We start from the raw sequence: 57,671 nt of genomic DNA on the forward strand, positions 1-57,671 counted from the left end.
TGATCTTGACCCACCATCTCCGGACAGCTTTTGTATCTTAGGTTAACGATGCACGTTGCCGCCGGTATTCTCTCGGAGAGTGATATCCCAGCGCACTGTGCGGGTGGTTTTCATTGTAATGCGTGAACGCCGCTGCAAGGTTTCGCAGGGCTGTTCTCACATCCGGTTTCGGCATGAACGCGATATAGTCTTCCTTCATCGTCTTCACGAACCGTTCGGCCATGCCATTGCTCTGCGGGCTGCTCACCGCTGTTGTACACGGCTCCAGATTCAGCTCTTTGGCGAACCTCCGCGTTTCATGCGCGGTATATGCTGAACCGTTGTCCGTCAGCCACTGCACTGGTGTTTCCGGCAGCCTGTCGCCGAAGCGCTTTTCCACCGACCTCAGCATCACATCCTGCACCGTCGAACTGTCGTAGCCTCCGGTGCTTGCAGCCCAGTCTATGGCCTCTCTGTCGCAACAGTCCAGCGCGAACGTAACCCGCAGTTTTTCTCCGTTGTCACAGCCGAACTCGAAGCCATCTGAACACCAGCGCATATCGCTTTCTGCCACCGCTATTTTGCCCTTATGTTCACGCTTTGGCCGCTCTGGTTTGTCATGCAATAACAACAGATTATGCTCGCTCATTATCCTGTAAAGCCGTTTGGCGTTCACGGGTGTCAGCCCCTCTGTGCGACGTTGCTTACGCAGGATGCCCCACACACGGCGATAGCCGTAACTGGGCATATCGCTGATGATATCGAGGAGCTCTGACAGTATTTCAGCGTCTGCTTCATCATTACGCCGCTTACAGCGCCTGTCCTGCCAGTCGGCAGAACGGTTAATTCGCAGTGACAGCTGCGCACGCGACACGCCCATGGTGCGGCTGACCAGGGCTATTCCCCGTCCTTTGGCAACAAGGGCGCGTGCGCTATCCATTTTCGCGACTGACCGTACTCCACAGCTTCTTTCAGGATCTCAACTTCCATCGTCTTCTTGCCCAGCAGGCGCTGAAGCTCCCGGACCTGCTTCAGAGCAGCAGTAAGCTCAGAAGCTGGAACGACTTCTTCTCCGGCCGCAACGGCGGTGAGGCTGCCTTCCTGATACTGCTTCTTCCACTTAAACAGCAGGCTGGGCTGGATGCCATGCAGGCGGGCGACATGGGAGACATTCATGCCTGGCTCCATCGTCTGCTGGATAATGGCGATCTTTTCCTGAGGAGTTTTACGTTTACGGACTTCTTGCCCTAACAGGATCCCGGTCATCTCAAAATTGGTGTTAGTGTTAGACATATATTCAAGCCTATCTCTTATCTGGAGATACAGCTACTGTCTGGTGTTTCAGGGGGCTACATCAGATTTAGAAACAAAATCATCTCTCGGGGAACAGAATACTTTACTAAGCCTGAGGTAGTCATCAGACACAGAAAAACCAACCTGGACAACTGTTGTCAGTGGTGGCCGACAAATAGTAATTGGTTGTTATTTCGACTATAGTGGGCGAAATAAACATATTCCTTTGGCATTTAGGGGGGGTAATGGAACAATCAAATCATGAACGAGCCTACCAACGCGGGAGAAATGTCGCCAAGGCTTGGAAACGCCTGTCATCTGCAATGAAACATTGGGACAATGTATGCGTAGGGAAGGTTCAGGAGAGAAACCTTCCCTCTTGGATAGGACACATTCCTATTGTATTTTTGGGTGTAGTGCTTGTCGCTCTGTTATCGACATATGCCATTGTCAGTTTAGCCAGCTTGGGTTGTATTATTGCTCTTTGGGCAGTAGCTTCAATCATTCAGAATGCTTTACGACAAACAACTGGTGCAACAAGTCAGACAAGACTAAAGAAAAACAGTTACGAACGTTTTTCATGGGAAAATGAACCTTATAAAAACACATATGATAGGCAGACTTGGCACCAGAATGATTAAGCCGGATATACAATCCAGCCTTATTTTTTCATTTACTGGCTTGCTGTGTAATAGCACTTCCCGCTGCACTTCCCAACTGACTACCTGCAGCTTTTGAATCTTGAGTTCCTGTGCTGATAGCCTGGCCAAGTGCATGCCCCATACTAATCCCCGCCCAAGAAAGTGCCCCTAACCATACCGCCGGTAACACGATAAACATGCACCCCATTACTAGGTTCATAATCAGGTCATCCGTGCTGTTTTGGAACCCGGCTACATTCCAACGACTGTGTGTATCCGAGCCATATAGTGCTTCCAGCAGCCAACTGTCCAGCCAGCGCGCCAGCTCCCACCAGAACGTCAGGAAATTCAGCGCAAACACCACGAATGTCACCGTGATCACCGTCTTATACTCATAGGCTGCGAATGCCAGGATGAGCGGCACCATGATATACACCGCCATCAACAGTACCGCCTGCACCATCGGCAGCGCCTGACGCATCGCATCAAATGCCGGATACGCCGCCAGGCTCCCCAGCGCGGTCCCGCCCATCGAGGCAATACGGTTAACCGAGTTGTCCAGGGTAAAGTCAGCGTTACCACCATAGCCAGCATACGCCCGTCCGCCCTGGGAGACGGTCAGGTTATCTGGGCTGACCAGGCGGCGCACTACCGCCTCTTTATAGTCCGCATCTGGCTGCCCCATCATTTTCAGCGCGGCGGACATCCGCAGCATCACGCCCGGGTCGACCTGTTTCACCACGCGGGCCTCCAGGCCCGTCTCGCCGGCTGACCACCACTCGCTGCAGGTCGGGTACCCACCCCGTCCGGTGTTTGGCCGGCCGCTGTCCCTCGCCTCATTCCACGGGAAGCTGGCTCGCGGCGTTTTCGACTGCAGGTTGTTGTAGTAGCCGTTCAGGAAGGTTTTCGACCCCAGCCACTCGATATCACGCAGTGTGGCCTTGTCGGTCGTTTGTCCCTGGTCGCGGTTCTGCCAGGAATACAACGCTAGCGCGTAGCAGTCGTTGGTGAAGTCCTGCAGCTCCTTTGCCAGTGCTGGGTTGTTGACCCGACTGTGCTGGACCTCAAAGCGGACCTGCCGCAGATCCGGCCGGCACGGAATGGTGGCCACGGCCGCCGAGGTGATCCCCTTCGACAGCTTATGCACTACCAACCACCACACCGGCACCTTCGCCGTTTGGCCGTTCATACTCGACATGATATTGGCGTACCCGGTTTCATCCGGCTTTTTGGGTGTCCAGGTACCGCAAGTTGCCGCCCGACTGCTGTCATATTTGATGGTATCCAGGCTGACATTCATCAGCGGCAGGCAGCAGGCAAGCATCACAAAAAACGCGCCGTAGAGCAGGTTCTCGATGCGCGGCAGGGACAACATCCCTTTGTTGCCCTCATCCTCACCTTCCTCACGCACCTTCAGCCAGATGGCCGCCACCTTGAACAGCAATGGCAGCACAAACAGCCCAGTGCTGACCAGCAGCTCCCACAGGCCGTTGTTAATCAGCCAGCCGAGCAGCGTCAGGAAATACTCCAGATAGCTGTTGGTCATCATAACGTCAGCCCTCCACCAAAGAGGCTGTATTCACATGCCAGGGCAAATACCGCGCACGCGATGGCCATGCGTTTGAGCAGTTGCCGGTATTCTGGCTTGCAGCCCGGTGCGTGCCAGATTTTCCAGAATCCCCAGATCAGCACGGCGTAAAGCGCCAGACGCCAGCTCAGCCAGCCATAACGGGTGCTGTGCACTGAAGTGGCCGACAAAAATTGGCCACGACATGAGAGCATTTCTAGAACCAATGAACGTTCGCTCCTGGCACAGGGCTACCCACGACAATACCAAAGGGCATCTATGAGCGAACAGCGGACGTTGACGTTCTTTATAAAAATTCGGTTTGTGTTGTTTTGCATTAGTTTAGAGACGAAAAATATTGCGTCCGTGATTTACCCAGCGCTTTTCTGAACATCGTAATAAACGCGCTGACCGAATCATATCCCAGCGTTCCGGCTACACGCTGCACGGACTGACCTTCAGCCAGATGGCTCAGGGCAATCATCAAATGCAGTTGTTGACGCCAGCGACCAAAGCTCATTCCTGTCGCCTCTTTTATCAGCCTGGCCAGCGATCGTTCGCTGGTGACCAGATGTGCAGCCCACTGCTTTAACGTTCGCCGATCATCAGGCTCATTAAAAAGTGCCTCCGCCATATTCCGGATTTTAGGATGATCGGATACGGGAAGATGGAGCGCTTCAACCGGCACATCCGGAATATGCTCCAGCAGCACCGCTGCGAGCCTGGCAGTTTTACTGTCAGGAGAATAAGCCTGTCCCTGCTCTGCCAGATACAGAACAAGCTCGCGGACCAGAGAAGTCATCGCCAGGGTACAGCAGATTTCCGGCATCGCTGCCGCGCCGGGTTCGATGAACAAAAAGCAGGTATCTGCATTCTTCGTGACCCGGCAACTGTGGGGAATTTTACCCGGAACCCAGACAGCATGTCCCGGTGGAACAAGCCACAGCGCATCCTCAACCTCACAGCTCACTGCACCGCGCAAAGAGATAATAAGTTGTCCCTTACGGTGAGAGTGCGGACTCTGACCTGCATACTCGCCTGACGATGATACATGCAGCGCGATAGCAGCCTGACTGAAAGCATCGGCATTAAACTCATCCGGTGAGGTCACCGGTTTTTTATTAACTGGCATGATTTAGTTATATGTTGTCAGATTATCTATATTCTGTAACTCATGCGTCCTTTAAAGTCTTTCTTTTTACCAGAGAAAGCAAAATTTATGTCCCACACTACGAACAAGTGGTCTTCAATCATACTTGTGACCGGCATCCTTTTTATAGCTATCAACCTGCGTGTTCCTTTTACCGCTATCGCACCCGTTTTAGAGTCTATTCGCCATGATTTTGGGCTAAGTATTACTGCCGTTGGGTTGCTTAACTCGCTGCCTTTGCTGGCCTTTGCCGCCTTTTCACCGCTGAGCGCATCCATCTCACACAAGTACGGTCTTGAACGCACCCTTTTTGGTGCCTTGGCCGTGATTTCAGCGGGCATCCTGCTTCGCTCCGCAGGCAGTGTCTGGGCGCTTTATGGCGGAACCATATTGATAGGTATCGGGATTGCCCTCGGCAATGTCCTGCTGCCTGGCCTTATCAAACGTGACTTTTCTGGCAACGTGGCTTCCGTGACGGGGGCATATTCCATCACCATGGGCGCGGCTGGTGCTATTGGTTCAGCCATTGTCATTCCTCTGACGCAGGGCTGGGGCTGGAACATCGCGTTAGCCATGCTGGTTATTGCACCGCTGCTTGCGTTGCTTTTATGGTTGCCCCAGTTAAAGATGAAGCATCAGTTGCCAGGAGAGGGTGAGAAAAAAGCGGCGACCGTCGCGGTCTGGCGCTCGCCTCTGGCATGGCAGGTCACCTTGTTTATGGGCCTGAATGCGATGCCGTTTTATGTTGCTGTCGGCTGGCTACCCGCCATTCTAACGGACAGTGGACTCTCCTCAGCCCAGGCCGGTGAAGTACACGGCATTCTTCAGCTGACCACAGCTATTCCCGGCCTGATTCTGGCGGCCACGCTGCATCGCCTCAACGATCAGAAAGCAGCCGCTGCCGGCGTCAGCCTGTTAACCGCTGCGTCCTTTATCGGCATCCTATACCTGCCAAATCTGGCGATGTTGTGGGCTGCTCTTCTCGGCTTCGGCTCGGGTGCCAGTATGATGCTGGGCCTGACCTTCATCGGGCTACGTACCAAAAATGCCGGTGACGCCGCCGCGCTGTCAGGCATGGCGCAGAGCGTCGGTTATCTGATGGCGGCGATGGGTCCGCTGTTGCTGGGCAAAGTACAGGAGTTGTCCGGAGGCTGGACATTGCCATTACTGATGACCGCAGCAATCGCGGTCGCTGGTGCCTGCACAGGAATGGCTGCCGGACGAAATGCACACCTGGAACCGGCACAGCAGCCGGGCTGAATTTGCTGACACTGCAGGAGAGCGCTCTGTTCTCCTGCTGTGGATACTCTCCATTATCGTTCCGATAAATATTCCTGCTACTTAAGGCGACCTTTTACAGAGAAGACCGTTTTTGACCTGCGCCATCGTTAAAAAGCCCGGCGACCCAGTCAGCAAAAGCACGCACTGCGGGAGAGAGAAAACGCTGATGCGGATAGAGCATCGTCACCGGCACTGAAGGTGGCTGCCAGTCCGCCAGAACCTCGACCAGCTTGCCTTGCTGCAGATTCTCCGAAATCACATTCTCAGCAAGCTGCGCCAGCCCAAAACCCTCAAGACACAGTCTGATATAGAGTCCCGTTTCGTTAACGGCTGCGTCTCCTTCTACCGGAACGGAAAGCATCTCAGTGCCACGCGTAAAACGCAGTTCATTGGTCCGTCTTCCCGAACCGGAGAAATAATGGATCGCACGATGCTGCGACAACGCTTCCGGCATCTCAGGGATACCGTACTCCCTGAGATAGTCCGGCGAGGCACAGGTCACCCAGCGAAACCGGCCAAGGGGACGGGCAACCAGCGTGGAGTCGGTTAATTCCCCGGTTCTGATGACGCAATCCACACCCTCCTGAACAAGATCAACCTGCCGGTCGCTGACGCCAATCATCAGATAAATATCCGGATAGAGCCGGTAAAAATCTTTCAGATTCGGCATGACGATAAAATGGGCGATCCCACCGGGCATATCTATCCGCAGTCGCCCCTGGGGCCGCCTGACGGAATCGGTCAGGCTGGATTCCGTGTGTTCAATCAGTGAAAGGATTTCCCGGCACTGCGCAAGATACTGCAGGCCTTCAGGAGTGAGTCTGACCCGCCTCGTCGTCCGGTTAAGCAGACGCACCTGCAGGTATCTCTCCAGATTTTTAATCGTGCTGGTGACGGTGGAAGCTGGCAGTGACAGTGTCTCTGCCGCGCGCACAAAGCTTCCGGCTTCAGCAACTCTTATAAAGACCTGCATAGCCTGAATCCGATCCATCGTCCTGCTCCTGGGTAAAAGTGAGTCTGATTATTCGCGAATTATGAATTATGAAAACGTTTTAAGCATCTTTTTTAGGCTAATGACGTGGCGTATCGTTTCCCCATTAATCAGGAAAGAGGCAGGTTTAATGACCGACTACATCCGAAATATTGTTAACAATCAGAATGTCACTTCACGGGCTACGTTGATTCGTGGCGCGACGATACTGAGCATGGACGGGAACGTCGGTAACATTGAGCGCGGCGATATTCTCATCAACGGCTCAACGATTACCGCCGTGGGCCAGAACCTTGATGTGCAGGGTGCGCATGTCATTGATGCCACCAACATGATCGCCATGCCGGGAATGGTCGATTCTCATCGTCACGCATGGGAAGGACAGCTGCGCCGCATTAACCCAAACGCCACCTGCCTGGACGACTACAGCAACGCCACGCACTTCTCCTTCGCTAAATATTACCGTCCTGCCGATATCTATGTTGGCAACCTGCTGACGGCGCTGGGCGCTATTGACGCGGGCATCACCATGATGATCGATAACTCGCACAACAGCCGAACCGCAGCGCATTCCGATGCCGCCGTGGAGGCCCTGCTTGATACCGGCATTCGTGCCATTCATGCTTCCGGCGCACCGGTAGCTGGCGAATGGGATAAAGCCCACTGGCCGGGAAACTGGCAGCGTCTGCAGGATAAGTATTTCACCGACAACCCTGAAAGCCTGGTCTCTCTCGCCGTCATGGCCCAGCTGGAGCCGGAGTTGTGGGCCGAGGCCCGCAGGCTGGGACTGTCGATTGTCACTGAGTTCTTTGGCGCTGAGATGGGGTCTGAACTTGAGTCGCTGCATCAGCAAGGGCTGCTGGGTCCGGACAATATTTTCAATCACTGCACGGCGCTGCCCGACCGGGGATGGAAAATTCTACGGGAGGCCGGTGTCCGGGTGAATGTCTGCCCGCGCTCAGATTCGCACTATGGCATCGAAAGCGGGATGTTCGCCATTGAGGCCGCGCAGCGTCATGGCATCAACCCTGGCCTGAGCGTAGACAATGAAACCTCGTACAGCACCGATATGTTTATGGAGATGCGCGTCGCCTTTTACCTGCAGCGCGTGATGGGCATGCATCAGCAGCAGTGCTGCGATTCTGAACATGCGCTGAAAACGCTTCCGGCGGCGCAACTCCTTAAAGCCGCGACTCTTGATGGCGCTGCCTGTGCAGGGCTGCAGGACAAAGTGGGCAGCCTGACGCCAGGCAAACAAGCCGACCTGGTGCTGATTAGCGTCAGTGATCTCAATCTTTACCCGTCCGGCAATGCCTTTGGCACGGTGGTTCATGCCGCCGAGCGCAGCAACATCGACACCGTCATGATCGGCGGACGCATCGTTAAACAGAACGGTAAGGTGCTGGGCGTAGACAGCGCGCGACTACGTGCGGCGATTGATGAGTCGCGTGAGCACCTTTTTGCAGCCTCTGGCTACCAGCCTGACATTTTTGCTGACACCTTCCTGCCGCTGGTGCAGGCCGACTGACCAGGGTGAAAAGCATGGGCATGATCTATTACGTAATCGCTTTTGCCGCAGGTCTGGGGATCACCCTGCAGACGACCCTGAACAGCCAGCTGGCAAAGGGACTGGGCGGCGACCCGGTCACTGCGGCGCTGTTTTCATTTACGGCGGGCGCGTTCAGTCTGGGGATTTACGCGCTGCTGCGGGGTGGGTTGATGACATCGCTAGCGGCGATCCCGTCGCAACCCCTCTGGAGTCTGGCGGGCGGAATGATAGGCGCATGTGCCCTGTTCAGCTATGTCGTGCTTGCGCCGAAAATCGGGTTTTCAGCTCTGCTCGGGCTGGCGATTGTCGGACAGTTACTTTCCTCGCAGATGATTGACCATTTTGGCTTGCTGGGCGCTGTGCGGCGTCCGGTTTCGTTACTCAGGCTGGGGGGAATGGTTGTCATGCTGATCGGACTTGCCGTCATGCTTTTCGGCGATCGGCTCTCTGCACGTTTTCTGCAGTAACTGCGTTATCCACTTTTGCCCTCGTGCAGTACGACCTTTTATATCCGGAGGATTATCATGTTTTCAATTGCAGCTGAGGTCAGGAATACGCTCGGAGAGTGCCCGCTGTGGTGTGAAAGAACCCGCAGGCTCTACTGGACTGACATTGAAGCCAGTGAACTGCTCGCCATAGAAGAAGGCAATGATGCTGTGATGCGCTGGTCGCTGCCTGAACGCCTCGGCTCCTTTGCACTGACTGAACAAAGTCACATTCTGCTGATGGGATTCGCGTCAAGGCTGGCTTTCTATGATCTCAACAGCGGGTTAATTACCCCAGTGGCCGCTTCACCGGGAGGCACCGGCACCCGCATAGGTGATGGACGATGTGACCGTGCCGGTAATTTTGTCTTCGGGACGATGGATGACGGTTATCCCGTTAAAGTCATCGGTAAGTTTCATCGACTCAACGCGGCAACGCTGACTGTTGAGATGCTTGCACTGCCCGATGTCGCTATACCGAACAGCATCTGTTTCAGCCCCGATGGCGGCACGCTCTATTACTGTGACTCGATGCAGGGTCGGATAATGTGCTGTGATTACCCCTCGCTGCAGAACCAGCGCGTGTTCGCCGAAAGCGAAGGCAGCGGCGCGCCTGACGGCTCCTGCGTGGATGAGATGGGCTATCTATGGAATGCTGAATGGGGGGGGAACCGTGTTGTCCGTTACCGCCCGGATGGGACCACAGACGTTATTCTGACGTCACCTGGAATCCAGAGCACCTGTCCGACACTCGCCGGTGAGGGTTTTACCCGTCTCTATTGCACCACGGCTACAGTGGGACTCACTGCGCTGTCTGAATATGACGGTGCATTGCTCAAAGCTAAATCTGATCTCAGTCCCGGATTACCTGAAAACCGCTTTGCGGCACACACAGTTTAATGGTTTTGATACTGATAGAAATTTGGCAGTTCTGGCTCAAAGAAAACGTCCGCTTCTGGCACAGAGCGGACATTTTAACTTTGCCCCGCCCCGGACATCTGAACTTAGTTTTGACATATGTTGTGGTGGCTCAATGATAATGTCTATTTGTGGCTAATTAGGAAGCTAAAAACTTGCCTTTAAATGGCATTCTAGGTAAGGAATTAGTTGTTTCATAAAATCATTATTGGTTTGGGTTAAGGCGAGCTCTTCCCAGCCATCTGTGGAAAGTATGAAAACCGTTGAGAGGATGATAGTCATTTTCCTTGCGCGGAATGATGATCTGTATCCATAGACTTTGAATACACCTATTTCTGTATGAATCCTACTGATTTTAAAAGGTAAAAGTGATTCTGACTGTTGCTTCATTAAGCCCCCTTCAAATCTTTAAAATCTACAGGCAAGGTTAGCGATATACGTTACCATTGAATTATATAAAACGTTGACAATGTCCGCTCTTGGCACTCAGCGGACATATGGGCTTAGCTTTCACAACTGTGTGACTGGAAGGCGGCTTGGACTGACATTCTCCCTTCTAATGAATACAGTGCGGACTTAACAGCGCCCCTCTTGGCACATCCCTGACGTCCCCACCTTCCAGGCTTTTACCTCTTTCAACCGCTCACATTGCTCAAAACCGTATACCACTTAAAATCGAACTTCCGATATACGGATCGGTATCCTGTATCATGCGATATGCCAACAGATACCATCAGATATTATGAGAACAAGAAACGAACAGAATTTAGAGTATCTAGCTGATTTCAGAAATAAAAAAAGCCGCCCTTAGGCGACTTAATTGCATCGTATGGTGCCGAAGGCCGGACTCGAACCGGCACGTATCTCTACGGTTGATTTTGAATCAACTGCGTCTACCGATTTCGCCACTTCGGCACTGCAAGTAGTATGCGGAAAACGTGGGCATTATACCTTTCAGCGATCCGCGTGCAACACTTATCCGTTGTTCAATGAGTTAAGTGCTGAAAAAATCGTCGCCGAGGTTACGTTGGGCCCGTTTTGTGGGCGCAGCATGCGGCGCCCCGACGTCCAACCATCACCAATCCCGCTCTGCGCCTCACCAGGCGCCAGAAACAAAAAAGGCGTAACCCAATGGCTACGCCTTCTTAAACTGGCTGTCGCGCCGCTACTTGCGTTTTAGCAGCATATAAACGCTGATCAACAAGAACAGCATGCTTGGCAGCAACGCGCCCAGCACCGGCGGCATGTTGTACACCAGGCTTAGCGGGCCGAATATCTGGTCCAGTACGTAGAACAGGAACCCGAAGCTGATACCGGTCACCACACGCACGCCCATCGGCACACTACGCAGCGGCCCGAAGATGAACGACAGCGCCATCAGCATCATCACCGCAACGGAGAGCGGCGAGAACACCTTGCTCCACATGTTCAGCTGGTAACGGCTGGCTTCCTGGCCGCTCTGCTTCAGGTACTTCACGTAGTTGTGCAGGCCACTGATGGAGAGAGAGGTTGGATCCAGCGCCACCACGCCCAGTTTGTCCGGGGTCAGGTTGGTTTTCCATTCGCCGGTCAGCGTTTGGGTGCCGGTCACTTGTTTCGGGTCGGTCAGATCAGAGGTATCCACCTGCGAAAGCTTCCACACGCCGTCTTCAAAGCTGGCGGTCGCGGCATAACGCACCGTCTCCAGTCTGCGCTGGTCGTTGAAGTGGTAGATGTTTACGCCGGAAAGCTCTTTCTCGCCCGCTACGCGTTCGATATAGATAAAGTCGGTACCGTCTTTCGCCCACAGACCGTTCTTGGTGGAAAGCAGTGAACCGCCGTACATCTGCTGTGCACGGTAGTTACGCGCCATCTGGTCGCCCTGCGGTGCCACCCACTCGCCAATCGCCATGGTCAACAGCACCAGCGGGATGGCGGTTTTCATCACCGAACCGGCGATTTGCATGCGGGTAAAGCCAGAAGCCTGCATCACCACCAGTTCACTGCGCGTTGCCAGTTGCCCCAGGCCGAGCAATGCACCCAACAGGGCCGCCATCGGGAAGAAAATCTCGATGTCTTTCGGCACGCTCAGCAGGGTAAACATCCCGGCGCTCAACGCCGTATACTCGCCCTGGCCCACTTTACGCAGCTGGTCGACGAACTTGATGATGCCGGAAAGCGACACCAGCATGAACAGCGTCATGATGATGGTGTTGAAAATTGTCTTACCGATATATCGGTCTAAAACACCAAACATCAGGCCGCTCCTCTCAGGCGTGCACGCAGCTTACGCATCGGCACGGTATCCCACAGGTTCAGCGCCAGCGCGATCGCGAAGTACGCCGCGTTGACTACCCACAGCCATATCATCGGATCCAGCTTGCCCTTGCCGCCGTTAGAACGCAGCGAGGTCTGCAGCAGGAAGAATATCAAATACAGCAGGATGGCCGGCAGCATGCTCAGCACGCGGCCCTGGCGCGGGTTCACCACGCTGAGCGGTACCACCAGCAACGCCATAATTACCACCGACAACACCAGCGTCAGGCGCCAGTGGAACTCGGCGCGCGCGTCCGGATCGTCAGACGCCAGCAGCGTCGTCATCGACATCTGCTCGGCCTGGTTGCCGTCCACGGCGACCGCACGGTGGCCTACCACGGCTTTATAGTCATTGAAATCGGTAATGCGGAAGTCACGCAGCAGCGCGGTGCCCTCAAAACGGGTGCCCTTGTCCAGCGTCACTACCTGCGAACCGTCTTTAATCTGGTTGATCTGGCCGTGCTCGGCCACCACCACGGAAGGGCGTTGGTTGCCGTTCGGCCGCAGTTGCGCCAGGAACACGTTGTTGAAGGTGCTGCCTTTAACGTTGCCGATAAACAGTACCGCGTTGCCATCTTGCGAGGTTTTGAACTGCCCTTCCGCCAGCCCGGCAATACTGGGGTTGGCTTTGGCTTCGCTGAGCACCACGTCCTGATAGCGCGAGGCCATGGGACCTGCCCAGAACACGTTGACCGCTGCCACAACGGAGGTGATCAACGCCAGCACCATCGCCGAGATAATCAGGGTTCGTTTACCCAGTCCGCAGGCATGCATGACGGTGATTTCGCTGTCGGTATACAGCCGCCCAAGCGTCATCAATAGGCCGAGAAACAGGCTTAATGGCAGGATTAGCTGCGCCATCTTCGGCACACCCAATGCGAGCAAAGAAAGAACTAAATTTGTCGGGACATCGCCGTCCACCGCATCGCCTAACACCCTGACCAGGTTCTGACAAAAGAAGATCAGAAGCAGGATGAACAAGATCGCGATTTGGCTCTTTAGCGTTTCCCGTACCAGATATCTTATGATGATCACGCTTATTACGCCTGTGAAAACTTGTCTTTTTGCAGGAAAATCGATAGTTTCATCGCTAATCCGCCATTTATTCTCATCATATGGCAACCGACACAGCTAAAATAGTATTACAACATCTAGCATTTGGGTGTCCTATAGGAACTTGCCTATAGTCGCCAAAACAGAGCAATTTACGCCGTTCAGGTTAACATAACTCGTTAACTCAATGGCGGGAGATCGTTACGGAGTGCGTCATTCTAGCCGTAGCGCCTGCCTTTGTCTTTAAGATTCAGGAGAGTGCATGGAGTTCAGTGTAAAAAGCGGTAGCCCGGAAAAACAGCGCAGTGCCTGTATTGTAGTCGGCGTTTTTGAACCGCGCCGCTTGTCCCCTATCGCAGAACAACTCGACAAAATCAGTGATGGTTATATCAGCGCTTTGCTGCGCCGTGGCGAACTGGAAGGTAAAGTCGGGCAGACGTTACTGCTGCACCATGTACCTAACATTCTCTCCGAACGCATCCTGTTAATTGGCTGTGGCAAAGAGCGCGAGCTCGATGAACGCCAGTACAAACAGGTGATTCAAAAAACCATCAATACCCTTAACGATACCGGCTCCATGGAAGCGGTCTGCTTCCTGACCGAGCTGCACGTGAAAGGCCGCAACACTTACTGGAAGGTGCGTCAGGCGGTGGAAACCGCAAAAGAAACGCTCTACACCTTCGATCAGCTGAAAAGCAACAAAGTGGAGCCACGTCGTCCGCTGCGCAAGATGGTGTTCAACGTGCCGACCCGTCGTGAACTCACCAGCGGTGAACGTGCGATCCAGCACGGGCTGGCGGTGTCTTCCGGCATCAAGGCGGCGAAAGATCTCGGCAATATGCCGCCGAACATCTGTAACGCAGGTTACCTGGCCTCACAGGCTCGCCAACTGGCAGACGCCTTCAGCACCAACATCACCACCCGCGTCATCGGCGAACAGCAGATGAAAGAGTTGGGGATGAACGCCTATCTGGCGGTGGGTGCAGGGTCGCGTAACGAATCATTGATGTCGGTGATGGAATATAAGGGCAACCCGAACCCGGACGCTAAGCCAATTGTGCTCGTCGGTAAAGGGCTGACCTTTGATGCCGGCGGCATCTCGATCAAACCTGCCGAAGGCATGGACGAGATGAAGTACGACATGTGTGGCGCCGCCACCGTGTACGGCGTGATGCGCGTAGTGGCGGAACTGAACCTGCCGCTGAACGTGATTGGCGTGCTGGCCGGCTGTGAAAACATGCCGGGCGGCAGCGCTTATCGTCCGGGCGACGTGCTGACCACCATGTCCGGCCAGACCGTCGAGGTGTTGAACACCGACGCCGAAGGCCGCCTGGTGCTGTGCGACACCCTGACCTACGTCGAGCGTTTCGATCCGGAGCTGGTGATTGACGTTGCCACCCTGACCGGCGCCTGCGTGATCGCGCTGGGCCACCACATCACCGGCCTGATGTCGAACCACAACCCGCTGGCGCACGAACTGATCGGCGCGTCCGAACAGGCCGGCGACCGTGCGTGGCGCTTGCCGATGTCCGACGAGTACTACGAGCAGCTGGACTCCAACTTTGCCGATATGGCGAACATTGGTGGCCGTCCGGGCGGGGCGATCACTGCGGCCTGCTTCCTGTCGCGCTTTACCCGCAAGTACAGCTGGGCACACCTGGATATCGCCGGCACCGCCTGGCGCTCCGGCAAGGCCAAAGGGGCCACCGGTCGTCCGGTCGCCTTGCTGTCTCAATTCTTGTTGAACCGCGCCGGGTTAAACGGCGACGATTAAATCTGAGTGGTAATTCAGGTATAATCCCGAGGGGCACAGCATGCTGTGCCCCTACACTTTTTATAGGCAGCGGTGAATCAGACCATGAAACAGGCAACGTTCTATCTAATCGAACACGCGGAACCCGCAGGTGCGCTCAGCGCGCATGAGGCCGTGGCCTGCGCCGTTGCCGCCGAACGCTGGCGCTCCGGCAAGCGGGTGTTGATCGCCTGCGAGAGCCAGGAACAGGCCCAGCGGTTGGACGAAGCGCTGTGGCAGCGCGATCCACACCAGTTTGTGCCGCATAACCTGGCCGGTGAAGGCCCGCATTACGGCGCCCCGGTCGAACTGTGCTGGCCCGGCAAACGCGGTAACTCCCCGCGTGACCTGCTGATCGCCCTGCTGCCGCAGTTTGCAGATTTTGCTACTGCTTTCCATGAAGTGGTAGACTTCGTCCCATACGAAGACACCCTGAAACAGTTGGCGCGCGACCGATATAAAGCTTATCGCAGCGTCGGCTTCCATTTGACCACGGCCACGCCGCCAACTCACTGAACAACGATATAAAATGGAAAAGACAAACAGTCACCTCGATACCGCCTACGACCCGAAAGAGATCGAACAGAAGCTGTACGATCACTGGGAAAACCAGGGTTACTTCAAGCCCAATGGCGATACCAGCCAGGAAAGCTTCTGCATCATGATCCCGCCGCCGAACGTCACCGGCAGCCTGCACATGGGGCACGCCTTCCAGCAGACCATCATGGACACCATGATCCGCTACCAGCGCATGCAGGGTAAAAACACCCTGTGGCAGGCCGGTACCGACCATGCCGGTATTGCCACCCAGATGGTGGTTGAGCGCAAAATCGCCGCAGAAGAAAATAAAACCCGCCATGACTATGGCCGCGACGCGTTCATCGACAAAATCTGGCAGTGGAAGGCAGAATCCGGCGGCACCATCACCCGTCAGATGCGCCGTCTGGGCAACTCCGTGGACTGGGAGCGCGAGCGCTTCACCATGGACGAAGGCCTGTCCAACGCGGTACGCGAAGTGTTTGTCCGCCTGCACAAAGAAGATCTGATCTACCGTGGCAAGCGCCTGGTGAACTGGGATCCAAAACTGCGCACCGCCATCTCCGATCTGGAAGTGGAAAACCGCGAGTCCAAAGGTTCCATGTGGCACCTGCGCTACCCGCTGGCCGACGGCGCTAAAACTGCCGAAGGCAAAGATTACCTGGTGGTCGCCACCACCCGTCCGGAAACCGTGCTCGGTGATACCGGCGTGGCCGTGAACCCGGAAGATCCGCGCTACAAAGATTTAATCGGCAAAGAAATCGTTCTGCCGCTGGTTGGCCGCCGCATCCGCATCGTCGGTGACGAACACGCCGATATGGAAAAAGGCACCGGCTGCGTGAAAATCACCCCGGCGCACGACTTTAACGACTACGAAGTCGGTAAACGTCACGGCCTGACGATGATCAACATCCTGACTTTCGACGGTGATATCCGTCAGGAAGCGGAAGTGTTCAACACCCTCGGCGAAATCTGCACCGACTACTGCAACGAAATCCCGGCCCAGTTCCGTGGGCTGGAGCGTTTCGCGGCGCGTAAAGCCGTGGTAGCCGCCTTTGAAGAGTTGGGCCTGCTGGAAGAGATCAAACCGCACGACCTGACGGTGCCTTACGGCGACCGCGGCGGCGTGGTGATCGAACCTATGCTGACCGACCAATGGTACGTGCGTACTGCCCCACTGGCGAAAGTGGCGGTGGAAGCGGTTGAGCAAGGCGAGATCCAGTTCGTGCCGAAGCAGTACGAAAACATGTACTTCAGTTGGATGCGTGACATTCAGGACTGGTGTATCTCGCGTCAGCTGTGGTGGGGTCACCGTATCCCGGCCTGGTACGACGTGAACGGCAAAGTCTATGTTGGCCGCAACGAAGAAGAAGTGCGTAGCGAGAACAACCTGGGCCCTGAAGTGATGCTGAACCAGGACGAAGACGTGCTGGACACCTGGTTCTCTTCCGGCCTGTGGACCTTCTCTACCCTGGGCTGGCCAGAACAGACCGACGCGCTGAAAACCTTCCACCCGACCAGCGTGATGGTCAGCGGCTTCGACATTATCTTCTTCTGGATTGCGCGCATGATCATGCTGACCATGCACTTTATGAAGGATGAAAACGGCAAGCCACAGGTTCCGTTCAAGACTGTCTACATGACCGGTCTGATCCGCGATGACGAAGGGCAGAAGATGTCCAAGTCGAAAGGTAACGTGATCGACCCGCTGGACATGGTTGACGGCATCTCGCTGGAAGACCTGCTGGAAAAACGCACCGGTAACATGATGCAGCCGCAGCTGGCGGAGAAAATTCGCAAGCGCACCGAGAAGCAGTTCCCGAACGGCATCGAACCGCATGGCACCGACGCCCTGCGCTTCACCCTGGCGGCACTGGCTTCCACCGGCCGTGACATTAACTGGGACATGAAGCGCCTGGAAGGCTACCGCAACTTCTGTAACAAGCTGTGGAACGCCAGCCGCTTTGTGCTGATGAACGCAGAAGGCCAGGACTGTGGCTTCAACGGCGGCGAGAAAGTGCTGTCGCTGGCGGATCGCTGGATCCTGGCTGAATTCAACCGTACGGTGAAAGCTTACCGCGAAGCGCTGGACACTTACCGCTTCGATCTGGCTGCCAACATCCTGTACGAATTCACCTGGAACCAGTTCTGTGACTGGTATCTGGAACTGACCAAGCCGGTAGTGACCAACGGCAGCGAAGCGGAACAGCGCGGCACTCGCCATACGCTGATCACCGTGCTGGAAGCCCTGCTGCGCCTGGCGCACCCGGTGATCCCGTTCATTACCGAAACCATCTGGCAGCGCGTGAAAACCCTGACCGGCGAAACCGCAGACACTATCATGCTGCAGCCGTTCCCAGAGTACGACGCCGCGCTGGAAGATACGCAAGCGCTGAACGACCTGGAGTGGATCAAGCAGGCGATCACCGCGGTACGTAACATTCGTGCCGAGATGAACATTGCACCGAGCAAACTGCTGGAAGTGCTGCTGCGCAACTGCAACCCCGACGCTGAGCGCCGCGTGCAGGAGAACCAGAGCTTTATTCAGCGTCTGGCGCGTCTGGAGTCGATCGCCCTGCTGCCTGCCGGTGACAAAGGCCCGCTGTCGGTCACCAAACTGGTGGACGGTGCCGAGCTGCTGATCCCTATGGCCGGCTTTATCGATAAAGACGCCGAGATTGCGCGTCTGTCGAAAGAGATGGGCAAGCTGGATGCGGAAATCGCCTCGATCGAAGGCAAGCTGTCTAACGAAGGGTTTGTGGCGCGTGCGCCAGAAGCCGTGGTCGCCAAAGAGCGCGAACGTCTGACGGCCTGCAAAGAAGGCAAAGTGAAGCTGCAGGAACAGCAGGCGACCATCGCCGCGCTGTAATCTGTCGGTTCGCTGCAACAGCTGAAAACAGCGGGGATTTCCCCGCTGTTTTTTTATCGCCGTTGCATCCGGCCCGCTTAAGATGTTATTACAAGGTTCACCCTATAGCTTTCAAGTTGCAGCTAGGCGCCCAGCTCGCTCATCCCCAGGCGCTTACTCAGGTAAGTAACTGGGGTGAACGAGTGCAGGTAACAACGCTGCAACTTGAAAGATGACGGGTATTAATGCTGCATGGACGCCGCCGGGATATAAACTCGGCGCGTTTTTGTCTGCAACAAAAATGAAATTTCGGAACCACTAAGGTTCTTCTTATGGCGAGTGTAAATATGACAACAGCAACCCCAGTACGTCTTCTGGTGCGCCCAATAACGGCTGATGATAATGCCGCTATTGCTAATGTCATTCGCGAAGTCTCCGCCGAGCACGGTTTGACAGCGGACAAAGGCTATACCGTTTCCGACCCCAATCTGGACGTCTTGTATCAGCTCTATAGCCTGCCACGCAGCGCTTACTGGGTGATAGAAGTCGACGGCAAGATTGCCGGTGGTGGCGGTGTTGCGCCGCTGCAGGGCGGTGAAGACGATATTTGCGAATTACAGAAAATGTATTTCCTGCCGGTTTTACGCGGCCAGGGCCTGGCAAAACGCCTGGCGCTGCAGGCACTGGAGTTCGCCCGTCAACAGGGTTTCCGCTGTTGTTATTTAGAAACCACCGCCAGCCTGACGCAGGCCATCGGCCTGTATGAGCATCTGGGCTTTGAGCATATCGACCAGGCGATGGGCACCACCGGCCACGTCGACTGTGAAGTCACCATGCTGAAGACGCTGTAATCTTGCTACTGCGCCCGCGGTAATAACGGGCGCAGCATGCAGCGCCCCTACGCCCTTACCCCGCCTTCTGCTCTTTCCCCGTCACCCCGCCCTTGATAGCCAACTCAATCCGGCTCAGCACCAGGCTGGTCAGGTACGACACCGCAATTAACAACAGCAGGATCAGCGGCGTATAGCGCGGCGCAAAGATCAGCTTTTGAGTGAAGTAATAGCAATAAAAACTGTGGGTCAGCCACATGTACAGCGAATGCTTGCCCAGTTCGCTCACCACCCGGTTCACCGTACTGCCCAGCCCATCGGCGGTTTTCATCAGCGCGATAATAAACAGCGGTGTCACCAACAGCAGCCCCGGGTTATGGGCGACAATAAACACGGCCACCGTCACCATCAGCAAGATCAGCGGATGGGTGCGGCTCAGGGTGGTGATCAGTTTCGCCAGCCACGAGTTCGGTGGCATTTTCTGGCTGCGGCCAAACACCATGCCAAAGCCAAACGGCAGCAGCCAGGTGCAATATTCGATCAATACTTCTGGTGCCCAGGCGACATACTGCAACCCCTTGCCACACAGCGCCGCCAAAAACAGCAGCCCCAGCAATGGGCCGATATTCAAGCGCGATAACAGCGGCAAAGAGAGCACGTACAAAACATAGAGTTTAAAGAACCACCACTCGCTGTTATAAGTGGATTTAATGCCAATCAGGTTTTCGAAAAACAGCGACGGCGACAGGGAATATCTTTCACCCGGAAAGAAGATGATGCCGATCGGCACAAAGATAAACAGCACTATCCAGTAGCTGATATATAAGTTTTTCAGCTTGCCCCAGATATATTTAAACGAGACTTCTTTTTTCAGTGAGAATCCGTAACCGGAGAGAAACAGGAACATCGACACGCAAATCTTGCCAAACAGGCCAACAAACATCTCAATATCGACGCTGTTAACCATATGATAAACCGTGATGTCCGGACTAATACGGCTCGGATAGGCAAACAAGTGGTGGATTAACATCAGAATGATGGCAATCCCTTTTAAATAATTAGATTTATTAATCGAAATTTCCATATTTCTTAATATCTTATCCAATAACAGGTTTCGCCATCATATAGCAGCTATTTTGCTCTGACACCCTCTTTCCAGATCGGATAAGTCTCATATTTAATATTCCTTTAAGAAACAATGCGCCGGGTATTTATAAAACCCCAGGTTTTCCTCGCCAGCCCATATCGCTCAGAAAAACCAACAAAATATTAATATCGTCATGTTTGTTTTTATTCATAAAAATCATGTATATAATAAAAATTACAAATATTTTTTGTGATATTCATTAACAAATTAATGAATTCAAATTGACCTGCCGCCCGCTTGCGATACTCTGCCAACACAGGCTCATGCCGCAATCGCACAGGGAGCAGTCATGTCGGAAAACGCTTTTGATTACATCATTGTCGGCGCAGGGTCCGCCGGCTGCGTACTGGCGGCGCAGTTGATCCGCCGCACTCAGGCACGGGTGCTGCTGCTGGAAGCCGGTGGCGACGACAATAACCTGTTTATCAAGATGCCGGCCGGCGTGGCGAAGATCATCGCCAAAAAAAGCTGGCCGTATGAAACCGAGCCGGAGCCGCATGCCAATAACCGCCGCATGCAGATAGCCCAGGGTAAGGTGCTGGGCGGCAGCAGCTCGGTCAACGGCATGATCTATATTCGCGGCCAACGACAGGATTACGACGAGTGGGCCGATCGTTATGGCTGCGTCGGTTGGGGCTATCAGGACGTGCTGCCCTACTTCAAACGCGCCGAGGCCAACGAAAGCCTGTCGGATGCCTATCACGGCGGTGAGGGTCTGCTGCCGGTCAGCGAGAACCGCTATCGTCACCCGCTCAGCATGGCGTTTATCCGCGCCGGTCAGGAGCTGGATCTTCCCTACCGCAACGATTTCAACGGCGACAGCCAGCACGGCGTCGGTTTTTACCAGACCACCACCCACAATGGCGAACGCGCCAGCACCGCACGCACTTACCTGAAAGCGGTGCGAAACGAACAGCGGCTGGTGGTGAAACTGAATGCGCTGGTGCACCGGGTGGTGCTCGATAACAACGTCGCCACCGGCGTGGTGTATAGCCAAAACGGCGGCGCCGAAGTCACCGCTCATGCCACGCAGGAAGTGATCCTCAGCGCCGGGGCGGTAGGATCGCCGAAGATCCTGATGCTGTCCGGCATCGGGCCTCGTGAACATCTGCAACAGTTGGGTATCGAACCGCTGGCGGATCTGCCGGTGGGCAAGAACTTCCACGATCACCTGCATATGTCGATCAACGTCAGCACCCGCGAGCCGATCAGCCTGTACGGCGCCGATCGCGGCCTGCAGGCGCTGCGTCACGGCACCGAATGGCTGGCATTCCGCAGTGGCGTACTGAGTTCAAACGTGCTGGAAGGCGCCGCTTTCACCGACAGCCTGGGTGACGGCAGGCCAGACGTACAAATCCACTTCCTGCCGCTGCTCGACAGCTGGGACGACGTGCCCGGTGAACCGCTGCCCAATATCCACGGCTTCACGCTCAAGGTCGGTTATCTGCAGCCGAAGGCACGTGGCGAAGTGTTGCTGCGCAGTCGCGATCCCAGGGATCCGGTGAAACTGCATGCCAACTACCTCGGCCACCCGGAAGATCTGGCCGGCAGCGTGCGTGCGGTAAAGTTCGGCCTGCGTTTCCTGCAAACCGCCGCTCTCAAACCGATTATCAAAGATCTGCTGATGCCACAACCCGCTTGGCTGAACGATGAGGCGCAACTGGAAGAGTTCGTGCGCAACTTCTGCAAAACGGTATATCACCCGGTGGGCAGCTGTCGCATGGGGCAATCACCGCAGGACTCGGTGACGGATTTACAACTGCGGGTGCACGGTTTTGAACGGCTGCGGGTGATCGACTGCTCGGTGATGCCACAGGTGACCAGCGGCAATACCAATGCGCCGACCATCATGCTGGCAGAAAAAGCGATGGATTTGTTGCTGGGCGCGCCGGAATAACATCATTCACGGCTGCCCGGTAATCAGGCGGTGACGGGCACGCCGCTGTGGAAGCGGAACTCGCTGTCCGGGGTTTGGATCAGCGCCGCTTCGATACGACCAAAATGGGCCACCCGCTCGCTGATATCGCCACCGGCAATCTGTTCGGCCAATGTCAGGTAGTCCTGATAGTGGCGCGCTTCGGAGCGCAGCAGCGAAACATAGAAGCGGTTTAGTTCGTCGTCCAGGTGTGGTGCCAGCCGGGCGAAACGTTCGCAGGAGCGCGCTTCGATATAAGCACCGCAAATCAGTTTATCAATCAGCGTGACCGGATCGTGGGTGCGGATCTCACGGATCATGCCTTTGGCATAGCGGCTGGCAGTGATTTTCTTATACGGGATCTGCCGCGCCAGCATGATCTCCAGTACCTGCGAGAAATGATGCAGTTCTTCTTTGATCAGCAGCACCATTTTATCTGCCAGATCCTGACCATAGGCCGAGCCGTTTTTCGGCAGGATCTTGCGGGTGAAATTGTTTTGCTTGAACAGCGCTTCCGGCACGCCCTGCGCTTCATGCAGAAACGCCTCGTAAGGCCTGAGCAGGGCCAGCAGCGCATCGCCGCTCTCCTTGTCCGCCACGTAACGACGGATCAACCACATGCCGGTCTGCGCGGCTTTTAACTCACACACCATATGGTCGGTCAGCAGCAACGGCAGGTTTTCCGGGCGCCGCGCGGCGTCAATCCAGGCGTCTGGGGTTTCACAGTGCAGGAAGTTTAAAATCGGGGCTAACAGGGATTGGTATTTCATCGGCTCTTATCAGAGGGCCGGCTAGCGCCGGCCCACAGCGTTTATTAATGGCGTTTACCGTCGTCGTCTTCGTCGATGAAGTCACCTTCTTCTTCTTCATCGTCGCCTTCTTCGCCGTTCGGATCTTCAAAGTAGGTGCCCCAACCGTCGTAGTTAACGCCACAACGTGCCGCCAACGCCACCAGTTGCTCAACCTGAGCGTCGATCACTTCGGCGTTCAGACCCACTTCGCTGATCACGTCACAGCACATCACCAGGGTACCGTCTTCCACTTCCAGCTCTTCGGCGTCGGTCACTTCAAAGCCTAACTTGAAGGCTTCGACAGCGGCTTTCTCCAGCACTTCAAACTTCTCGGCAGAGAGATGGTGTTCAATGGTGTAGAGCGCCTCTGGATCGCTGCCGTCTTCCAGCAGTTCTTCGATGATCAGGCGGGTCTCTTCACGTTGTTCGTCTAGCTGTTCGCTGTTTGCCATGCCTATATCCTCAAGTCAAATGGCCTGTATTGCGCCTATTTTCACACACCGTCGGCATTGCTTCCACGATAAACGTGAAAGATTTCCACTGCGGGGTTGAAATTGAATATTCATACATATAAAGTGAATTTAAATTCAATTTAAACGGTAAGGATATACGGCAATGAGTAGCATAAACCCGTTCTACAAACGTCACTTCCTGAGATTAATGGATTTCACCCCGGCGCAACTGCAAGCGCTGCTGAAACTGTCGGCCGATTTGAAGCTGGCCAAGCAACAAGGCAAGGAAACCCGCCACCTGCAGGGAAAAAACATCGCGCTCATCTTCGAAAAAGACTCGACCCGTACCCGATGCTCTTTCGAAGTTGCCGCATTCGATCAGGGTGCTCAGGTCACCTACCTCGGCCCGAGCGGCAGCCAGATTGGCCATAAAGAGTCGATGAAAGACACCGCCCGCGTGCTGGGTCGGATGTATGACGGTATTCAGTATCGGGGTTACGGCCAGCATCTGGTGGAAACCCTGGCCCAACATGCCGGCGTGCCGGTGTGGAACGGGCTGACCAACGAGTTCCACCCGACGCAGTTGCTGGCGGACCTGCTCACGGTGCAGGAACACCTGCCGGGCAAGCCGCTGAACGAGGTGAAATTCGCTTACCTCGGCGACACCCGCAACAATATGGGCAACACTCTGCTGGAAGCCGCCGCGCTGGCCGGTATGGATCTGCGTCTGGTCGCACCGAAGGCCTGCTGGCCGCAGCCGGAGCTGGTCGCGGAGTGCCAGGCACTGGCGAAACAGACCGGTGCCAAGATCACCCTGACCGAAGACATTGCCGAAGGGGTGAAAGACGCGGACTTCCTGTACACCGACGTCTGGGTGTCGATGGGTGAGCCGAAAGAAACCTGGCATGAGCGTATCGGGCTGCTGAAACCCTATCAGGTCAATATGGCGATGGTGAAACTGACCGGTAACCCGAACGTTAAGTTCCTGCACTGCTTGCCGGCATTTCACGATGACCAAACCACCCTCGGCAAGCAGATGGCGGAACAATACGGGCTGCACGGCGGCATGGAAGTCACCGATGAAGTGTTCGAATCGGCGCACAGCGTGGTATTCGATCAGGCAGAAAACCGCCTGCATACCATCAAGGCGGTGATGGTCGCCACCCTGAGCGAAACCTTCTGACACCCGCGCGGGTTTACAGACCCGCGCCCTCCTTTCTGCCAATCCCAGGCATTACGTCTAAGATGTTTAAAGCATATCAAATAGCCGATTAACCTTTGTCAGCCACCGGCAAAGGTTCTACCGTGCATGCTGACGGCGAAACGCCGCGAAAACTAACGATAACAACGACTTCTCGGCACCGGAGCCCGCGGTGCATTCAGGGGAAATATCAATGAAAGCCAAAGTCCTGCCGCTGTTAATTCTTGCCGCACTGTCCACCGCCACGCTGGCTGCCACGCCACCCAATACATTGGTGGTAGTGCAATCGCTGGACGATATCGTCAGCCTCGATCCGGCGGAAGCCAACGAACTGTCCAGTATCCAGACCGTGCCGAGCCTGTATCAACGGCTGGTACAGGCGGATCGCGACGATCCGGCGAAGGTGGTACCGGTGCTGGCAGAAAGCTGGCAGGGCGACGCGGCAGCCAAAACCCTGACCATCAAACTGCGCCCACAGGCGGTATTTGCCTCCGGTAACCCATTGACCGCCGATGACGTGATCTTTTCCTACAGCCGCGCGGTGAAGATGAACAAGTCACCGGCGTTTATCCTCAACGTACTCGGCTGGCAGCCGGATAACATCGATGCACAGCTGAGAAAAATCGACGAACATAGCCTGAAGCTGAGCTGGACGGCTGACGTCAGCCCGGCGGTGGCGCTGAACATTCTCTCCACGCCGATCGCCTCGATCGTCGATAGCAAGGCGGTGCAGCCCAACGCCAAAGACGGCGACTACGGCAACGCCTGGTTGAAAATGCACTCCGCAGGCAGCGGGCCGTTCAAAATGCGCGTCTACCAGCCGCATCAGGCGATCGTGCTGGATGCCAACCCGACGTCGCCGGGCAGCAAGCCGTTGCTGAAAAGCATCATCATTAAAAGCGTGCCGGACTCTGCCACCCGTCGTCTGTTGATCCAGCAGGGCGACGCTGACGTGGCACGCGAGCTTGGCCCGGACCAAACCGTGGCGCTGAAGGGGCAGCCGGGTGTGAAGGTGCTGGAGATCCCATCCGCCGAGCAAAACTATCTGGTATTCAACACCGGCAATACCGCCAATCCGTTGCTGAAAAACCCGGCCTTCTGGGAGGCGGCGCGCTATCTGATCGACTATCAGGGCATCACCAAAGATCTGCTGAAAGGCCAGTACTTTGTTCACCAGAGCTTCCTGCCGGTCGGCTTGCCGGGGGCGCTGAAAGACAACCCGTTCAGCTTTGATCCGGCCAGGGCCAAAGCTATCCTGGCCAAGGCCGGTATCACCAACGCTGCGCTGACGCTGGACGTGGAGAACAAACCGCCGTTTATCACCATCGCTCAGGCGCTGCAAGCCAGCTTTGCCGAGGGCGGCGTGAAGCTGGAACTGTTGCCGGCTGCCGGCAGCCAGGTCTATTCGCGGGTGCGCGCCCGCCAGCATCAGGCCGCGATCCGTCTGTGGATCCCGGACTACTTTGACGCCCACTCCAACGCCAGTGCCTTTGCCTATAACGACGGCAAGACCAGCACCGTAGCGGGCCTCAATGGCTGGCAGATCCCGCAGTTAAGCCAACAAACATTGGCAGCGGTGGCCGAAGCCGATCCGGCCAAGCGCACCGCGCTGTATACCGCTATGCAGCAGGAGCTGCAGCGTAGTTCGCCGTATGTGTTTATCGATCAGGCCAAAACCGAAGTGGTACTGCGCGATAACGTCAAAGGCTACCAGCAGGGCCTGAATGCCGACATGGTCTACTACGATCGCGTCAGCAAGTAAGCGTTGTCCAGCGCAGGGTTACTCCACCGCCCTGCGCCAGGCGGCGGCAAAACGCCCGGCCTTATGCCAGGTTTCCTCCGGCGTTTGGCCTGCACGATACAGATCGGACCCCAACCCTGCGCCCGTGCAACCGGCGGCAAGGTAGTCCGCCAGGTTCTCCGGGGTGATGCCGCCCACCGCGTAAAGTTGGGTGGTTTTCGGCAGCACACTCACCAGTGCCCGGATGTAGCCCACACCCAGCGCACCCGCCGGGAAGATTTTCACGATATCCGCGCCCGCCGCCAGCGCCGCAAACACCTCGCTCGGCGTCATCGCCCCCACGCAGCTAATCAATCCCGCGGCTTTGGCTCGGCGGATCAACAACGGATCGGTATTGGGTGTCACCATCAGCGGCGCACCACTGGCGATCAGCGCCTCCAGCTTTTCGTCGTCGATCACCGTCCCGGCACCAATATGCGCTCGCGCACCGTAGTGCTGTTGCAACAACTGCACGCTTTGCTGCCAGTCGGGCGAGTTGGTGGGCACTTCGATCATTTCAAACCCGGCCTCGAGCAGGCCACTGGCATGCTCCAGGACCTCGGCGGGTGTAATACCACGCAGAATAGCCACCAGCGGTAATTTATAAGGCTGCATAAATCCTCCCGAATCCGTTCAACATGGCGACCTGCGCCTCGATAACCACTGCTTTTTTCCCGGCGATATGACACGCGGCCAGATAATGCGTCACCAGCGGGGCATCCCCCACCAGCGCCAGCCTCTCGCTTTGCGGCCAGCACCGCACCAGTTGTGCCAGTTCTTCACCAATCAACACGCCGGATAACCAGGACGCCACACTGGCCGCCGCTAAATAACCCAGCACCCGTCGCGAGCGGGCGTAGAACAGGCGATTCAACAGGCTATCTTCCCCTCGCAGCGACGCCTGTACGCCATCGGCAAACGCCTGTGGGTCGTTCTCGCCCTCCGCCAAACCTTTGCCCAACAGGCTATGTTGCAGCAACAACTGATACAGCTCACCGGTGATGGCGGTAGAGAAATCTTCTATCAGCACGCCATCGGCCTGAATACTGGGTTTGACCCACTTGCTGTGCGTGCCGGGGAACAGATAAATATCAGCCTGCTGGCAGGCCAGCGCTCCCAGCAGTTGCACCTCTTCACCGCGCATCACGTTGGCACCCTCCTCCTCCCACTGTGCCAGCCCCGGACGTAACCACACCGGGCTGCACAGCGAGGACGGCACGGCAATGCACCCGGCGGCAATCGCTTCCACCGGCAGTGGCAACCTTTGATAGCCGCTGTCCAGCCAGCCGCTGTCACTGCCGACCATGCCGGCCATCAGTACCGGAATTTGCCGCGCTTCGATCCACGCCCGCCACGGTGCCAGCAGCGCCATCAATACGGCATCGTGGCTGCCCGGTTCGACAAACTTTATCCCTTGCGCCGTCTGCTGTTGCGCGACACACGCCCCGTTCTCTATGCGCCAGGTACGCAGGTGGCTGGAGCCCCAGTCAATGGCAATATAATTTGCGGTCATGCTGTTCTCCTGCGCTTAAGCGTTACGGCCAACGGCGGCGCTTTTACCCAACGGCACCTTGACCGCCGGACGGTTTTCCCGCTCGCGGGTAATCATCTCCAGCGCCTGCTCGCGGCTCATTTTGTTGGCCGGTGTCACCAGCGTCACCACTACCGCGCCAATCAGGCTGAACATCACCGAAGGGAAGCAAGGGTTGCCCCAAAACGCCAGCCAATCGCTGTTCATCAGCACTGCCATTGAGGTTGCTGCCCCGCCGATCAGCGCCGCCAATGCCCCCTGCCAGTTAAAGCGGGTCCAGAAACGGCCCAGAATTGAGCAAATAAACAGGCCGGACATGATCATTGAGATCATTTTGGTGATGTAGCTGATGATGTCGTTGGAGGTCAGGGCAAACACCAGCGCCAGCGCAATCACCAGCACCAGGAAGATCCGCGACAGGCGAATCGCCTTGTCTTCCGCCGGCATATGGCCGGTAAACAAGGTGTAGAGATCACGCAGGATGATCGACACCCCGGCGATGGCATCTGAGCTGCCCGAGGACATGTTCGCCGACATCCCGGCCACCAGGATCACCATGGCCACCACGTGCGGCAGTACCTGGGTGCCGAACAAGAAAGCGAAACCGCTGTTTTCCAGATTGGGGTTCATGGTCCAGACCGCCATACCGATGATGGCCGGCAGGAAGGAGAAAAACAGGTAAAGAATGCCGGTAATGGTGAATGACTGACGCACTGACGAGACGGTTTTCGCCGAGTAAATCCGCTGGCGATAAGAAGGGGTGGCCAGTACGCCGACGGCGATCACCAAGGCCAGTGAGAACGCCGGTAACATGCCCAGTTTGTCGATGGCAAACAGGCTTTGCGCCGCGGGATCTACCGCGTGCTGAATGTTAGCCCAACCACCGACATGCTGTACCGCCAACACCGCCATCAAAATAAAGCCGAGGAACAGCACAATAGATTGCACCGTATCGATCCAAACCACCGCAGAATATCCGCCAATACCCACATAAACCACAAAGGCCAGGGCAATAATCACTTTAGCCACGTTAATATCAATACCGCTGGCCCAGGCCAGATATAATCCGCCCCCCAGAATATGGGCACCCAACCAGCCAATAGAGGCAATAAATATCAACAGCGCGACGACGTTTTTAATTATTTTACTGCCGCCGGTATAATAAGAAATTTCTTCACTCATGGTCATAAAGCGCATTTTTCTGACTGGGGCAAATAGCCAGGCGACCAGCAATATGCCCGTCGCCCCGCCAATGCCATACAGCATGCCTGCCCAGCCGTTGGCATAACCAAAGCCTACCGCGCCGACGCTGGAGCCGGTGCCAACCATGGTGCCGACCGTCGAGCCGAGCGTCAGAAACATCGGCAGGGAACGGCCGCCAAGCAGAAAGTCATCGCCGGTTTTTTGGTGGCGCGAAACATACCAGCCAAGTGCAATCATGGCGAGGGCATAGATAGCGAACCAGATAAGGAAAGATAAATTATTCATATCTCACATCCTGTCAGTGTTGGGTAGCAGTAAAATAAGAAAATAAAAATAGCGTTATCTCGCCTGAAATAAATCAGGCGTTTTATTATTAAGGGTGGTTAAACCACCCTATTACGTTTTATATTTTTAGAAAGGGACTATCGGGTAATGCGTGCTGCGTTATAACAGGTAATATCAACTTCAACTTTGCAATCCACCACCAAATCGGCCACCGCGCAAATACGCGCCGGTGGATGAGCGGCGAAAAATTCACGGAACACTTTATTGAATGACTGGAAATAACGGGCATCGGTCAGAATGACCTTTACGTGTACCACGTCCTCCAGGCCATATCCGGCTTCCTGCATAATATCCAGGCAGTTTTGGATCGCCAGGCGGGACTGCTCAATAATACCGCCCTCTACCACTTCACCGTCTTTCATCGGCGTCTGGCCGGAGATATACAGCCAGCCACCCGCTTCTACCGCTCTGGAAAAGGGCAGGTGTTGCCCACCGGTGCCGGTGCCGCCATCAATACCGTATCTTTTGATCGTCATGCCTTGCTCCTGTCGATTTATTTGCCCTGGCGGCATAAAAACCGCCCGGCGCGCAGGCCGGTAACGGCCTGATGTTCATAACTCAGTACGCCGTTCACCCACACCGCGTCAATCCCGGCGGCGGGTTGTTGGGGCTGGCTGAAGGTTGCGCTGTCTTTCACTTTCAACGCATCGAACAACACCAGATCGGCGTAGTAACCTGTTTTGATCAGCCCACGCTGCGGCAGTTGATAACGCGCCGCGGACATGCCGCTCATTTTGTGCACCGCCACGGTCAGGGGGAAGAGCCCTTCGTCGCGGCTATAATGACCCAGTACGCGTGGGAAGGCTCCCCACAGGCGCGGATGCGGCATCGGATCGTTCGGCAGGCCATCCGACCCGACCATGGTCAGCGGATAACTCAGCACCCGGCGTACATCCTGCTCATCCATGTTGTAGTAAATCGCGCCCGCCGGCATCAGCTGCTTGCCGGCCTCATGCAGGCTCATCGACCAGGTTCCGGCGATGTCCCGCAATGACTGCCCCGCCATCTCCGGGTGCGTTTCGGACCAGGTGATGACGATGTCGAATTCATCGGTGATCTGTTTTAAATCCAGCGTCGACGAGCTGGCGGAATAGGGATAGCAGTCGCAGGACACATCCTGCGTCTGACGCACCTTATCGAACAGTTTTAGCGTTTCCTGGGTGCGGCCCCAGTTTTTGGCCCCGGCACATTTATGGTGTGAAATCACCACCGGCACCCGGCCATGACGGCCAATGCGGAAGGCCTCATCCATCGCCTCGAGTATAGGTTCAAACTCCGAGCGCAGGTGAGTGGTGTAAATACCCTGCTCGCCCGCCAACTCTTCCGCCAGGGCCATCACCTCTTCGGTGGGGGCTGAAAACGCCGTGGCGTAGGCCAGACCGGTGCTCAACCCCAACGCGCCCTGTTGCAATGCCGTGCGCAATTGCTCGCGCATGGCGACGATCTCCCCGGCATTGGCCGGGCGGAACAGATCATCCATCTGATTGCTGCGCAAGGTGGTATGCCCGATCAGCGTCGCGACATTCACCCCAGGCGTCACGGCTTCCACCTGCTGACGGTAGGCCGCAATAGTCGGGTAAACGAAATGTTCTTTCTCACCCAGCAGGTTCATCGGATCCGGCACCTGGGTTCTGATCACCGCACCGGCCGCGCTGATGCCGCAGTTGCCGACAATCACCGTCGTCACGCCCTGGGAAATCTTCGGCAGCATTTCAGGCATGCGGATCACGTTGGTATCATCATGGGTATGCACGTCGATAAACCCCGGAGACAACACCCGCTCCCGGCCATCGATCACCACCTCGGCGTCGGCTTCTATGGTAGGCCCAATCGCCGCGATCCGATCGTCTTTGACCGCAACATCCGCCCGGTATTGCGGCCCGCCGCTGCCGTCGATCACCGTGACATTTTTAAACAGATACTGATACCGCATGAATCATCATCCTTCCGTTATTGTCTGTGGGATACCGGCTCAGTCACCCAACGGCTGCCGATCGGCCCCTCCGCGATGGCTGTCCAGCGCCAGCTTGATGCGACGCAACCGGTCCCTGGACTGGCGTTTATTCGCCATGGCCAATGCCGTCGCCAGCACGTCCACCATCGCCAGCATGGCGTAGCGCGAGGTGCTGGGTTTGTAGATGTAGTCATTTTCCCGCACCACCAGCGCCAGCAGTACGTCAGCCTGTGCCGCCAGCGGCGTTCCGGCGGGGGTAATCGCCACCACTTTGGCCCCGTACTGGCGGGCAATGGCGGCACTTTCCACCACTTCCTGCGTGTAGCCACCCAGTGACAGCGCCACCACCACATCCTGTTTGCTCACCGCCGCCGCCATCATGCGTACCAATAGGCCGTCACTTTGCGCGATCACCGGCAGCCCGAGCCGGAACAAACGATGCTGCACTTCTGCCGCACAAATAGTCGAGCCGCCGCCCATGCCAATCGCCAAAATTTGCCGCGCATCGCTGAGCCACCCTACCGCTTTGCCCAACGCCGCTTCATCGATGGTCCGCCGGTTAATGTTCAGGACATTGATGATGGTTTCATAAATCCCCTGGATCCCTTCCAGGTCCGGCTCTTCATGAATAAACCTTTGCCCCACCGCCAACGACTGCGCCAGCTTGACCTTGAGATCACGCACGTCCCGGCAGCCCAGCGTTTTGGCAAACCGCGTGATCGAAGCCTGGCTAACGTTAGCCTGCCGGGCCAGTTCGGCGATCGGCAGCGCAGTTACCGCGTCGGCATCGTCCAGAATGAATTGCGCGATACGTTTCTCGGCGCTGCTCAGCTCGATAAAACGCTCCGTAATGCGCGAGATAATGTCGATTTCAACACCCATCGCCTCACCTCATAGTGGTTAAATTTTGTCATTTACAATGCAAGAAAACAGTGGAAGACTACACAAAAAACAGTTCTAAAAATGATACTTTGTACCCAACTCACGATAATAAATATTTAAAAACCAGTTAAATCAATAATTTTAATAACGATACTCATTTTGAAAAAGATAGAACCCTTAAAGGATAATGTTATGAAATACCAAAAAGATTTCTCCGTTACCCACAAAGCCGCCGTGATGCACAATCACCCTGATGCGCCGGCAAACCTGCTCAATGAGGATGTCTGCCTGCCGGCCGCCGCCATTAAATCCAGCAGCCTGAAAAACAATATTGCCTGGATGCAAAACTATGCCGATGTGCGCGGCGTCTCTTTGGCCCCACACGGTAAAACCACCATGACGCCGTGGATCTTCCAGCATCAGGTCGCGCAAGGGGCCTGGGCGATTGGCGTCGGTTCCGCCTGGCAGGCAAAAGTGGCCATGGAAGCCGGTGTGCCTCGGGTACTGATGGCGAACCAACTGGTCGGCAAGGCCAATATGCAACTGATCGCCGAACTCAAAGCGCAGCACCCCAATAGCGGTTTCTTTTGCTGTATCGACAGCCTGAGCAATGCGCAAACCCTCGCGGCGTTTTTCAGCCAGCGCGGGCAAACTCTGGATGTGTTGTTGGAGTTGGGGGTACCCGGTGGGCGCTGTGGCTGCCGCAGCGTGGCGCAGGCGGAACAACTGGCACAGGAAATAGCCGCGCTGCCGGGGTTACGTCTGCAGGGTATCGAACTGTATGAAGGCGTGATGCACGGCGATGACGCCCAGAGCAAAATCGAACAATTCCTGCGTGACGCCGCCGGTCTGCTGCGTACGCTGCACCAGCAAGGCTTGTTGAACGCCGGGGAGGCGATCCTGACCGGTGCCGGTTCTTCCTGGTATGACGTGGTGTGTAACGTCTGGCGTGAAGAAGCGCTGCCGGCAAACTGTCGGGTGGTGATCCGCCCCGGCTGCTACATCACCCACGATCAGGGCATTTACCAGGACGCGCAAAATGCCGTGCTGGCCCGCGACCGCTACGCCTGCGATCTGGCGGGAGAATTAACCTCGGCATTGGAACTGGTAGCGCTGGTGCAGTCGGTACCGGAACCGGGCCGGGTTATCGTCAACTTTGGCAAGCGGGATGCGGCCTTCGACGCCGGTCTGCCACAGCCAATCGCCCATTACCGCAACGGGGTTCGCCAGGAAAGCGACACCCAGCATCTGATTACCCATGGCATAATGGATCAACACGCCATGCTGAGCTGCCCGGCAGAATTCCCGCTGCAGGTTGGTGATATTCTGGTGTTCGCCACCTCGCACCCGTGCCTGACCTTTGATAAATGGAAAACGCTGTTTTTGATTGATGATGATTACAACGTTATCGAAACCATAGAGACGTTTTTCTGATGACAGAAAAGGATAGCTGATGAATAACCTGCCCACCGACAGCCTCTTATCGGTGCAGAATATTTCCCTGGCCAGCCCAGGGAAACCCCCGCGGATTAACCGGCTCACCTTTGCCCTGCAGCAAGGGGAGTCCGTTACCCTTATCGGCCCAAACGGCAGCGGAAAATCCACGCTATTACGGCTGATAACCGGTGAACTCAAGCCCAGCGAAGGTGAAATTCTCTTTCAGGGAACGCCCTTATCCGCCATTAAGCCCCAGCAACGCGCGCGCTCTATCGCCTTGCTTAGCCAGCACGACAATGCAGATTTACGGCTTAAGGTTAACGAGTATGTGACCCTGGGCCGTTTGCCCTGGCAGGCTGAAAAGGGGCAATCCGAGCACCCGTTGATTGTGGCAAAAGCCATGGATGACGTGGGTATCCGCCATCTGCAAGATATGCCATTAGGCCAGCTTTCGGGTGGCGAACGTCAACGTGCCGGGTTCGCCCGGGTGCTGGCGCAGCAGCCGACATTGCTATTACTTGATGAGCCCACCAACCATCTCGATCCCCTGGCCCGACACCAACTGCTGTCGCTGATCCATGAAAAAAACATCGCCACCTTAAAAGTGCTGCATGATCTTGAGTTGGTTCAACCTTTTTCCGACAAAGTCATCATGATGAATCAAGGGGAAATCCTTTGTTATGGCCCCCCCGATGCGGTGCTGGAGTCAGCGCATCTGCAACAGGTGTTTGGTATGAAATCGCTGCAAGCCCGCCACCCGATCACCGGCGCAGCCTTACGCTTTTTCGAGGCGTTACCGCCCTCATCCCGCTGAAATTCACCCAAATCGACGGTTGTTTGATCTAACTACATTTGCCATACAAATTATTCAGGTATGTTGCCCCGGTTTCCAATCAACCGGGCGACTGACTCCGGTTTATCAACCTGGAGTCGATGTGAAAAAGTTATTCCTCGCCGCATTACTGGTATTAACCTCAACAAGCGCCGCTGCTTCTGGCTTCCCTGTCACGGTAGACAACTGTGGCCAGCCACTGACTTTTAGCCAGGCCCCACAGCGTGCCGTGATTCAAGACATCAATATGTCGCAAATGGCGTTTGCCCTGCAGCTACAGCCGTCCATGGTTGGCGTCACCGGGATCTCCGGCTGGTATAAAAACATCCCTGAATTCACCCAGCAGCGAGGGACTATCCCTGAGCTGGCACCGAAATATCCGACCATCGAAAATCTTCTCGCCGTGGAGCCTGACCTGTTCTTCGCCGGTTGGAACTATGGGCTTCGTGGTGATGTAACCCCACAGGCGCTGGCAAAATTTAATATCAAAACGCTGGTGCTGAGTGAAAGCTGCATTCACGTCGACAGTCATCGCCCGCGTGCCAGTCTGGATTTGTTATACGACGACATCATCAGGCTCGGTAAAGTCTTCGGCAAACAGGAAGATGCACAAACGCTGGTCAATGGCTGGAAGCAGCAAGTGGCCGATATCCACAGCAAAGTTGCGACCCAAAAGCCGATAAAGGTGTTCCTTTATGATTCCGGTGAGGATAAGCCCTACACCAGCGGGGCTTACGCGATGCCGACGGCGATTATTGAAGCCGCCGGTGCGAAGAATGTGATGGATACCCTGAATACCAGTTGGACGACCACCAATTGGGAAAGCGTTGCGGCGACGGAGCCTGAATTTATCATTTTGGTGGATTACCAGTCAGAGGCCACCGGCGATATCGACGCACGGCAACGTTTCCTGGAACAACATCCCTTGATGAAACACACCCTGGCGGTGCTCCATCATCGTTATTTGAGATTAAAATATCAGGAGCTGACGCCGGGGCCGGTCAATATTGATGCCATCCACAAACTGGCTTACGCGCTTCACCCCACTGTCTTCATCTGATGACGGAAAAAATGCGTTTCCGGTTGGCATGGGTCATCGCCCCGCTATTGCTGGCAGGGCTGATCCTCGCCAATGTGGCACAAGGCAGCGTGTCGCTCTCCTTTTCACAGGTGATGACCGCGCTGGGTATCACCTCTGGCGAAGTGCCGCCGATGATCAAAAGCATTGTGCTGGAACTGCGTCTGCCCCGAACGCTGCTGGGGTTACTGGCCGGGGCCGGGTTGGCACTGGTCGGCGCGCTATTACAAACCACCACCCGCAATGACCTGGCCGATCCCTTCCTGTTCGGCCTTTCCTCAGGTGCCTCTGCCGGTGTGGTCATGGTGATCACCCGGCTCGGTAATAGCCTCGGGGCCTGGGCATTACCGGTTTCTTCTTTTGTCGGTGGCATACTTTCCGCTGCGGTGGTGATGATTATTTTTATGACTCAATCGCAGAAAGGCACCGAGAAACTGATTATCTGCGGCCTGGCGGTCTCTTTTTTATTCGGCGCCTTCACCAATTATCTGGTGTTTTCCGGCGATCAACGCACCGCCAGCAGCGTGCTCTTCTGGACCCTGGGCGGGCTGGGGCTGGCTCGTTGGGATAATTTGATTTTTGCCTTGATAGCTTTGCTGGTACTGGTGGCATTGATTGCCTTACGCTGGCGCTCGCTGGACGGCTTGCTGGCCGGCGAACAAACCGCAGGTTCTCTGGGTATCAACACCCGTCGCTTACGCACCGAAGTCTTTCTGTGTTGTTCGCTGGCGACCGCGTTACTGGTGGCATTAACCGGCGTGATTGGGTTTGTCGGTTTAATGGTCCCTCATCTGGCACGCCCCTTTACCGGCGTTCGTCACCGGCGTCTGCTGCCGTTGGTGGGCGTATTGGGCGCCATATTGCTCTCAGCCGGCGATCTGCTAAGCAGGGTCATTACCGCGCCCCAGGAACTGCCCATCGGGATTATTACTGCCGGTCTTGGCGGTATTTTTGTGCTGGTTATTTTGCTACGACGAACCCCATGATCGTCGAATAACGCAGTCCGTCTCTGAAAGCCACCAGCCAATCGATTGCGAAAGGACAAAAATCGGCGTTTTAGCGCTTGCAGTGATCAAAAGCGCGAGTATAATGCGCGACAATTTGCCAGGAGAAAGCATGAAAAACGACGTTTGTTTTGTTAGCCACAACCGACAAAACCGACTGCCAATCGGCAGCACACTGCCGTTGTTTCTCCTGTTGCTAAACCGATCGTTTCAAGCCCCTCGTTGAGGGGCTTTTTTTTGCCTGAAAAATCTGTTCAAAGCCCCGCGCCACGGGCACGAGTCGAGGAGAGTGAAAAATGGCCAACCCGCTGTATCACAAACATATCATCTCTATTAACGATCTCAGCCGCGAGGATCTGGAGTTGGTGCTGCGCACCGCCGCCAGCCTGAAAGCCAATCCACAGCCCGAGCTGTTAAAGCACAAGGTGATCGCCAGTTGCTTCTTTGAAGCCTCAACCCGTACCCGCCTGTCGTTTGAAACCTCGATGCACCGCCTGGGTGCCTCGGTGGTGGGCTTTGCCGACGGCAGCAATACCTCACTCGGCAAGAAGGGCGAAACCCTGGCCGACACCATTTCGGTAATTGGCACCTACGTCGATGCCATCGTGATGCGCCACCCACAGGAAGGCGCTGCGCGGCTGGCGGCTGAATTCTCCGGCGGCATTCCGGTGCTTAACGCCGGTGACGGTGCCAACCAACACCCGACCCAGACGTTGCTCGACCTGTTTACCATTCAGGAAACCCAGGGCCGCCTGAGCAACATCAATATCGCCATGGTCGGCGACCTGAAATACGGCCGTACCGTGCACTCACTGGCGCAGGCGCTGGCCAAGTTTGAAGGCAACCGCTTCTTCTTCATCGCCCCGGACGCGCTGGCGATGCCGGCCTACATCCTGCAGATGCTGGAAGAGAAAGGTATCCAGTACAGCCTGCACAGCAGCATTGAAGAAGTGGTGCCGGAGCTGGATATTCTCTACATGACCCGGGTGCAGAAAGAGCGTCTGGACCCTTCCGAATACGCCAACGTGAAGGCTCAGTTCGTGCTGCGCGCGGCGGATCTGGCCGGGGCACGCGACAACCTCAAGGTGCTGCACCCGCTGCCACGCATTGATGAGATCACCACCGACGTGGATAAAACGCCGTACGCCCACTACTTCCAGCAGGCGGGCAACGGTATTTTCGCCCGTCAGGCGCTGTTGGCGCTGGTATTAAACGCAGATTTGGCTCTTTAAGGGGGAACCGTCATGACTCACGATAACAAACTGCAGGTTGAAGCGATCAAGTGCGGTACGGTGATTGACCATATTCCGGCGCAGATAGGTTTTAAGCTGCTGACGCTGTTCAAGCTGACCGCCACCGACCAGCGCATCACTATCGGCCTGAACCTGCCTTCCAACGAGCTGGGCCGCAAAGACCTGATCAAAATCGAGAACACCTTCCTGACCGAACAGCAGGCCAACCAGCTGGCGATGTACGCGCCAAAAGCCACCGTCAACCGCATCGACAATTACGAAGTGGTACGCAAGCTGACCCTCAGCCTGCCGGATCATATCGACGGCGTGCTGACCTGCCCGAACAGCAACTGCATCAGCCGCAGCGAGCCGGTGTCTTCCAGCTTTAGCGTGAAATCCCGCGACGGCGACGTGCACCTGAAGTGCCGCTACTGCGAGAAAGAGTTCGAACATCAGGTGGTATTGCAGGCAGACTGAATCTGCTGTTTTCGCCCGGGGACGGCACTGTTATTCTCCCGGCGACTGCCTATAATGGAAGTCCCCGTAGGGGCGCTGCATGCAGCGCCCAAATGAATCGGGACGAATTTATTCGTCCCCTACGGTGAGCCACGCAGCCCACAACGCTGCGGTTTGAAAGACGAAGGGTATATCAGGAGAAAAAATGTCACGTATTATCAGCACTGAACTCGCCCCGGCAGCCATTGGTCCTTACGTGCAGGGCGTTGATCTGGGCAGCATGATCATCACTTCCGGCCAGATCCCGGTCGATCCTAAAACCGGCGCCGTTGCCGACGACGTAGCCGCACAGGCACGCCAGTCACTGGAAAACGTTAAAGCGATCGTTGAAGCTGCCGGCCTGAAAGTCGCCGACATCGTGAAAACCACGGTCTTCGTAAAAGATCTGAACGATTTCGCCACCGTTAACGCCGCTTACGAAAGCTTCTTCACCGAGCACAGCGCGCCGTTCCCGGCCCGTTCTTGCGTCGAAGTTGCCCGTCTGCCGAAAGACGTGAAGATCGAAATCGAAGCCATCGCCGTTCGTCGTTAATTCCACGCTAACGCGCCCAGCGGTCAGCCATCGGCTGGCCGTTTTTATTTTAGGAAAATTATTATTCCAGTTATTTTATAAAGATAACTCCATTCTCAATATATTTTCATTCCCATAATAAAAATGCGTCTATAATTATTCTTCACCCGGCCGGGCCATGACTCTTCGTAGTTTGTTGATCAGACTAATAATCTCAGGAGAATATACCCATGGCTCAAAGCGTATTGGATCATTTTATCCAACAGGTTGCTTATTTCCCCGAGAAGTTGGCGATAGTCAGTAACAATAAGCGCCTCACTTATCGGCAACTGGATGATGCCAGTAACCAACTCTGTGGTCGGTTGCAACAGCAGGGTATCAGCCCTGGTGACTATGTGCCTCTGGTGGCACTGCGCACGCCGGAATTACTGATCGGCATGCTGGCGATTATCAAAGCCGGTGCCAGCTATATTCCCATCGATGCCCGATACCCTGAAAAAAGAATTCAAGATATCGTCAGACAAAGTGCGTCTAAAACAATAATATTAAGTAACTTAGCAATCGATTTTGAAATAAAAGACTCGAGCATAAATCCCCTTGTGATTGATAATATAACCTCAGGTGAATTATTGCCCTTTGAATTAATAAAGCCAAAAGGGAATGCAACGGCCTATATTATTTTCACCTCCGGCACCACGGGCAGCCCCAAGGGAGTGATGATTGAGCATCATTCACTGCTGAATATTGTTCTCTGGCATAACCAAAAATTCGCGGTGGATCACCAAAGTCGTTCAACGCTGATGGCCGGCATCGGCTTTGATGTGGCGCAGTGGGAAATCTGGGCGGCATTGACCAGCGGCGGCACGCTGTATTTACCGGATGAAGAGACCCGCTTGCAACCCTCTGCCCTGCTCAACTTTTTTGCGCACCACCAGATCACCCATGCTTTTGTCCCCACGGTGCTGGTGGCAGACATCGTCAGCGCGCCGCAGCCGGAAAAGCTGGCGCTGAGTTACCTGTTTACCGCCGGGGAAAAACTCAACCCGGTCGATCTCAGCGGGATAAATTATCCGTTGGTGGATTACTACGGTCCGACGGAAGCGACCATCTTCGCCACCTGGAATCCGGTCCGCTGTGCGACACAACATGCCCCTGCCACCATCGGCCGACCGGTGGCGGATACCGAGATCTTCATTCTCGACGACAACCTGCAACCGGTCCGCGACCAGCAGCCCGGCGAGCTTTACATCAGCGGCAGTTGCCTGGCGCGTGGCTACCTGAATAACCCGCAGCTCACTGCCGAAAAATTTATTACGCCGCCACATTTCGCCGGTAAACGTCTCTATCGCAGTGGCGATCGGGCACGCTGGCTGCCGGACCAGCGTATCCAGTTTCTCGGCCGCATCGACGACCAAATCAAAATCCGCGGCAATCGGGTGGAGTTGGGGGAAATAGAAAGCATTATGGCGCAGGTTGCAGGCGTGAAGGCAGCCGTCGCCATCGTCACCCAGCCACAGGATCCAGCCAACAAACAGATTCTGGCCTTTCTGGTGGCCGACAAAAATGCCCCTGAGTTACTCGAACGCGTGAAGCAACGGTTGAAGGAAACACTGCCGTCCTACTTTCTGCCCGCCGACTACCTGCTGCTGGAACGTCTGCCGATCAACGCCAACGGCAAAACCGATAAGGCCGCCCTGCTGGCCCTCTCCCGCCCGGATCAACCGACGGTAACCGAAACGCTAACCGGCCGTCGGCAAGCCATTGCCACCCTTTGGCGCAACCTGTTGGGGATGACCGATATCCGTGCCGACGACAACTTTTTCGACGTCGGCGGCCATTCACTGCTGGCCGCAAAGCTGGTGACGGCCATCGACCAGCAGCTTGGGATTAAAGTCTATGTACGCGATATTTATGAGTACCCAACGATAAACCGTCTGGCACAAGCGCTGGATGAGCGCAGCGGCCATGCTCTGCCAACGGTAGACAGCGAACCGGTGCGTGCTCTGCAGGACGATGTCTGGCTGCCCGAGGGCGTCACCTTCAACCCGGATTATGACCTGCGGCAAATAAGCTCGCCCAAAGCCATTTTACTCACCGGGGCCACCGGATTTGTCGGCGCGCATTTGCTGGCGGAGCTACTGACCACCACCCGCGCCGAACTGCATTGCCTGGTACGGGATCGCCACCAGCAGTCCCCTCAACGACGACTCGATGAGATCCTGGCCCGCTATCAGATTGCTTTATCCGCCGAACAGCGCGCACGGATCCATCTGGTCCCCGGTGACGTGGCGGAGCAGGATTTCGCCCTGTCACCCGAGCGCTATGCTGCGCTGAGCCAGCAGGTCGATATCATTTATCACTCGGCGAGCGCGGTGAACTTTATCCAACCCTATTCTTATATGAAACGCGACAACGTGCAGGGCCTGCGTGAAATCATTCGCTTTGCCGCCCACCAGCGCACCAAGCCGCTGATGTTGTTGTCGACGATTTCGGTCTATAGCTGGGGGCATCTGCACACCGGCAAACGGGTGATGCGGGAAAGTGACGATATCGATCAGAACCTGCCGGCGGTGATCACCGACATCGGCTACGTACGCAGCAAATGGGTGATGGAGAAAATAGCCGACCTGGCGGCATCGCAAGGTTTACCGCTGATGACCTTCCGTCTGGGGTACGCCACCTGCCACAGCCGAACCGGCGTCAGTGCCAGTTATCAATGGTGGGGACGGCTGGTGAAAACCTGCATTGCCAGCGGCACGCTACCGGCATTGCAGGATCTGCGCGAAGGCCTGACGACGGTGGACTATATGACCCAGGCCATTGCGCATGTCAGCCGCAATCCGCAGGCGCTGGGGAAGAAATTCAACCTGATCCACCAGCACCAGAATAACCTGACGTTGCAGGGCTTCTTCAACCTGCTGGAGCGCGAATTCGGCTACCGTTTCCGGCCGCTGCCCTTCGAACAGTGGCGGGCGCAGTGGGAACATAACGGCGATGCGCCGCTCTATCCGTTGCTCAGCCTGTTCAGGGACAATATGGTGAATGGTCAATCGACGGTGCAGCTCTACCAAAATACCTACCAATGGGATTGCAGCAACCTGAAGTATTTTCTGCAGCACAGCGGGATCGAAGAGCCGCGCTTTACCCGGCAAATGCTGCTGAATTATCTGCGCCAGTCTATCGGCACTTCACAGCAATCATTGCAGGTATAAAGACCAGGGCGCCCGGAAATGTGAAAGGTGATTATTGAACTGAATAATCTAATGGCCGCTATTGCGGCCATTGCTGATTACTTATGGGTTCGGTTTCGACGGATACCACCGGCAGCTTCGATAATCGGATCATTTTGAGGTTTAATGTGCTTGGCTGCTTGTTTCAAAACCGCTATCACATCCTCAGGTGAGGCGGTAATTGCCCTCCCACGTGGCGTCAGGCTGTTAATCTCCTCAGAGCTATAGGTTTTGACCATTGTCAGCCCTTCCCCTTCGGCTTTATACACTTCCAGCTCATAGAAAGCAGTTTCCGCTACAATCCGACCTGTAGTTTTAATGACCATATCACCCCCTATAATCCCGTCAGCAGGTCATCATTGTCGCTCAAATATTGTGCAGCATCAACCGAGGCCGATGAATCTGGACGGATTGAGTCTTCGATAAACCATTGGAATAAAGCCTGTGCATCACGATAGAGAATGCCATTATCACCTGAGGTGATATCAATAAAGTGATGTTCATTGATGTAGTAATCAGCGACTCTCGCATTGATCGGTGATATTAGCCGCAAGCCTACGCATTGGGTTTCGACCATGAACAACACGGCTGCATAGAGAGCAAAGCGAAAGGTATTGCCATCAAGACACGAGTCTTGGATGTGGAAATTTTGCAGCATTTCAACATTGAGCACCGCAGGCATATTGCCTGTCGCGGGGCAAAACTGACATATACAGGCACCAGCCGGCCTTTGATCCGCATCCAGAATTTTAAAGCTAAATCTGAAAGCATCGGGATTATCCAGCACCGCTCCGCTCAACGCCCAAGGGATACGCTGATTTTCAGGCTGTTGGCGCGTCTGCACAATGCACCATTCCAAATCCTCGGCGGTTAACATTTGCACCCGAATGTTATGTTCACCGGCAGCAAAGATTTCATTGGTTGTAGCTAATACCCTTTGTCCCAGCTCCTGAACATTAAAATCATGCGGCATTATCAGTCCCTTGAATACTTTATAAATTAATACGTTAGAAATACGACTTCAATTTTATAACGCACTTTTCATTCTGTCTTCGAGGCATCCACTGCTGGGTTTAGAGTTTGAGGCACGCGCCGCAGTTTTGCCCCGTTTTAAGGCGGTGGCCGGGTCGGCTGCACCGAAAGCGGGCTATTTCACGCCGCAACCCGGTGTTTTCGCGCCATTTACGCCCCTTTATCACCTTGGCACATTTTATGCTGGATCGGTTTACAGCCTGCAATGTCGACGAGGTGACGATGCTGAATATCGATCTGTCCGCTTCACCGTTTTTTGATGAGATGCTTCTGGCTGAGGGTAAACACCGGGGCCACTACGAAGCTTACTGGCATTGGCTGCAACAGGCCGATCAAAAGGCCATTCAGCGCAAAAGGGAAGAGGCTGCACTGCTGTTTCACCGGGTGGGTATTACCTTTAACGTTTATGGTGAGGATGATGGCGCAGAACGGCTGATCCCGTTCGACAGCGTGCCGCGCATCATTCCTGCCGACGAATGGGCGATGCTCGATCGCGGTATTCGCCAGCGCGTCCAGGCGCTCAACGCCTTTCTGCACGATATTTACCATCAACAGCATATTCTGAAAGCCGGGATCATTCCGGCAGAACAGGTGCTGGCCAACGATCAGTACCAGCCCTGCATGCAAGGGGTCGACCTGCACCGCAATATTTACGCGCACATCGTTGGCGTAGATATGGTGCGCAGCGGCGACGGCCAGTATTACGTGCTGGAAGACAACCTGCGCACCCCGTCCGGCGTGTCCTACATGCTGGAAAACCGCAAGATGATGATGCGTCTGTACCCGGAGCTGTTCGCCCAGCAGCGCATCGCACCGGTAGAACGCTACCCGTCACACCTGCTGCAAACCCTGCGTGAAAGCTCACCGATTAACGATCCCACCGTGGTGGTGCTGACGCCGGGCCGCTTTAACAGCGCCTATTTCGAACACAGCTTCCTGGCGCAGCAGATGGGGGTTGAACTGGTGGAAAGTGCCGATCTGTTCGTCAAGGACGGCGCGGTCTTTATGCGCACCACCGCCGGGCCTTGCAAGGTGGACGTGATCTACCGTCGGGTAGATGACGCCTTCCTCGATCCGCTGGCGTTCCGCCCGGACTCGATGCTCGGTGTGCCGGGGCTGCTGTCGGTGTATCGCACCGGCAACGTGGTGCTGGCCAATGCCATAGGTACCGGCGTGGCCGACGACAAGTCGATCTATCCGTACGTACCGGACATGGTGCGTTTCTATCTGCAGGAAGAACCGATCCTCAATAACGTGCCGACCTGGCAATGCCGTCACAAAAATGAGCTGTCTTACGTGCTGGCGAATCTGGAACAGATGGTGGTGAAAGAGGTCCACGGTGCCGGTGGTTACGGCATGCTGATCGGCCCGGCGGCGAGCAAAGACGAAATCGCCCACTTCCGCACCCTGCTGCTGGCCAAACCGCACAATTACATTGCGCAAAACACGCTGGCGCTGTCGACCTGCCCGACCTTCGTCAACGACGGCCTGGCACCACGGCATATCGATTTGCGGCCGTTTGCCCTCAGCGGGGCGGAAATTCGGCTGGTGCCCGGTGGCCTGACACGCGTGGCGCTGGCGCAGGGCTCACTGGTGGTCAACTCGTCGCAAGGCGGGGGAACCAAGGATACCTGGGTGTTGGAGGACGACGCATGCTGAGCCGAACTGCCAGTGAACTCTATTGGATGGCCCGCTATCTGGAGCGGGCAGAAAGCATCGCCCGGGTGCTCGACGTCACCAACAAGCTGTCGATGATGCCGATCCGTGACAGCGAAGATCAGGATCTGCAGGTGCCGCTCAATCTGACCAGTACCGGTCAGTTGTACGCCGCCGCCTATCCTGACCTGACCATGGCCAATCTGGTGAGCTTTTTTGCGCTCGACAGCCGCAACCACAGCAGCATTTACAGCTGTCTGCAGATGGGCTGGAACAATGCCCATGCGGTGCGCGGCAGCCTGTCTTCCGAGGTTTGGGAGTGCATTAACGCCACCTGGATCGAGATGAAGCTGATCCGCCGCCAGGGCATCGGCTCGGTGGGGGCGGATGCCTTCTTCGACTGGGTGAAAGAACGTTCGCACCTGTTTCGCGGCGCGATGTTCGGCACCCTGCTGCGCAGCGACGCGATGTGCTTTATCCGCCTCGGCACTCTGCTGGAGCGGGCCGACAGCACCGCCCGCCTGCTGGGGGTGAAGAACGCGCTAATGGACAGCGACGGCGACCCGGTGCGCGAGTATTACCGCATGGACACGCTGCTGCGGGCAGTCAGCGCGCGCGAGGCCTATCACAGCATCTACAAGCAACAGCTCAGCCGCGACACCATTGCCGAACTGATGATCCTGCGTAACGAAATCCCGCGCTCCCTGCTGGCCTGCGTCGGCGATATGGTGCAGCAACTGGAACAGATTGGCGGCAACCGTTCGAATCAGCCACGCCGACTGGCACACACGCTGCACGCCGAACTGCGTTTCAGCAGCATGAAGGATCTGAACCAGGTCGGCCTGAACGACTGGCTGGACGCGTTTCTCGGGCAGATTGGCGGCATTGCGGAGAGCATCCATCACACTTATCTGGAGGCACAATGAAACTTAACATTGAGCACAATACCCATTATACCTACGCCCAGCAGGTGCAGCGCAGCACCCAGTATCTGCGTCTGACGCCACAGAATTCGCAGCACCAGCGCATCATCTCCTGGCAACTGACGCTGCCGGAAGATGCGGTATGTACCACCGACGCCTTCGGCAACGTACTGCACGTACTGACGCTGGATCATCCGCATCAGGCGATCACCATTCAGGCCAACGGCGTGGTGGAAATAGAAGATGGCGTAGAGGATCAGGTGATGGGGCATCTGTCACCGCTGGTGTTCCTGCGCCACAGCCCGCTGACCCAGCCCGACAGTGCGATCCAGGCGTTCGCCCTGCGCTACTATCAACCGCAGGCGGTGCTGGAAGGGTTGGAAAATCTGATGGGCGAACTGCTGCTGAAAATGCCTTACACCCCGGGCTCTACCAGCGTCACCGACAGCGCGGCTCAAGCGTTCGCGACCGGTACCGGCGTCTGCCAGGATCATACCCACGTGTTCCTGGCCTGTTGCCGCAGCCTGAATATTCCGGCGCGCTATGTCAGCGGTTATCTCTACAGCGAGGACTCAACGCACGTGGCTACCCACGCCTGGGCAGAAGCCTGGGTAGACGAACGCTGGCACAGTTTTGACGTCACCAATAACACTCGCCTGCCGAATCAACACCTTAAGCTGGCGGTGGGCATCGACTATCTGGACGCCTGCCCGGTACGTGGCATGCGACTCGGCGGCGGCTGCGAGAATATGCAGACCATGGCCGAAGTGCAGATGATGCCCACCGGACAATAGCCTCTTGCCGAAGGTGAAGGTTTACGGCACGCTGGCGTTTGGCGGCGTGCCAGTCTTGTTTTGAGGGATTGTGGAATGACCTATTGTGTGGCCATGCGCTTGGCATCCGGGCTGGTCTTTGCTTCTGATTCACGCACCAATGCCGGAGTGGACCATATCTCCACCTTCCGTAAACTGCACGTGTTCCAGCAGGATGGCGAACGCATGCTGGTGCTGCAAAGCGCTGGCAATCTGGCGACGACCCAAAGCATCATCAGCCTGCTGCAGCGCCGCTGCAAGGACGCCGAGCGCCCCAACCTGCTGAATGCCCCCAGCATGTACGAAGCCGCCACCCTGGTGGGTGAAACGGTGCGAGAAGTGATCCAACGCGACAGCGAAGCCCAGCAAAGCGGCAGCACTACCGACTTCAGTTGCAGCCTGCTGCTCGGCGGCCAGATCCATGGCGAGGAGATGCAGTTATTCCATATCTACCCGCAGGGCAACTTTATCGAAGCCACCCGCGATACGCCCTATTTCCAGATTGGTGAAAGCAAATACGGCAAACCGATTATCGATCGGGTGCTGAATTACCACACTCCACTGGAACAGGCGATGCAGTGCGCGCTGATCTCTCTCGACTCCACGCTGCGCAGCAACCTGTCGGTCGGCCTGCCGCTCGACGTGATGATTTACCCACGCGACAGTTTCAGCAGCGCACAGCAGTACCGCATCACCGAAGATCATCCGCATTTCAGCGCTATCCGCAAAGGCTGGGGCGAAGGGCTGGTCAGCATTTTCAAACAGTTGCCACCGTTGCAGCTGTAGTTTTTTTAGGGCTCAGCATGTGGAGCCCCTACGCATGCTGAGCCCAACGATACTGACCTCATTCGATCGCGCTGGCGCGTAGCAAGGCCTCCAGCGGGTAAACCGCCGCAATCACCACTTCGTCGCGTATTTGCGCCGCCGCATCCAGTTGCTGCTGTATCTGCCCGGCTTCGGCCTGGCTCAACGGCTTGCCCTGCTGATAACGCTCCAACAGCATCAGCCCCAGTGCGGACAACGAACCGACATCCTGCGCCACCGGTGCCAGATCCTGCATCACCCGGTTACCGGCAATCACCGTTTTCACCGGCGCGGTATTCAACTGCCAGCGTTGCAAACGCTCACGCAGCGCCTGTGCTGCCGCCCGGTCATTGCGATCTTTCACTAACGCCGCAACCTGTCGGCCCATCTCACGCACCGCATTACTCTCCGGTGGCAGTGCGTCGGCAAAGCGATTCAGCGGTTCGAACTGGTGGTAATTGCCGGCCTTGAATTTCAGGTGCTGGCGGGTGTAGTACTGGCCCGGCTCCACCGCCTCGGCCAGGGTTTGCAGCGGCGCGATCTGCACGCTGTTCGCCAGCCGGGTGAATTCGCGGGCGGTCTCTGCATGCTGCTGCAAGCCCACCGAGACCACCGACCAGGCATCAACCGCCGCCAGCCGCCGGTACATGTTATTTTCATCGGTCACATCCTGTGCCGACCACAAACGCTCCGCCACCGCAAACCCACGCGGCCACAGCTTGAGATCGAGGATCGGCACCCTGATGTTCTCCGCCCACAGCGCCGCCTCGCCACCGAGAATATTGGCCTGCTGCTTCGCATCCGGCACCACCGGCATCTTGCCCTCCGGGATCGCCGCAAGCCGGCTGCCGCTGGTCGGGTAACGCACGTTGCCCACCAGCGTATACCCGCTGAGTTGGTCCTGCACCAACGTGAACACCGGACGCGTCTCACCCATCCAGGTATCGACACGGAAGCTCACCTGCTGCGGTGAATGCCAGACGACATCCTGCAAGGCGCGGCGGGATTTACCTTTGAAATCGATAAAGCCGCGCCAACCCTGCTTCCCTTCAATCAGGGTAAAACTGCCTTCCACTACGCTGCCCTTCAGCCGTGGCATGCTGAACTGCCAGCTCTGCGCTTTTTCATCGGGCTGCACCTGGGTGTCTACCCCCAACGGCTGTGGCAGGATCTCATTGCGATAGTGATAGGCCGTGCTCTGCGGTTGATCGAGGTAGAAGCCGGTGGACAGAATGCCCTGATAGCCGTCCTGTGCACTGGCCCCGAGTGAGTCCTGCCCCTGCCAGGACTGAATGACAATGCTGCGCGGCAGCGACGGATGATAAATCTCATCCCAGCCGACCATCTGCCGTTGATGCTGCTCGAGGATTTTTTCCAGCTTCTGGTTGAAGTAGGCCTGCAGCGCGTGGGTGTCCGCCAACTGATGCTGCTGCATAAAGGCCTGAATGGTTTTTGATTGCTTCCACTGGCTGGCATCAACCTCGTCACCGCCGATATGCAGGTAAGGATCGGGGAAGATCGCCGCCAGTTCGCCAATGATGGCGTCGACAAATTGATAAACTTCCTCACGGGTGGGATCGAGCGTCGGTTGGTGTACGCCCCATTTGCGCTCCATGGTGTACGGCCCCGGCGCGCTCATCAACTCCGGGTAAGCCACGGCGATACTGGAAGCATGGCCCGGCAGATCGATTTCCGGCACCACCCGGATGCCACGCGCCGTGGCGTAGGCCACCACCTGCTGCATCTGTTCACGGGTGTAGAACTGGCCATCGCTGGCCTGCTGTTGCAGTTTGGGGTAATGCTCAGAGGCAAAGCGCCAGCCCTGATCGTCGGTCAGGTGCCAGTGGAACACGTTGAGTTTGGCTGCCGCCATGCCGTCAAGCTGGCGCAGGATGTCCGCCAGCGGCAGGAAATGACGCGCTGAATCCAGCAGTACCCCGCGCCACGGAAAACGCGGCACGTCGGTGATGCTCACCAGCGACAGGAAGGTGTTCTGCCCGTCGGTCTGCACCAGCTGCAGCAGGGTCTCCATGCCACGCAGCGCACCGAAACGGGTATTGGCGGTCAGCGTAACGCCCTGTGGCGCCACCGTTAATTTATAGCTTTCATCGCTACCCGGCAGCGGCTGCGCCGCCACTTTGTCTTTGATATTCACGCTGATCACCACGCCTGCGGCTTTTGCTGCCTGTGGTGCCAGCGTCCAGCCGGTTTGCAGCTCAATACGTTGCCGCCAGCGCTGCAGCGCATCGGCCAGATCGTCGCCCTGCAGGTTAATCGACAGCCGGTGATCCAGCACCAGCCTGCCCGCCGGCTGGGTCAGTTCCACCTGCTGCGGCCAGGGCATCAGCGGTAAATCACCGGCCGGCTGCGCCAGCGCGCCCAGGGAAAGTAATAACGATGAAGTCAGTAGCGTATAACGCAGGGATCTGTGCATCAGAAATTCCTCAGAGGAAAAAAATCAATAAAAACAGCGAAGCTATAAATAAAGACTGAGCACAGGGCAGATGTCCAACAGCGAGGGTGAAAAGCCGGGTTGGATCACAAATGCCCCTCCTGCGGACGCAAGAGGGGCGTGGGAATTACTGCCAGCCGTAGCGGCGTACAAACCAGCCTTTCACGCACTGGGTCAGCACCATATAACCAGTCAGGATCAACACCAGCCACGGGAAGTAACCGAGCGGCAGCGCCTGCAACTGCAGGAAACCGGCCAGCGGCGAGAAGGTCAGGCCGATACCGGTGGCAATCACCACCAGGGTCATGATGCACAGCGGCCACGAAGGACGGCTCTGAATAAACGGAATTTTACGCGTGCGGATCATATGCACAATCAGCGTTTGCGACAGCAGCCCTTCAACGAACCAGCCGGACTGGAACAGCGTCTGCATTTCCGGCGTGTTGGCCTTGAATACCCACCACATCAGGCTGAAGGTCAGCACGTCAAAGATCGAACTGATCGGCCCAAAGAACACCATAAAGCGCCCAATATCACCGGAGTTCCAGCGCTGCGGCTGAGTGATCTGATCGTCATCGACGTTGTCGAACGGAATGGCGATCTGCGAAATGTCATACATCAGGTTCTGGATCAGCAGGTGCAGCGGCAACATCGGCAGGAACGGCAAAAAGGCGCTGGCAATCAGCACGCTGAAGACGTTACCGAAGTTGGAGCTGGCGGTCATCTTGATATATTTGAGCATGTTGGCGAAGGTGCGACGGCCTTCGATCACCCCCTGCTCCAGCACCATCAGGCTTTTTTCCAGCAGGATAATGTCCGCCGCCTCCTTGGCGATATCCACCGCGGAATCGACGGAAATACCGATATCCGCCGCGCGCAGCGCCGGTGCATCGTTGATGCCGTCGCCCATAAAGCCCACCACGTGGCCCTGCTGACGCAGCAGCTTGACGATCCGTTCCTTATGCAGCGGCGTCAGCTTGGCGAACACAGTAGTACGCGCCGCCGCCTGCGCCAGCTGCTCATCGTTCATCTGTTCGATTTCACTGCCGCGCAGCACGTGATCCGCCGCCAGCCCAACATCTTTGCACACCTTGGCCGCCACCAGTTCGTTATCACCGGTGAGGATCTTCACGGTTACGCCGCTGTTTTTCAGCGCCGCCAACGCCGGTGCCGTACTCTCTTTTGGCGGATCGAGGAAGGCCACATAGCCTTCGAGGATCAGATCGGATTCGTCGGCCACGCCATATTCGTAAGCCTGTGCCGGCAGGATCTTGTTGGCCACCGCCACCACCCGCAGCCCCTGCTGGTTAAGATCGTCGGTAACGCGCCGGATGCGTGCCAGCAACGCCTCGGTCAACGGGATCACCTCATCTTCCTGCCGCACGTGGCTGCAAATCGCCAGCATCTCTTCCAGCGCACCCTTGCAGATCAACTCGTGGTATTGCGCGTCTTTGGCCACCACTACCGACATCCGACGGCGTTCGAAATCAAACGGGATCTCATCCACCTTGTGGTAATGCTGCAGCGCATCCGGCTGCTGGCTCTGTTCCGCGCAGCTCAGCACCGCCACATCGAGCAGGTTTTTCAACCCGGTTTGATAGAAGCTGTTCAGCCAGGCGTAATGCAACACCCGGTCGCTGGCGACGCCAAACACGTCGGTGTGGCGCTCCAGCACGATTTTGTCCTGAGTCAGGGTACCGGTTTTGTCGGTGCACAAAATGTCCATGGCGCCAAAGTTCTGAATGGCGTCCAGACGCTTGACGATCACTTTCTGTTTGGACAGTTTCACCGCCCCTTTCGCCAGGGTAGAAGTGACAATCATCGGCAGCATTTCCGGGGTCAGCCCCACCGCCACCGACAGCGCGAACAGCGCCGCTTCCCACCAGTCGCCCTTGGTGTAACCATTGATCAACAGCACAATTGGCGTCATCACCAGCATGAAACGGATCAGCAACCAACTGACTTTACTGATCCCGCTCTGGAAGGCATTGGGTTGCTGATCCTGACTGATAACGCGCTGCGCCAGCTGGCCGAAGTAGGTGTCGCCGCCGGTGCCAATCACCATCGCCAGCGCGGTGCCGCTCACTACGTTGGTGCCCATAAAGCACAGGTTTTGGCATTCCAGCGGATCCTCCACCTGCCCGCGCAGCTCGGCGACTTTCTCGACCGGCAGCGACTCGCCGGTCAGCGCCGCCTGGCTGATAAACAGATCCTTGGCCGACAACACGCGCAGATCCGCCGGGATCATGTCGCCTGCCGACAACTTGATGATATCGCCCGGCACCAGTTGCGAGATCGACAGTTCCAGATGTTCGCTTTTACCGGTCAATGCGTCACTACGAATTACTGTAGCGGTATTGCTGACCATCGCCTTCAGCGCGTCTGCCGCCTTGTTGGATCGCGCTTCCTGAATGAAATTCAGCAGCGTGGAGATCACCACCATCAGGGCGATCACCAGTGCACCGGTCAGATCCTCGGTAGCATAAGAGATCATGCCAAGCGCGGTCAGCAGCAGGTTGAACGGGTTGCGATAGCAGTGCCACAGGTGCTGCCACCAGGCCTCTTGCTGCTGATCGTCAATCACGTTCTCACCGCAGCGTTCACGCACCCGTTCCGCCTCATGGGCGGTCATGCCTTCCGGGTGGCTGTGGAAACGCAGGTAAAGCTCGGTGGTATCAGCCGCAGCGCATTCCAGCCGCTGCTGTGCCAGACCGGCGGGCAACCCCTGTGCTTTGCCGCCCAGGCTATCCAACAGGCTGTCACGGTGCACCAAACGGCGCGGTAAATTGCGGCTGAGCAGGCCCAGCAGCTGACGGGGGATGTTTTTTAGTTTCATTTTTTGCACCTCGTCGCCCATTGCCTCACGGCAGCGGGTGAACGCGGGATCGCCCCCAGCCGGGTTTTTGGACACGCCAAAAAGCCTCTGTCTGGGCAGATCCTTGTCTTTTTTTATAGCAGCAGGAGCGAGCGACGGGCGCGCGCTACCGGTTACCGTTTATTACTTCACCGGTAAAACAGCAGCGCAAAGCGGGCAGGTTTTACCGGGGAGCCGAGTCAGGGTCTAACGGGGTCGGATCGGGATCCATACGGTTGATAACCTCCGGTAAATGAAAAGATCAAACGACAAGAGCGGCCGTTCAGCGCAGTACGTAAATCCCTGCACAGCGCCAAGATCCGTTGCGGAAAATAGGCTATGCTGACGGGCATTCAGCGTAGGCCGCCAGTTTACGCCTTTTAACCTCAACGAAAATTAAACCATGCAAAACCGGCTGACCATCAAGGACATCGCACGCCTGAGCGGCGTAGGTAAATCCACCGTATCACGTGTGTTGAACAATGAAGGCAGCGTGAGCCCGCAGACCCGCGAACGGGTGGAAGCGGTGATCCGTCAGCAGGGGTTTACCCCGTCCAAGTCGGCACGTGCCATGCGCGGCCAGAGCGACAAAGTGGTGGGGATTATCGTTTCCCGTCTCGATTCGCCGTCCGAAAATCAGGCCGTACGCACCATGTTGCCGCTGCTGTATCAGCACGGCTTCGACCCGATCGTGATGGAAAGCCAGTTCGAAACCCGGCTGGTGGAAGAACATTTGCACGTCTTGCAGCAGCGCAACGTCGACGGGGTGATCCTGTTCGGCTTCACCGGCCTGACGGCGGCCATGCTCAGCCCATGGCAGGATAAAATGGTGGTGCTGGCACGCGAATACGAGGGCTTTTCTTCGGTTTGCTACGACGACGACGGCGCCGTACGGCTGCTGATGGATCGCCTGCAACAGCAGGGCCACCGACATATCAGCTACCTGGGGGTGCAACTGTCGGACGCCACCACCGGTATGCGCCGCCACCAGGCCTACCTCGACGCCTGTCGCCAGCAGCAAATTACCCCGAGCGTGGCCTTGGGTGAACTGAGCTATCAGAGTGGCTTCCAGTTGGCCGCCTCGGCCATCGATGCCCGGACCACCGCGCTGGTGTGCGCCTCCGATACCATCGCCCTCGGCGCGATTAAATACCTGCAACAACAGCATATTGCCCCGCTGCAGGTATGCGGTATCGGTAATACCCCGCTGCTTAACTTCCTGTTCCCCGAGACGTTTTCAGTTGATCTGGGCTACGGCACTGCCGGGCTGCAGGCCGCCCAACAGTTGCTGGGCCAACTCAGCGGCGAACAGGGCATCCGCCAGATCATCGTGCCTAGCCAACTCGCCTGAGGGCGGGTGTGTTTAGGTGGTGTGATAGCCTCCCCTCAAGGCCGGCCGTCATAGCCATCCCAGTAAGTAGCCACGGCGGAATCCAGCAGGATCTGCCGCTGTTTTTGCGGGTTATCCACTGAATATTCCTGATTGATAAATTTCCCTTTCTTCCCCACGTCGCTGAGGAATTCAGGGCTGCGGAAATAGGCTTCCTGCTGTTCTGCCTGCTGGCGCGTCAATCCCTTGGCCCGATCGGCCTTCCCCATTTGATAGAACTGGTCAAAGAACGGAATAGAGGCTTTTATCGAGTCCGGAATTTGGGTTCGTATTTCTGGGGAAAAATCCTCTCGCGCCATTTGATAAATCGCCTGCTTGGCGTGGCGTTCCGGGCTGCTTTTTTGGCTGGTACAGGCACTCAGCAACAGTGCGGTGAAGGCAATAAGCAATCGAGGCAGTGTCAAAGTCATCATTCTTCCTTGAAAAAAGTACGTGGTAGCAACACTCACATAACGTATTGGAGTAATGAGTGCCACTAATCACAATCAACTTATTGATTGTTAAGGGTGACATTATAGCCGCCAATGCCCTTGTTCAAGATAATATTTCCGGATGTTTCGGCCGGCTCTCAAATTCCCCCGCCGCATAAATGGTCATTTTTTATCGTTTTGTGATCCTCGCCCCAAACCGGGAACGTTCCCATTTCATAAAAAAAGCGGAGTGACTAAGCTTTGATCATTACTCCGACAACACCTCTGCGGCAGTCCCATACCAAGAAAGGTATCTAATAATGAGCAAAGTAAAACAGCAGGATATCGATCGCCTGATTGTGCTGGTGGGCGGGCGCGAGAATATCGCGACCGTCAGCCACTGCATTACCAGGCTGCGTTTTGTTCTCAATGACCCAGCTCTGGCCAAACCGAAAGAAATCGAAGAGTTGCCGATGGTCAAAGGCTGCTTCACCAACGCCGGGCAATTCCAGGTGGTGATCGGCCCCGAGGTTGGGGATTACTACCAGGCCCTGATCGCCACCACCGGCGTCAATGAAGCCGATAAAGAGCAGGCCAAGGTGGCGGCGCGCCAGAACATGACCTGGAGCGAACGCGCCATCTCGCACTTCGCCGAAATCTTCTTCCCCCTGCTGCCTGCTTTAATCAGCGGCGGTTTGATCCTCGGTTTCCGTAACGTGATCGGCGACATCCCGATGTCCGGCGGCCAAACGTTGGCGCAGATGCACCCAGCGTGGAAAACCATCTACGACTTCCTGTGGTTGCTCGGTGAAGCCATCTTCATGTTCCTGCCGGTCGCCATCTGCTGGTCAACGGTGAAAAAAATGGGCGGTACGCCAGTGCTGGGTATCGTGTTGGGCATCACGCTGGTGTCCCCGCAGTTGATGAACTCCTATCAGCTTGGTCAGCAGATCCCGGAAGTATGGAACTTCGGCTGGTTCACCATTCAGAAAGTCGGCTATCAGGCGCAGGTAATCCCTTCCATGCTGGCCGGTATGGCACTGGGCTGGATTGAGACCCGGCTGAAAAAGATCGTGCCGGATTACCTGTACCTGGTAGTGGTGCCGGTAGTTTCACTGCTGCTGGCGGTGTTCCTGGCACACGCATTTATCGGGCCATTCGGCCGTATGATTGGCGATGGCGTAGCCTGGGCGGTAAAAGCCGTGATGACCGGCAGCTTCGCACCAATTGGCGCCGCGCTGTTTGGTTTCCTGTACGCACCGCTGGTGATCACCGGCGTGCATCAGACCACGCTGGCCATCGATATGCAGATGATCCAAAGCATGGGCGGCACCCCGGTCTGGCCGCTGATTGCACTGTCCAACATTGCGCAGGCTTCGGCGGTGCTGGGCATTATCATTGTCAGCCGCAAGGCCAACGAACGTGAAATCTCGGTGCCGGCGGCAATTTCGGCCTACCTCGGCGTCACCGAACCGGCGATGTACGGGATCAACCTGAAGTACCGCTTCCCTATGCTGTGCGCGATGATCGGTTCCGCCTTTGCCGGGCTGATCTGCGGCCTGGACGGCGTGATGGCTAACGGCATCGGTGTCGGTGGTTTGCCGGGCATCCTGTCGATCAAACCGCAGTTCTGGATGATTTACACGGTGGCGATCCTGGTTGCCGTGGTGATCCCACTGGTGCTGACCATCATGGTCTACAAACGCAAAGCCAGCCGCGGTGAGCTGCCGGTCTGATTGAAATGTAGGGGCCCGGTACGCCGGGCCCGTTGTCACAAGTCAAAGGTATTACTATGAGCAATCCAATCCCCTGGTGGCAAAACGGTGTCATCTACCAAATCTACCCGAAGAGTTTTCAGGACAGCACCGGTAACGGCTACGGCGATCTGGCCGGTGTGACGGAGCGGCTGGACTATCTGCAGGAGCTGGGGATCGATGCCATCTGGCTGACGCCGGTGTATGTCTCCCCACAGGTGGACAACGGTTATGACGTGGCAGACTACTGCGCCATCGACCCGGCCTACGGCACCATGGAGGATTTCGACCGTCTGATTGCCGCCGCCCACCAGCGCAGCATCCGCATCGTGATGGACATGGTGTTCAACCACACCTCGACCGAGCACCCGTGGTTCCAAGCCTCGCAGGATCCTGACAGCCCATTCCGTCAGTTTTATGTCTGGCGCGACGGCGAAGGTGACGCCCTGCCGAACAACTGGCGCTCCAAGTTTGGCGGTAACGCCTGGCAATGGCACGCCGACAGCGGCCAGTATTATCTGCACCTGTTCGCCACCGAACAGGCAGATCTCAACTGGGAGCACCCACCGGTGCGCGAAGAGCTGAAGAAAGTGTGTCAGTTCTGGGCCGACAAAGGCGTCGACGGCCTGCGTCTCGACGTGATCAATTTGGTCTCCAAGCAGCAGGATTTCCCGTCAGATAGTCAGGGTGACGGCCGCCGTTTCTACACCGATGGCCCACGCATTCATGAGTTTTTGCAGGAAATGAGCCGCGACGTGTTCCAGCCGCGCGGCCTGATGACCGTAGGGGAAATGTCTTCCACCACGCTGGAGCATTGCCGGCAGTACGCGGCGCAGAGCGGTGAAGAGCTGTCGATGACCTTCAACTTCCACCACCTGAAGGTGGACTATGCCGGTGGCGAAAAATGGACCCTGGCGGCACCCGATTATGTCGAGCTCAAGCAGATTTTCCGCCACTGGCAGCAGGGCATGCACAATCAGGCCTGGAACGCGCTGTTTTGGTGTAACCACGATCAGCCGCGCATCGTTTCACGCTTCGGCGATGAAGGCGAACTGCGGGTACCGGCCGCCAAAATGCTGGCGATGGTGCTGCATGGCATGCAGGGCACGCCTTATATTTATCAGGGCGAAGAGATCGGCATGACCAACCCGGGCTTTAGCCGCATCGGGCAGTATCGCGATGTGGAAAGCCTGAACATGTACGCCGAACTCAGCGCCCAGGGCAAAAGTGACGCCGAGCTGCTGGCGATCCTGGCCAGCAAATCACGCGATAACGGCCGCACGCCGATGCAGTGGAGCGCCGCGCCGAACGCCGGTTTCACCCAGGGTACGCCG

47 protein-coding genes, 1 tRNA gene and 1 pseudogene (1 of these 49 running past the window's edge) are annotated in these 57,671 nt (G+C 56.3%); 27 read left to right on the plus strand and 22 right to left on the minus strand.

What is annotated here, in order from left to right:
- Nucleotides 1-37: 37 nt before the first annotated feature.
- Nucleotides 38-1,245, minus strand: a protein-coding gene (locus BEI65_RS21595; protein WP_088499556.1) for an IS3 family transposase whose coding sequence is annotated in 2 segments (ribosomal slippage) — nt 38-924 and nt 924-1,245 — 1,209 coding nt in all. Because the reading frame shifts where the segments join, the coding sequence is not laid out codon by codon here.
- Between the two features lie 272 nt (nt 1,246-1,517).
- On the opposite strand from BEI65_RS21595, the gene BEI65_RS26890 reads away from it, so the two are divergent.
- Complete coding sequence (locus BEI65_RS26890) at nt 1,518-1,913, plus strand: MFS transporter (protein WP_142591083.1); 396 nt, start codon at nt 1,518-1,520, stop codon at nt 1,911-1,913.
- Between the two features lie 28 nt (nt 1,914-1,941).
- Here BEI65_RS26890 and BEI65_RS21600 read toward each other — a convergent pair whose 3' ends face one another.
- From BEI65_RS21600 to BEI65_RS21610, 3 genes and pseudogenes are all read right to left on the minus strand, one after another.
- Complete coding sequence (locus tag BEI65_RS21600; RefSeq protein ID WP_099065043.1) at nt 1,942-3,462, minus strand: conjugal transfer protein TraG N-terminal domain-containing protein; 1,521 nt, start codon at nt 3,460-3,462, stop codon at nt 1,942-1,944.
- Nucleotides 3,459-3,656 (minus strand): annotated as a pseudogene (locus BEI65_RS21605) (hypothetical protein); the annotation flags it as partial. The pseudogene BEI65_RS21605 and the gene BEI65_RS21600, both read right to left, overlap by 4 nt.
- Before the next feature lie 161 nt (nt 3,657-3,817).
- On the minus strand, nt 3,818-4,612 hold the full coding sequence (locus BEI65_RS21610; protein WP_099065044.1) for a helix-turn-helix domain-containing protein: 795 nt from the start codon (nt 4,610-4,612) through the stop codon (nt 3,818-3,820).
- Between the two features lie 87 nt (nt 4,613-4,699).
- Between BEI65_RS21610 and BEI65_RS21615 the strand changes: the two genes are divergently transcribed.
- Nucleotides 4,700-5,890 carry an MFS transporter gene (locus BEI65_RS21615; protein ID WP_039991721.1) on the plus strand — a complete coding sequence of 397 codons (1,191 nt, stop codon included), beginning with the start codon at nt 4,700-4,702 and terminating at the stop codon, nt 5,888-5,890.
- 94 nt (nt 5,891-5,984) lie between these two features.
- Here the strand turns inward: BEI65_RS21615 and BEI65_RS21620 are convergent, their stop codons facing one another.
- A complete protein-coding gene (locus BEI65_RS21620; RefSeq protein ID WP_004958547.1) occupies nt 5,985-6,902 on the minus strand; it encodes a LysR family transcriptional regulator in 918 nt (305 codons plus the stop codon).
- A gap of 130 nt (nt 6,903-7,032) precedes the next feature.
- Here BEI65_RS21620 and BEI65_RS21625 point away from each other — a divergent pair, with 130 nt between their 5' ends.
- Genes BEI65_RS21625 through BEI65_RS21635 form a run of 3 tightly spaced genes read left to right on the plus strand, consistent with a single transcriptional unit; the run spans nt 7,033 to nt 9,836 of the window.
- Nucleotides 7,033-8,430, plus strand: a complete 1,398-nt coding sequence (locus tag BEI65_RS21625) for an amidohydrolase family protein (RefSeq protein ID WP_039991723.1) — start codon at nt 7,033-7,035, stop codon at nt 8,428-8,430.
- A gap of 14 nt (nt 8,431-8,444) precedes the next feature.
- Nucleotides 8,445-8,918 (plus strand): DMT family transporter, encoded by a 474-nt coding sequence (locus BEI65_RS21630; RefSeq protein WP_004958554.1) that lies wholly within the window; start codon nt 8,445-8,447, stop codon nt 8,916-8,918.
- A gap of 57 nt (nt 8,919-8,975) precedes the next feature.
- On the plus strand, nt 8,976-9,836 hold the full coding sequence (locus BEI65_RS21635) for an SMP-30/gluconolactonase/LRE family protein (RefSeq protein WP_004958559.1): 861 nt from the start codon (nt 8,976-8,978) through the stop codon (nt 9,834-9,836).
- Nucleotides 9,837-10,684: 848 nt separating this feature from the next.
- Here the strand turns inward: BEI65_RS21635 and BEI65_RS21645 are convergent.
- From BEI65_RS21645 to lptF, 3 genes are all read right to left on the minus strand, one after another.
- Nucleotides 10,685-10,769 (minus strand) — tRNA-Leu (locus BEI65_RS21645).
- A 250-nt stretch (nt 10,770-11,019) separates the two neighbouring features.
- Nucleotides 11,020-12,090 carry an LPS export ABC transporter permease LptG gene (gene lptG / locus BEI65_RS21650; RefSeq protein WP_099065045.1) on the minus strand — a complete coding sequence of 357 codons (1,071 nt, stop codon included), beginning with the start codon at nt 12,088-12,090 and terminating at the stop codon, nt 11,020-11,022.
- Nucleotides 12,090-13,184: an LPS export ABC transporter permease LptF gene (gene lptF / locus BEI65_RS21655; RefSeq protein ID WP_099065046.1), complete on the minus strand. Its 1,095-nt coding sequence runs from the start codon at nt 13,182-13,184 to the stop codon at nt 12,090-12,092. Before lptF ends, lptG begins: the two co-directional genes overlap by 1 nt.
- Nucleotides 13,185-13,464: 280 nt before the next feature.
- Here lptF and pepA point away from each other — a divergent pair, with 280 nt between their 5' ends.
- From pepA to BEI65_RS21680, 4 genes are all read left to right on the plus strand, one after another.
- Nucleotides 13,465-14,976, plus strand: coding sequence for a leucyl aminopeptidase (gene pepA, locus BEI65_RS21660; RefSeq protein WP_012005018.1), 1,512 nt, complete (start codon nt 13,465-13,467; stop codon nt 14,974-14,976).
- An 84-nt stretch (nt 14,977-15,060) separates the two neighbouring features.
- Nucleotides 15,061-15,510 (plus strand): DNA polymerase III subunit chi, encoded by a 450-nt coding sequence (locus BEI65_RS21665; protein WP_012005017.1) that lies wholly within the window; start codon nt 15,061-15,063, stop codon nt 15,508-15,510.
- A gap of 13 nt (nt 15,511-15,523) precedes the next feature.
- Nucleotides 15,524-18,400, plus strand: coding sequence for a valine--tRNA ligase (locus BEI65_RS21670; protein WP_099065047.1), 2,877 nt, complete (start codon nt 15,524-15,526; stop codon nt 18,398-18,400).
- Nucleotides 18,401-18,726: 326 nt separating this feature from the next.
- Nucleotides 18,727-19,230 carry a GNAT family N-acetyltransferase gene (locus BEI65_RS21680; RefSeq protein ID WP_099065048.1) on the plus strand — a complete coding sequence of 168 codons (504 nt, stop codon included), beginning with the start codon at nt 18,727-18,729 and terminating at the stop codon, nt 19,228-19,230.
- Between the two features lie 55 nt (nt 19,231-19,285).
- Here the strand turns inward: BEI65_RS21680 and BEI65_RS21685 are convergent, their stop codons facing one another.
- Nucleotides 19,286-20,293 carry an acyltransferase gene (locus tag BEI65_RS21685; RefSeq protein WP_099065049.1) on the minus strand — a complete coding sequence of 336 codons (1,008 nt, stop codon included), beginning with the start codon at nt 20,291-20,293 and terminating at the stop codon, nt 19,286-19,288.
- A 352-nt stretch (nt 20,294-20,645) separates the two neighbouring features.
- On the opposite strand from BEI65_RS21685, the gene BEI65_RS21690 reads away from it, so the two are divergent.
- Entirely contained in the window at nt 20,646-22,253 is a 1,608-nt protein-coding gene (locus tag BEI65_RS21690; protein WP_099065050.1) for a GMC family oxidoreductase, read from the plus strand.
- A 23-nt stretch (nt 22,254-22,276) separates the two neighbouring features.
- On the opposite strand, the gene miaE is transcribed toward BEI65_RS21690, so the two are convergent.
- Both miaE and rraB read right to left on the minus strand, forming a co-directional pair.
- Nucleotides 22,277-23,041 (minus strand): tRNA isopentenyl-2-thiomethyl-A-37 hydroxylase MiaE, encoded by a 765-nt coding sequence (gene miaE, locus BEI65_RS21695; protein ID WP_085119538.1) that lies wholly within the window; start codon nt 23,039-23,041, stop codon nt 22,277-22,279.
- 44 nt (nt 23,042-23,085) lie between these two features.
- Nucleotides 23,086-23,514 carry a ribonuclease E inhibitor RraB gene (rraB, locus tag BEI65_RS21700; protein ID WP_099065051.1) on the minus strand — a complete coding sequence of 143 codons (429 nt, stop codon included), beginning with the start codon at nt 23,512-23,514 and terminating at the stop codon, nt 23,086-23,088.
- Nucleotides 23,515-23,677: 163 nt separating this feature from the next.
- On the opposite strand from rraB, the gene argF reads away from it, so the two are divergent.
- Nucleotides 23,678-24,697: an ornithine carbamoyltransferase gene (gene argF / locus BEI65_RS21705; RefSeq protein ID WP_099065052.1), complete on the plus strand. Its 1,020-nt coding sequence runs from the start codon at nt 23,678-23,680 to the stop codon at nt 24,695-24,697.
- A 211-nt stretch (nt 24,698-24,908) separates the two neighbouring features.
- On the plus strand, nt 24,909-26,477 hold the full coding sequence (locus BEI65_RS21710) for an ABC transporter substrate-binding protein (protein WP_099065053.1): 1,569 nt from the start codon (nt 24,909-24,911) through the stop codon (nt 26,475-26,477).
- A gap of 18 nt (nt 26,478-26,495) precedes the next feature.
- On the opposite strand, the gene BEI65_RS21715 is transcribed toward BEI65_RS21710, so the two are convergent.
- From BEI65_RS21715 to BEI65_RS21740, 6 genes are all read right to left on the minus strand, one after another.
- Complete coding sequence (locus BEI65_RS21715; RefSeq protein WP_099065054.1) at nt 26,496-27,110, minus strand: 2-dehydro-3-deoxy-6-phosphogalactonate aldolase; 615 nt, start codon at nt 27,108-27,110, stop codon at nt 26,496-26,498.
- Nucleotides 27,097-28,008, minus strand: coding sequence for a 2-dehydro-3-deoxygalactonokinase (locus BEI65_RS21720; RefSeq protein ID WP_099065055.1), 912 nt, complete (start codon nt 28,006-28,008; stop codon nt 27,097-27,099). The genes BEI65_RS21715 and BEI65_RS21720 overlap by 14 nt, the downstream gene beginning before the upstream one ends.
- Before the next feature lie 15 nt (nt 28,009-28,023).
- Nucleotides 28,024-29,514, minus strand: coding sequence for a sodium:solute symporter family protein (locus BEI65_RS21725; protein WP_099065056.1), 1,491 nt, complete (start codon nt 29,512-29,514; stop codon nt 28,024-28,026).
- A 137-nt stretch (nt 29,515-29,651) separates the two neighbouring features.
- Nucleotides 29,652-30,050 carry a RidA family protein gene (locus tag BEI65_RS21730; protein ID WP_099065057.1) on the minus strand — a complete coding sequence of 133 codons (399 nt, stop codon included), beginning with the start codon at nt 30,048-30,050 and terminating at the stop codon, nt 29,652-29,654.
- Nucleotides 30,051-30,067: 17 nt separating this feature from the next.
- Nucleotides 30,068-31,507, minus strand: coding sequence for an amidohydrolase family protein (locus tag BEI65_RS21735; protein WP_099065058.1), 1,440 nt, complete (start codon nt 31,505-31,507; stop codon nt 30,068-30,070).
- A 39-nt stretch (nt 31,508-31,546) separates the two neighbouring features.
- Nucleotides 31,547-32,410, minus strand: coding sequence for a MurR/RpiR family transcriptional regulator (locus BEI65_RS21740; protein WP_099065059.1), 864 nt, complete (start codon nt 32,408-32,410; stop codon nt 31,547-31,549).
- A gap of 192 nt (nt 32,411-32,602) precedes the next feature.
- Between BEI65_RS21740 and BEI65_RS21745 the strand changes: the two genes are divergently transcribed.
- From BEI65_RS21745 to BEI65_RS21780, 8 genes are all read left to right on the plus strand, one after another.
- Nucleotides 32,603-33,844, plus strand: a complete 1,242-nt coding sequence (locus BEI65_RS21745) for an amino acid deaminase (RefSeq protein WP_099065060.1) — start codon at nt 32,603-32,605, stop codon at nt 33,842-33,844.
- 19 nt (nt 33,845-33,863) lie between these two features.
- Nucleotides 33,864-34,661, plus strand: coding sequence for an ABC transporter ATP-binding protein (locus BEI65_RS21750; protein WP_099065061.1), 798 nt, complete (start codon nt 33,864-33,866; stop codon nt 34,659-34,661).
- A gap of 121 nt (nt 34,662-34,782) precedes the next feature.
- Nucleotides 34,783-35,739 (plus strand): ABC transporter substrate-binding protein, encoded by a 957-nt coding sequence (locus BEI65_RS21755; RefSeq protein ID WP_099065062.1) that lies wholly within the window; start codon nt 34,783-34,785, stop codon nt 35,737-35,739.
- Nucleotides 35,739-36,743 carry an iron ABC transporter permease gene (locus tag BEI65_RS21760; protein WP_099065063.1) on the plus strand — a complete coding sequence of 335 codons (1,005 nt, stop codon included), beginning with the start codon at nt 35,739-35,741 and terminating at the stop codon, nt 36,741-36,743. The genes BEI65_RS21755 and BEI65_RS21760 overlap by 1 nt, the downstream gene beginning before the upstream one ends.
- A 314-nt stretch (nt 36,744-37,057) precedes the next feature.
- Entirely contained in the window at nt 37,058-37,993 is a 936-nt protein-coding gene (gene pyrB / locus BEI65_RS21765; RefSeq protein WP_099065064.1) for an aspartate carbamoyltransferase, read from the plus strand.
- A 12-nt stretch (nt 37,994-38,005) separates the two neighbouring features.
- Nucleotides 38,006-38,470 carry an aspartate carbamoyltransferase regulatory subunit gene (gene pyrI / locus BEI65_RS21770; protein WP_020825003.1) on the plus strand — a complete coding sequence of 155 codons (465 nt, stop codon included), beginning with the start codon at nt 38,006-38,008 and terminating at the stop codon, nt 38,468-38,470.
- A 184-nt stretch (nt 38,471-38,654) separates the two neighbouring features.
- A complete protein-coding gene (gene ridA / locus BEI65_RS21775) occupies nt 38,655-39,041 on the plus strand; it encodes a 2-iminobutanoate/2-iminopropanoate deaminase (protein WP_085119531.1) in 387 nt (128 codons plus the stop codon).
- Nucleotides 39,042-39,250: 209 nt separating this feature from the next.
- Entirely contained in the window at nt 39,251-42,232 is a 2,982-nt protein-coding gene (locus BEI65_RS21780; RefSeq protein WP_099065065.1) for an amino acid adenylation domain-containing protein, read from the plus strand.
- A gap of 77 nt (nt 42,233-42,309) precedes the next feature.
- On the opposite strand, the gene BEI65_RS21785 is transcribed toward BEI65_RS21780, so the two are convergent.
- Both BEI65_RS21785 and BEI65_RS21790 read right to left on the minus strand, forming a co-directional pair.
- Nucleotides 42,310-42,576 carry a hypothetical protein gene (locus BEI65_RS21785; RefSeq protein WP_099065066.1) on the minus strand — a complete coding sequence of 89 codons (267 nt, stop codon included), beginning with the start codon at nt 42,574-42,576 and terminating at the stop codon, nt 42,310-42,312.
- Between the two features lie 8 nt (nt 42,577-42,584).
- Nucleotides 42,585-43,223 carry a hypothetical protein gene (locus BEI65_RS21790; protein WP_198404496.1) on the minus strand — a complete coding sequence of 213 codons (639 nt, stop codon included), beginning with the start codon at nt 43,221-43,223 and terminating at the stop codon, nt 42,585-42,587.
- A gap of 281 nt (nt 43,224-43,504) precedes the next feature.
- On the opposite strand from BEI65_RS21790, the gene BEI65_RS21795 reads away from it, so the two are divergent.
- From BEI65_RS21795 to BEI65_RS21810, 4 genes are all read left to right on the plus strand, one after another.
- Complete coding sequence (locus tag BEI65_RS21795) at nt 43,505-44,941, plus strand: circularly permuted type 2 ATP-grasp protein (protein WP_099065072.1); 1,437 nt, start codon at nt 43,505-43,507, stop codon at nt 44,939-44,941.
- On the plus strand, nt 44,935-45,864 hold the full coding sequence (locus BEI65_RS21800; RefSeq protein WP_099065067.1) for an alpha-E domain-containing protein: 930 nt from the start codon (nt 44,935-44,937) through the stop codon (nt 45,862-45,864). Before BEI65_RS21795 ends, BEI65_RS21800 begins: the two co-directional genes overlap by 7 nt.
- Nucleotides 45,861-46,655, plus strand: a complete 795-nt coding sequence (locus BEI65_RS21805; RefSeq protein WP_085119529.1) for a transglutaminase family protein — start codon at nt 45,861-45,863, stop codon at nt 46,653-46,655. Before BEI65_RS21800 ends, BEI65_RS21805 begins: the two co-directional genes overlap by 4 nt.
- 75 nt (nt 46,656-46,730) lie before the next feature.
- Entirely contained in the window at nt 46,731-47,459 is a 729-nt protein-coding gene (locus BEI65_RS21810) for a proteasome-type protease (protein ID WP_085119528.1), read from the plus strand.
- A 58-nt stretch (nt 47,460-47,517) separates the two neighbouring features.
- Here the strand turns inward: BEI65_RS21810 and BEI65_RS21815 are convergent, their stop codons facing one another.
- The gene (locus tag BEI65_RS21815; RefSeq protein WP_099065068.1) at nt 47,518-49,911 is read right to left on the minus strand and encodes a beta-N-acetylhexosaminidase; all 2,394 of its coding nucleotides are present in this window, start codon (nt 49,909-49,911) and stop codon (nt 47,518-47,520) included.
- A 145-nt stretch (nt 49,912-50,056) separates the two neighbouring features.
- Nucleotides 50,057-52,765: a magnesium-translocating P-type ATPase gene (mgtA, locus tag BEI65_RS21820; RefSeq protein WP_099065073.1), complete on the minus strand. Its 2,709-nt coding sequence runs from the start codon at nt 52,763-52,765 to the stop codon at nt 50,057-50,059.
- A gap of 421 nt (nt 52,766-53,186) precedes the next feature.
- Between mgtA and treR the strand changes: the two genes are divergently transcribed.
- Nucleotides 53,187-54,134, plus strand: coding sequence for a trehalose operon repressor TreR (gene treR, locus BEI65_RS21825; protein ID WP_099065069.1), 948 nt, complete (start codon nt 53,187-53,189; stop codon nt 54,132-54,134).
- A gap of 35 nt (nt 54,135-54,169) precedes the next feature.
- On the opposite strand, the gene BEI65_RS21830 is transcribed toward treR, so the two are convergent.
- A complete protein-coding gene (locus BEI65_RS21830) occupies nt 54,170-54,586 on the minus strand; it encodes an Exc2 family lipoprotein (protein ID WP_232519139.1) in 417 nt (138 codons plus the stop codon).
- A gap of 317 nt (nt 54,587-54,903) precedes the next feature.
- On the opposite strand from BEI65_RS21830, the gene treB reads away from it, so the two are divergent.
- Together treB and treC are read left to right on the plus strand one after the other, a co-directional pair.
- Nucleotides 54,904-56,319 carry a PTS trehalose transporter subunit IIBC gene (gene treB, locus BEI65_RS21835; RefSeq protein ID WP_012004987.1) on the plus strand — a complete coding sequence of 472 codons (1,416 nt, stop codon included), beginning with the start codon at nt 54,904-54,906 and terminating at the stop codon, nt 56,317-56,319.
- A 56-nt stretch (nt 56,320-56,375) separates the two neighbouring features.
- Nucleotides 56,376-57,671, plus strand: partial view of an alpha,alpha-phosphotrehalase gene (gene treC, locus BEI65_RS21840; RefSeq protein ID WP_099065071.1) — the 5' portion only. The gene runs 369 nt beyond the window's last position; 1,296 of the gene's 1,665 nt are visible here — the first part of the coding sequence; it begins with the start codon at nt 56,376-56,378; its stop codon lies off the right edge, out of view.

Source organism: Serratia sp. BW106 (assembly GCF_002607755.1).
GTDB lineage: Bacteria > Pseudomonadota > Gammaproteobacteria > Enterobacterales > Enterobacteriaceae > Serratia > Serratia proteamaculans.

Coding starts and splice junctions, on each gene's coding strand:
- BEI65_RS21785 (WP_099065066.1), bottom strand. CDS start 42,576: ATGGTCATTAAAACTACAGGTCGGATTGTAGCGGAAACTGCTTTCTAT.
- treB (WP_012004987.1), top strand. CDS start 54,904: ATGAGCAAAGTAAAACAGCAGGATATCGATCGCCTGATTGTGCTGGTG.
- BEI65_RS21805 (WP_085119529.1), top strand. CDS start 45,861: ATGAAACTTAACATTGAGCACAATACCCATTATACCTACGCCCAGCAG.
- BEI65_RS21745 (WP_099065060.1), top strand. CDS start 32,603: ATGAAATACCAAAAAGATTTCTCCGTTACCCACAAAGCCGCCGTGATG.
- rraB (WP_099065051.1), bottom strand. CDS start 23,514: ATGGCAAACAGCGAACAGCTAGACGAACAACGTGAAGAGACCCGCCTG.
- BEI65_RS26890 (WP_142591083.1), top strand. CDS start 1,518: ATGGAACAATCAAATCATGAACGAGCCTACCAACGCGGGAGAAATGTC.
- pyrI (WP_020825003.1), top strand. CDS start 38,006: ATGACTCACGATAACAAACTGCAGGTTGAAGCGATCAAGTGCGGTACG.
- BEI65_RS21670 (WP_099065047.1), top strand. CDS start 15,524: ATGGAAAAGACAAACAGTCACCTCGATACCGCCTACGACCCGAAAGAG.
- pyrB (WP_099065064.1), top strand. CDS start 37,058: ATGGCCAACCCGCTGTATCACAAACATATCATCTCTATTAACGATCTC.
- BEI65_RS21615 (WP_039991721.1), top strand. CDS start 4,700: ATGTCCCACACTACGAACAAGTGGTCTTCAATCATACTTGTGACCGGC.
- BEI65_RS21795 (WP_099065072.1), top strand. CDS start 43,505: ATGCTGAATATCGATCTGTCCGCTTCACCGTTTTTTGATGAGATGCTT.
- BEI65_RS21635 (WP_004958559.1), top strand. CDS start 8,976: ATGTTTTCAATTGCAGCTGAGGTCAGGAATACGCTCGGAGAGTGCCCG.
- BEI65_RS21810 (WP_085119528.1), top strand. CDS start 46,731: ATGACCTATTGTGTGGCCATGCGCTTGGCATCCGGGCTGGTCTTTGCT.
- BEI65_RS21780 (WP_099065065.1), top strand. CDS start 39,251: ATGGCTCAAAGCGTATTGGATCATTTTATCCAACAGGTTGCTTATTTC.
- miaE (WP_085119538.1), bottom strand. CDS start 23,041: ATGAAATACCAATCCCTGTTAGCCCCGATTTTAAACTTCCTGCACTGT.
- lptG (WP_099065045.1), bottom strand. CDS start 12,090: ATGTTTGGTGTTTTAGACCGATATATCGGTAAGACAATTTTCAACACC.
- BEI65_RS21790 (WP_198404496.1), bottom strand. CDS start 43,223: ATGCCGCATGATTTTAATGTTCAGGAGCTGGGACAAAGGGTATTAGCT.
- BEI65_RS21740 (WP_099065059.1), bottom strand. CDS start 32,410: ATGGGTGTTGAAATCGACATTATCTCGCGCATTACGGAGCGTTTTATC.
- BEI65_RS21680 (WP_099065048.1), top strand. CDS start 18,727: ATGACAACAGCAACCCCAGTACGTCTTCTGGTGCGCCCAATAACGGCT.
- BEI65_RS21600 (WP_099065043.1), bottom strand. CDS start 3,462: ATGATGACCAACAGCTATCTGGAGTATTTCCTGACGCTGCTCGGCTGG.
- BEI65_RS21725 (WP_099065056.1), bottom strand. CDS start 29,514: ATGAATAATTTATCTTTCCTTATCTGGTTCGCTATCTATGCCCTCGCC.
- ridA (WP_085119531.1), top strand. CDS start 38,655: ATGTCACGTATTATCAGCACTGAACTCGCCCCGGCAGCCATTGGTCCT.
- BEI65_RS21630 (WP_004958554.1), top strand. CDS start 8,445: ATGGGCATGATCTATTACGTAATCGCTTTTGCCGCAGGTCTGGGGATC.
- BEI65_RS21815 (WP_099065068.1), bottom strand. CDS start 49,911: ATGCACAGATCCCTGCGTTATACGCTACTGACTTCATCGTTATTACTT.
- mgtA (WP_099065073.1), bottom strand. CDS start 52,765: ATGAAACTAAAAAACATCCCCCGTCAGCTGCTGGGCCTGCTCAGCCGC.
- argF (WP_099065052.1), top strand. CDS start 23,678: ATGAGTAGCATAAACCCGTTCTACAAACGTCACTTCCTGAGATTAATG.
- BEI65_RS21730 (WP_099065057.1), bottom strand. CDS start 30,050: ATGACGATCAAAAGATACGGTATTGATGGCGGCACCGGCACCGGTGGG.
- BEI65_RS21625 (WP_039991723.1), top strand. CDS start 7,033: ATGACCGACTACATCCGAAATATTGTTAACAATCAGAATGTCACTTCA.
- BEI65_RS21750 (WP_099065061.1), top strand. CDS start 33,864: ATGAATAACCTGCCCACCGACAGCCTCTTATCGGTGCAGAATATTTCC.
- BEI65_RS21665 (WP_012005017.1), top strand. CDS start 15,061: ATGAAACAGGCAACGTTCTATCTAATCGAACACGCGGAACCCGCAGGT.
- BEI65_RS21685 (WP_099065049.1), bottom strand. CDS start 20,293: ATGGAAATTTCGATTAATAAATCTAATTATTTAAAAGGGATTGCCATC.
- treR (WP_099065069.1), top strand. CDS start 53,187: ATGCAAAACCGGCTGACCATCAAGGACATCGCACGCCTGAGCGGCGTA.
- BEI65_RS21690 (WP_099065050.1), top strand. CDS start 20,646: ATGTCGGAAAACGCTTTTGATTACATCATTGTCGGCGCAGGGTCCGCC.
- BEI65_RS21715 (WP_099065054.1), bottom strand. CDS start 27,110: ATGCAGCCTTATAAATTACCGCTGGTGGCTATTCTGCGTGGTATTACA.
- pepA (WP_012005018.1), top strand. CDS start 13,465: ATGGAGTTCAGTGTAAAAAGCGGTAGCCCGGAAAAACAGCGCAGTGCC.
- BEI65_RS21760 (WP_099065063.1), top strand. CDS start 35,739: ATGACGGAAAAAATGCGTTTCCGGTTGGCATGGGTCATCGCCCCGCTA.
- BEI65_RS21800 (WP_099065067.1), top strand. CDS start 44,935: ATGCTGAGCCGAACTGCCAGTGAACTCTATTGGATGGCCCGCTATCTG.
- BEI65_RS21620 (WP_004958547.1), bottom strand. CDS start 6,902: ATGGATCGGATTCAGGCTATGCAGGTCTTTATAAGAGTTGCTGAAGCC.
- BEI65_RS21830 (WP_232519139.1), bottom strand. CDS start 54,586: ATGATGACTTTGACACTGCCTCGATTGCTTATTGCCTTCACCGCACTG.
- BEI65_RS21720 (WP_099065055.1), bottom strand. CDS start 28,008: ATGACCGCAAATTATATTGCCATTGACTGGGGCTCCAGCCACCTGCGT.
- BEI65_RS21610 (WP_099065044.1), bottom strand. CDS start 4,612: ATGCCAGTTAATAAAAAACCGGTGACCTCACCGGATGAGTTTAATGCC.
- BEI65_RS21735 (WP_099065058.1), bottom strand. CDS start 31,507: ATGCGGTATCAGTATCTGTTTAAAAATGTCACGGTGATCGACGGCAGC.
- BEI65_RS21710 (WP_099065053.1), top strand. CDS start 24,909: ATGAAAGCCAAAGTCCTGCCGCTGTTAATTCTTGCCGCACTGTCCACC.